Origin of the sequence: Amycolatopsis sp. NPDC048633 (assembly GCF_040650695.1) — a bacterium.
Lineage (GTDB): Bacteria > Actinomycetota > Actinomycetes > Mycobacteriales > Pseudonocardiaceae > Amycolatopsis.
Genome location: NZ_JBEZHS010000032.1, coordinates 53,905 through 107,805, shown reverse-complemented (window position 1 = coordinate 107,805; position 53,901 = coordinate 53,905). Strand labels below are relative to the sequence as shown.

At 72.1% G+C, this 53,901-nt stretch carries 44 protein-coding genes (1 of these 44 only partly in view); 17 read left to right on the top strand and 27 right to left on the bottom strand.

What is annotated here, in order from left to right; translation table 11 throughout:
* Positions 1-31: 31 nt before the first annotated feature.
* A complete protein-coding gene (locus AB0C38_RS38795) occupies positions 32-1,750 on the bottom strand; it encodes a trypsin-like serine protease (protein ID WP_360682826.1) in 1,719 nt (572 codons plus the stop codon).
* Positions 1,751-2,019: 269 nt separating this feature from the next.
* Between AB0C38_RS38795 and AB0C38_RS38790 the strand changes: the two genes are divergently transcribed.
* Genes AB0C38_RS38790 through AB0C38_RS38780 form a run of 3 tightly spaced genes read left to right on the top strand, consistent with a single transcriptional unit; the run spans position 2,020 to position 5,083 of the window.
* Positions 2,020-2,772 (top strand): SDR family oxidoreductase, encoded by a 753-nt coding sequence (locus AB0C38_RS38790; RefSeq protein WP_360682824.1) that lies wholly within the window; start codon positions 2,020-2,022, stop codon positions 2,770-2,772.
* Positions 2,769-3,539, top strand: a complete 771-nt coding sequence (locus tag AB0C38_RS38785; protein ID WP_360682822.1) for an SDR family oxidoreductase — start codon at positions 2,769-2,771, stop codon at positions 3,537-3,539. The genes AB0C38_RS38790 and AB0C38_RS38785 overlap by 4 nt, the downstream gene beginning before the upstream one ends.
* Positions 3,536-5,083: a carboxyl transferase domain-containing protein gene (locus AB0C38_RS38780; RefSeq protein ID WP_360682820.1), complete on the top strand. Its 1,548-nt coding sequence runs from the start codon at positions 3,536-3,538 to the stop codon at positions 5,081-5,083. Before AB0C38_RS38785 ends, AB0C38_RS38780 begins: the two co-directional genes overlap by 4 nt.
* Here the strand turns inward: AB0C38_RS38780 and AB0C38_RS38775 are convergent.
* Entirely contained in the window at positions 5,080-5,595 is a 516-nt protein-coding gene (locus AB0C38_RS38775) for a dihydrofolate reductase family protein (RefSeq protein WP_360682818.1), read from the bottom strand. The genes AB0C38_RS38780 and AB0C38_RS38775 overlap by 4 nt on opposite strands.
* 192 nt (positions 5,596-5,787) lie before the next feature.
* Between AB0C38_RS38775 and AB0C38_RS38770 the strand changes: the two genes are divergently transcribed.
* Both AB0C38_RS38770 and AB0C38_RS38765 read left to right on the top strand, forming a co-directional pair.
* A complete protein-coding gene (locus tag AB0C38_RS38770; protein WP_360682816.1) occupies positions 5,788-8,442 on the top strand; it encodes a lectin in 2,655 nt (884 codons plus the stop codon).
* A gap of 36 nt (positions 8,443-8,478) precedes the next feature.
* Positions 8,479-8,730, top strand: a complete 252-nt coding sequence (locus AB0C38_RS38765) for a hypothetical protein (RefSeq protein ID WP_360682814.1) — start codon at positions 8,479-8,481, stop codon at positions 8,728-8,730.
* Positions 8,731-8,740: 10 nt separating this feature from the next.
* Here the strand turns inward: AB0C38_RS38765 and AB0C38_RS38760 are convergent, their stop codons facing one another.
* From AB0C38_RS38760 to AB0C38_RS38745, 4 genes are all read right to left on the bottom strand, one after another.
* Positions 8,741-10,060 carry a DUF4474 domain-containing protein gene (locus AB0C38_RS38760; protein ID WP_360682812.1) on the bottom strand — a complete coding sequence of 440 codons (1,320 nt, stop codon included), beginning with the start codon at positions 10,058-10,060 and terminating at the stop codon, positions 8,741-8,743.
* Positions 10,057-10,365 carry a hypothetical protein gene (locus AB0C38_RS38755; RefSeq protein WP_360682810.1) on the bottom strand — a complete coding sequence of 103 codons (309 nt, stop codon included), beginning with the start codon at positions 10,363-10,365 and terminating at the stop codon, positions 10,057-10,059. Before AB0C38_RS38755 ends, AB0C38_RS38760 begins: the two co-directional genes overlap by 4 nt.
* 67 nt (positions 10,366-10,432) lie before the next feature.
* Entirely contained in the window at positions 10,433-11,230 is a 798-nt protein-coding gene (locus AB0C38_RS38750; RefSeq protein WP_360682808.1) for an enoyl-CoA hydratase-related protein, read from the bottom strand.
* Between the two features lie 30 nt (positions 11,231-11,260).
* Positions 11,261-11,767, bottom strand: a complete 507-nt coding sequence (locus AB0C38_RS38745) for a hypothetical protein (RefSeq protein ID WP_360682806.1) — start codon at positions 11,765-11,767, stop codon at positions 11,261-11,263.
* Between the two features lie 37 nt (positions 11,768-11,804).
* On the opposite strand from AB0C38_RS38745, the gene AB0C38_RS38740 reads away from it, so the two are divergent.
* Together AB0C38_RS38740 and AB0C38_RS38735 are read left to right on the top strand one after the other, a co-directional pair.
* Complete coding sequence (locus AB0C38_RS38740; RefSeq protein ID WP_360682804.1) at positions 11,805-12,239, top strand: MarR family transcriptional regulator; 435 nt, start codon at positions 11,805-11,807, stop codon at positions 12,237-12,239.
* Positions 12,240-12,341: 102 nt separating this feature from the next.
* On the top strand, positions 12,342-15,407 hold the full coding sequence (locus AB0C38_RS38735; protein WP_360682802.1) for a glycoside hydrolase family 2 TIM barrel-domain containing protein: 3,066 nt from the start codon (positions 12,342-12,344) through the stop codon (positions 15,405-15,407).
* Between the two features lie 3 nt (positions 15,408-15,410).
* Here AB0C38_RS38735 and AB0C38_RS38730 read toward each other — a convergent pair whose 3' ends face one another.
* Positions 15,411-16,214 (bottom strand): hypothetical protein, encoded by an 804-nt coding sequence (locus AB0C38_RS38730; RefSeq protein WP_360682800.1) that lies wholly within the window; start codon positions 16,212-16,214, stop codon positions 15,411-15,413.
* Between the two features lie 288 nt (positions 16,215-16,502).
* Between AB0C38_RS38730 and AB0C38_RS38725 the strand changes: the two genes are divergently transcribed.
* The 4 genes from AB0C38_RS38725 to AB0C38_RS38710 are packed head-to-tail and all read left to right on the top strand — an operon-like array spanning position 16,503 to position 22,310.
* Positions 16,503-18,155: an AMP-binding protein gene (locus AB0C38_RS38725; protein WP_360682798.1), complete on the top strand. Its 1,653-nt coding sequence runs from the start codon at positions 16,503-16,505 to the stop codon at positions 18,153-18,155.
* Complete coding sequence (locus tag AB0C38_RS38720; RefSeq protein WP_360682796.1) at positions 18,155-19,123, top strand: phosphotriesterase-related protein; 969 nt, start codon at positions 18,155-18,157, stop codon at positions 19,121-19,123. The genes AB0C38_RS38725 and AB0C38_RS38720 overlap by 1 nt, the downstream gene beginning before the upstream one ends.
* Before the next feature lie 44 nt (positions 19,124-19,167).
* Positions 19,168-19,791, top strand: coding sequence for a TetR/AcrR family transcriptional regulator (locus AB0C38_RS38715; protein ID WP_360682794.1), 624 nt, complete (start codon positions 19,168-19,170; stop codon positions 19,789-19,791).
* Between the two features lie 8 nt (positions 19,792-19,799).
* Positions 19,800-22,310, top strand: a complete 2,511-nt coding sequence (locus AB0C38_RS38710; protein ID WP_360682792.1) for a hypothetical protein — start codon at positions 19,800-19,802, stop codon at positions 22,308-22,310.
* Here AB0C38_RS38710 and AB0C38_RS38705 read toward each other — a convergent pair.
* The 14 genes from AB0C38_RS38705 to AB0C38_RS38640 form a co-directional block, all read right to left on the bottom strand.
* Positions 22,307-23,182 carry an alpha/beta hydrolase gene (locus AB0C38_RS38705; RefSeq protein ID WP_360682790.1) on the bottom strand — a complete coding sequence of 292 codons (876 nt, stop codon included), beginning with the start codon at positions 23,180-23,182 and terminating at the stop codon, positions 22,307-22,309. The genes AB0C38_RS38710 and AB0C38_RS38705 overlap by 4 nt on opposite strands.
* 191 nt (positions 23,183-23,373) lie before the next feature.
* On the bottom strand, positions 23,374-26,112 hold the full coding sequence (locus AB0C38_RS38700; protein WP_360682788.1) for a hypothetical protein: 2,739 nt from the start codon (positions 26,110-26,112) through the stop codon (positions 23,374-23,376).
* A gap of 168 nt (positions 26,113-26,280) precedes the next feature.
* Positions 26,281-27,387 carry an acyl-CoA dehydrogenase family protein gene (locus AB0C38_RS38695; RefSeq protein ID WP_360682786.1) on the bottom strand — a complete coding sequence of 369 codons (1,107 nt, stop codon included), beginning with the start codon at positions 27,385-27,387 and terminating at the stop codon, positions 26,281-26,283.
* On the bottom strand, positions 27,384-28,568 hold the full coding sequence (locus tag AB0C38_RS38690) for an acyl-CoA dehydrogenase family protein (RefSeq protein WP_360682784.1): 1,185 nt from the start codon (positions 28,566-28,568) through the stop codon (positions 27,384-27,386). The genes AB0C38_RS38695 and AB0C38_RS38690 overlap by 4 nt, the downstream gene beginning before the upstream one ends.
* Positions 28,565-29,788 carry an acyl-CoA dehydrogenase family protein gene (locus tag AB0C38_RS38685; RefSeq protein WP_360682782.1) on the bottom strand — a complete coding sequence of 408 codons (1,224 nt, stop codon included), beginning with the start codon at positions 29,786-29,788 and terminating at the stop codon, positions 28,565-28,567. Before AB0C38_RS38685 ends, AB0C38_RS38690 begins: the two co-directional genes overlap by 4 nt.
* Complete coding sequence (locus tag AB0C38_RS38680) at positions 29,788-30,813, bottom strand: phosphotransferase family protein (protein WP_360682780.1); 1,026 nt, start codon at positions 30,811-30,813, stop codon at positions 29,788-29,790. The genes AB0C38_RS38685 and AB0C38_RS38680 overlap by 1 nt, the downstream gene beginning before the upstream one ends.
* 109 nt (positions 30,814-30,922) lie before the next feature.
* Positions 30,923-31,375: a MaoC family dehydratase gene (locus AB0C38_RS38675; RefSeq protein WP_360682778.1), complete on the bottom strand. Its 453-nt coding sequence runs from the start codon at positions 31,373-31,375 to the stop codon at positions 30,923-30,925.
* A 5-nt stretch (positions 31,376-31,380) separates the two neighbouring features.
* Positions 31,381-32,142 (bottom strand): 3-oxoacyl-ACP reductase FabG, encoded by a 762-nt coding sequence (fabG, locus tag AB0C38_RS38670; RefSeq protein ID WP_360682776.1) that lies wholly within the window; start codon positions 32,140-32,142, stop codon positions 31,381-31,383.
* Positions 32,143-32,317: 175 nt separating this feature from the next.
* Entirely contained in the window at positions 32,318-33,529 is a 1,212-nt protein-coding gene (locus AB0C38_RS38665) for a DUF6596 domain-containing protein (RefSeq protein WP_360682774.1), read from the bottom strand.
* Positions 33,526-33,879, bottom strand: coding sequence for a YciI family protein (locus tag AB0C38_RS38660; RefSeq protein WP_360682832.1), 354 nt, complete (start codon positions 33,877-33,879; stop codon positions 33,526-33,528). The genes AB0C38_RS38665 and AB0C38_RS38660 overlap by 4 nt, the downstream gene beginning before the upstream one ends.
* A 5-nt stretch (positions 33,880-33,884) precedes the next feature.
* Positions 33,885-34,622: a dihydrofolate reductase family protein gene (locus AB0C38_RS38655; protein WP_360682772.1), complete on the bottom strand. Its 738-nt coding sequence runs from the start codon at positions 34,620-34,622 to the stop codon at positions 33,885-33,887.
* 210 nt (positions 34,623-34,832) lie between these two features.
* A complete protein-coding gene (locus AB0C38_RS38650) occupies positions 34,833-38,633 on the bottom strand; it encodes a PKD domain-containing protein (RefSeq protein WP_360682770.1) in 3,801 nt (1,266 codons plus the stop codon).
* A gap of 340 nt (positions 38,634-38,973) precedes the next feature.
* Complete coding sequence (locus tag AB0C38_RS38645) at positions 38,974-40,260, bottom strand: hypothetical protein (protein WP_360682768.1); 1,287 nt, start codon at positions 40,258-40,260, stop codon at positions 38,974-38,976.
* Entirely contained in the window at positions 40,253-40,666 is a 414-nt protein-coding gene (locus AB0C38_RS38640; protein ID WP_360682766.1) for a helix-turn-helix domain-containing protein, read from the bottom strand. Before AB0C38_RS38640 ends, AB0C38_RS38645 begins: the two co-directional genes overlap by 8 nt.
* 149 nt (positions 40,667-40,815) lie before the next feature.
* Between AB0C38_RS38640 and AB0C38_RS38635 the strand changes: the two genes are divergently transcribed.
* On the top strand, positions 40,816-40,986 hold the full coding sequence (locus tag AB0C38_RS38635) for a hypothetical protein (RefSeq protein ID WP_360682764.1): 171 nt from the start codon (positions 40,816-40,818) through the stop codon (positions 40,984-40,986).
* A gap of 58 nt (positions 40,987-41,044) precedes the next feature.
* Here AB0C38_RS38635 and AB0C38_RS38630 read toward each other — a convergent pair whose 3' ends face one another.
* A complete protein-coding gene (locus AB0C38_RS38630; protein WP_360682762.1) occupies positions 41,045-41,911 on the bottom strand; it encodes a transporter substrate-binding domain-containing protein in 867 nt (288 codons plus the stop codon).
* A gap of 105 nt (positions 41,912-42,016) precedes the next feature.
* Here AB0C38_RS38630 and AB0C38_RS38625 point away from each other — a divergent pair, with 105 nt between their 5' ends.
* A complete protein-coding gene (locus AB0C38_RS38625; RefSeq protein WP_360682760.1) occupies positions 42,017-42,922 on the top strand; it encodes a cyclase family protein in 906 nt (301 codons plus the stop codon).
* A 4-nt stretch (positions 42,923-42,926) separates the two neighbouring features.
* Here the strand turns inward: AB0C38_RS38625 and AB0C38_RS38620 are convergent, their stop codons facing one another.
* The gene (locus AB0C38_RS38620; protein WP_360682758.1) at positions 42,927-43,595 is read right to left on the bottom strand and encodes a GntR family transcriptional regulator; all 669 of its coding nucleotides are present in this window, start codon (positions 43,593-43,595) and stop codon (positions 42,927-42,929) included.
* A gap of 152 nt (positions 43,596-43,747) precedes the next feature.
* Between AB0C38_RS38620 and AB0C38_RS38615 the strand changes: the two genes are divergently transcribed.
* Both AB0C38_RS38615 and AB0C38_RS38610 read left to right on the top strand, forming a co-directional pair.
* On the top strand, positions 43,748-44,497 hold the full coding sequence (locus tag AB0C38_RS38615) for an amino acid ABC transporter permease (RefSeq protein WP_360682756.1): 750 nt from the start codon (positions 43,748-43,750) through the stop codon (positions 44,495-44,497).
* A complete protein-coding gene (locus AB0C38_RS38610; RefSeq protein WP_360682754.1) occupies positions 44,494-45,249 on the top strand; it encodes an amino acid ABC transporter ATP-binding protein in 756 nt (251 codons plus the stop codon). The genes AB0C38_RS38615 and AB0C38_RS38610 overlap by 4 nt, the downstream gene beginning before the upstream one ends.
* A gap of 77 nt (positions 45,250-45,326) precedes the next feature.
* On the opposite strand, the gene AB0C38_RS38605 is transcribed toward AB0C38_RS38610, so the two are convergent.
* The 3 genes from AB0C38_RS38605 to acnA are packed head-to-tail and all read right to left on the bottom strand — an operon-like array spanning position 45,327 to position 50,795.
* Positions 45,327-47,531 carry an aminotransferase class III-fold pyridoxal phosphate-dependent enzyme gene (locus AB0C38_RS38605; protein WP_360682752.1) on the bottom strand — a complete coding sequence of 735 codons (2,205 nt, stop codon included), beginning with the start codon at positions 47,529-47,531 and terminating at the stop codon, positions 45,327-45,329.
* Entirely contained in the window at positions 47,528-48,220 is a 693-nt protein-coding gene (locus AB0C38_RS38600; protein ID WP_360682750.1) for an MBL fold metallo-hydrolase, read from the bottom strand. Before AB0C38_RS38600 ends, AB0C38_RS38605 begins: the two co-directional genes overlap by 4 nt.
* Positions 48,213-50,795, bottom strand: a complete 2,583-nt coding sequence (acnA, locus tag AB0C38_RS38595; protein ID WP_360682748.1) for an aconitate hydratase AcnA — start codon at positions 50,793-50,795, stop codon at positions 48,213-48,215. Before acnA ends, AB0C38_RS38600 begins: the two co-directional genes overlap by 8 nt.
* Before the next feature lie 40 nt (positions 50,796-50,835).
* On the opposite strand from acnA, the gene AB0C38_RS38590 reads away from it, so the two are divergent.
* The gene (locus AB0C38_RS38590) at positions 50,836-51,804 is read left to right on the top strand and encodes a threonine/serine dehydratase (protein ID WP_360682746.1); all 969 of its coding nucleotides are present in this window, start codon (positions 50,836-50,838) and stop codon (positions 51,802-51,804) included.
* A 70-nt stretch (positions 51,805-51,874) separates the two neighbouring features.
* Here the strand turns inward: AB0C38_RS38590 and AB0C38_RS38585 are convergent, their stop codons facing one another.
* A complete protein-coding gene (locus tag AB0C38_RS38585) occupies positions 51,875-53,440 on the bottom strand; it encodes a gamma-glutamyltransferase (protein WP_360682744.1) in 1,566 nt (521 codons plus the stop codon).
* A 69-nt stretch (positions 53,441-53,509) separates the two neighbouring features.
* Here AB0C38_RS38585 and AB0C38_RS38580 point away from each other — a divergent pair, with 69 nt between their 5' ends.
* Positions 53,510-53,901 carry the start of a MurR/RpiR family transcriptional regulator gene (locus tag AB0C38_RS38580; protein WP_360682742.1) on the top strand. 460 nt of this gene lie beyond the right edge of the window, so the window shows 392 of its 852 coding nt (coding positions 1-392); the start codon lies at positions 53,510-53,512; its stop codon lies off the right edge, out of view.

Below are 53,901 nucleotides of genomic sequence, written 5' to 3'. Positions count from 1 at the left end.
TAAAGTCCGCCCCGGCCACCCGTGACGAAGATCATCTTCCTCGCCGGACAGCACGCAGGGTGGCCACGAAGAAGCCGTCAAAGGGTCGCCCGGGGTCCCAGGCCGACAGGCCGATCACGATGGGCGAAGAGAACGTCTGCGCCCCCGCGCCCGGTGCGCGGACGAATGTGCCGGTGTGCACGTAGGCGTTCAGCGCGCCGGCCGGGGTCGTGCCGATGATGTCCGGGTGGTGGTCGCCGTTGAGGTCGCCGAGGGTGATCAGCTGCGTGGCGGTCCAGCCGGAGCCCACCCGGTAGGTGATCGGCTGGCGGGGCGTCCCGTCGGGGTCGGTGCCGTTCGCGAACTGGTCGAGCACCCCGAGGTCGTTCGGCCCGCCGGCGTAGTCGGTGACCAGGAACAGGTCGGCCTTGCCGTCGCCGGTGAAGTCGGCGAACCCGCTGGGGACGATCTCCTTCTCGCCGGTGGCGACCTTGGTCCGCCCGGCCAGCGTGGCGAGCCCGTTGAACCCGTTGTTGACGTAACCCCACAGGTCGAGCTGGGACGGGTCACTGGCGGCCGAGACGCCGAACACCTCGGCTTTGCCGTCCCCGGTCGTGTCGGCGGCGAAGACGGTGCGGTAGGCGTTCCAGCCGGACTGCCCGATCAGGACGCGCCCGTTCAGGGTGTTGACCGGCCCGTCGATCTTGCCCGTGCCGAGGTAGCCCCAGAGCGCGCCGTCGGCGTCGCGGGCGAGCACGTCGGCGATGCCGTCGCCGTTGAGGTCCGCCTGCTGCAGCAGGTTGTAGACGTTCCAGCCGGTACCGATGGTGACACCGGGCTTGTAGGTGTCCTTGTCCACGACGGTGCTGAGCCGGTTCTCGTAGCCGAAGAGCATGCCGTCCCGGGAGCGCCGGGTGATCAGGTCGCTGGCGGCCTTCCCGGTGAGCGACCCGGAGTGCCCGGTCGCGCCCGCCGCCCGCACCGCGTTGCCCGTGCCCTGGTGGACGACGGAGCCGGCGCCCGGCAGGAAGTACCACGAGTTGAACGGGTCGACCTGGTAGCGGATCCAGCCGGCGAGGTCGTCGGTCCGGGTCGCGGTGGACCCCTGCCGCGTGGTGGTCTCGCCGAAGCAGCCGTGCTGCCAGGAGGTGCTGTTCACCCCGGTCAGCGCCCCGGTCGCGGTGAGCACCGGACCGCCGGCGTCGCCCTTGCAGGTGTCCGCGGTTCCGGTCATGGCCAGGGTCGTCGCGGTGCTGCCGGTCACGGTGAAGCCGGCGGAGTGCGGCAGCGCCGGGACCCACTGGTCGTCGGTGCGGCCGAAGCCCGCCGCGCTCGTGGTCGCGCCCACGTCCGCCGGGCTCTCGCTCAGCGACGGCGGCAGGACGCTGGTGATCTTGTACGCCAGCTTGACGAGCGCGACGTCCCGCCCACCGGGAGCGACGACGCGGGTGACGGCCACCGGGAACTTCCCGAGCACGGTCACTTCGGCCGCCGGGGTGGTCGCGGGGATCCGGTAGTCGCCCGCGGCCGTGGCGCCGAAGCAGCTCGCGGCCGTGAGGACCCACTGCGGGGCCACCAGCGCGCCGGAGCAGGCGTGGCCGCCGGCCCCGGTGCCGCCCACCTGGACCGCGGCCAGGTACGGCCGGCTCGCGGAGGTGGTTTCGGTGCCCCCGGCGACCGCGGCGGCGGGTCCGGCCGCGACGGTCATCGCGACCCCCACGGCGACCGCCGTGACGGCTTTCCGGGCATGGTTCGACGATCTGTGGATCACGGGTCCCCCAAGGATTCGGCCGCGGTGATCCCTCCCGGATCCGCGACGCCGGAGCAAGTATGGGGGCGGCGGCGGGGGAAACTCACCGGCCGCCGTTGTGGTATGGATCACGCTAACAAAGGGCTCTTCCTCGGCGATGGCGGCTCCGCCACGGGCTTTGCGGGTGTGAGGGGCGTCGGCTTGAGTGGAGGGGCGCATCGCGCATAATGAGCACCTGACCGACCGCTTAGCATGTGCCGGGTACCACACCGCGAAGGAGACACACTGCCGTGAACTCGTTCAAGGATCGCGTCGCGATCGTCACCGGGGCGAGCCGGGGCATCGGCCTCGGGATCGCGAAGACGCTCGTCGAGCGCGGGGCCAAGGTGTGCATCACCGCGCGCAAGCCCGAGGCCCTCGAAGAGGCGGTCAACGAGCTCGGCGGGCCCGACGTCGCCATGTTCGTGCCGGGCAAGGCCGACGACACCGACCACCAGGACGAGGCGGTCGCGAAGACGATCGAGACCTTCGGCCGGCTCGACTACCTGGTCAACAACACCGGCATCAACCCCGTCTACGGGCCCACCCTCGACATCGATCCCGCCGCAGCCGCGAAGATCCTCGGCGTCAACGTCCTCGCGCCGCTCGGCTGGACCAAGCGCGCCCGCGACGCGTGGATGGGGGAGCACGGCGGTGCCGTCGTCAACGTCGCCTCCGTCGCCGGCCTGGGCGCGTCGCCCGGCATCGGCATGTACGGCGTCAGCAAGGCCGCGCTGATCCGGCTGACCGTCGAGCTCGGCGCCGAGCTGGGCCCGAAGATCCGCGTCAACGCCGTCGCCCCCGCCGTCGTCAAGACCAAGTTCGCCACCGCGCTCTACGAAGGCCGCGAAGAGGAGGTGTCGGCGGCCTACCCGATGAAGCGCCTCGGCGTGCCGGCCGACATCGCCGGCGCCGTCGCGTTCCTGCTGTCCGACGACGCGAGCTGGATCACCGGCCAGACGATGGTGCTCGACGGCGGCGTGACCCTGGGCGGTGGCCTGTGACCGGCGTCGTCGTCACCGGGGGCGGCGGGGGCATCGGTGCCGCGCTGGCCCGCCGCTTCGCCGCGGGCGGTGCGCAGGTGGTCGTCGCCGACCTCGACGGCGACAAGGCCGGCGAGATCGCGAAAGAGGTCGGCGGGACGGCGTTCGTCGGGGACGTCGCGAGCGTCGACGGCGTCGCGAAGCTGGTCGAGAGCGCGCGCGAGACCCTCGGCGAGATCGACATCTTCTGCGCCAACGCGGGCATCGCGCCCTTCGGCGGCCCGGAAAGCCCCGAGGAGGTCTGGGCGCGCACGTGGGACGTCAACGTGATGGCGCACGTCCGCGCGGCCACCCTGCTGCTGCCCGCGTGGCTCGAGCGCGGCCAGGGGCACTTCATCGCGACGGTGTCGGCCGCCGGGTTGCTCACCAGCCTCGGCTCGGCGCCGTACTCGGTGACCAAGCACGGCGCGCTGGCGTTCGCCGAATACCTGTCGGCGACCTACCGGCACCGCGGCATCACCGTGCAGGCGATCTGCCCGCAGGGCGTGCGCACCGCGATGCTGGAGAGCACCGGCACCGCCGGCCGGCTGCTGATGGGCGCGTCCGCGATCGAGCCCGAGCAGGTGGCGGACGCACTGTTCGCGGCCATCGACGAGAAGCGGTTCCTGGTGCTGCCGCACCCCGAGGTCGCGGACTACTACGCGGCCCGCGCGACCCAGCCCGACCGCTGGCTCGGCGGGATGAACAAGCTGCAGCGCAAGGTCGAAGCGGCCCTCGAGGCGGAATGAACTGGCAGCCGGAGGTCGACGAGATCGCGCGGCGGCGCGAGCTGGCCGAGCGCATGGGCGGGCCGGAGAAGGTGGCCCGCCAGCACGCGGCCGGGCGCTCGACGGTCCGCGAGCGGATCGCCGCCCTCGTCGACCCCGGCAGCTTCGACGAGATCGGCGCACTCGCCGGCACCGCGTCCTATGTGGACGGCGAGCTGGCGTCGTTCACCCCGGCCAACTTCGTCATCGGCACCGCGAAGCTCGACGGCCGGCGCGTGGCGATCGGCGGCGACGACTTCACCGTCCGCGGTGGGGCCGCCGACGCCGCGATCATGGAGAAGCAGGTCTACGCCGAGCGGCTCGCGAACGAGCTCCGGCTGCCGATGGTGCGGCTGATCGAGGGCACCGGGGGCGGCGGCAGCGTCAAGATGCTGGAGCAGCACGGCTTCACCTACGTCCCGGTCAACCCGGGCTGGGACCTCGTGGTGGACAACCTCTCGACGGTGCCGGTGGTCGCGCTCTGCCTGGGCCCGGTCGCCGGGCTCGGCGCCGCGCGGGCGGTGATGGCGCACCTGAACGTCCTGGTCGAGGGCGCCGGGCAGCTGTTCGTCGCCGGGCCGCCGGTCGTCAAGCACGCGACGGGGGAGGACCTCACCAAGGAGGAGCTGGGCGGCGCCGACGTCCACCGGCGCAGCGGCGCGGTCGACCGGATCGTGGCCTCGGAGGCCGAGGCGTTCGCGGTGCTGAAACAGTTCCTGTCCTACCTGCCGTCCTCTGTGGACGCATTGCCGCCGGTCGGGTCCACCTCGGACCCGGTGGACCGGCGGGACGAGGCGCTGCTGTCGCTGGTGCCCCGCAACCGGCGGCACCCGTACCGGCTGCGGCCCCTGCTCGACGGCGTCTTCGACGAAGGCTCGGTGTTCGACTACGCCGTGTCGGGCGGCTCGGCCTACGCGGGACTCGCGCGGCTGAACGGGCACCCGGTCGGCGTGCTGGCCACCGATCCCTACCGCGGCGCGACGTTGACGCCGGAGGGCGCCGACGTCATGACCCGGCTCGTCGACCTCTGCGAGACGTTCCACCTGCCGCTGGTGTCCCTGACCGACCAGGCGGGCATGGTGATCGGCGCGGCCGCCGAGCGCGCGGGCGCGATCCGGCAGGGCGCCCGCGCGGTGACCGCGGTCTACCAGGCGCGCGTCCCGATGGCCGAGGTGATCGTCCGGCGCGTGTTCGGCGTCGGCGGCGCGGGCCAGGTCAACCGGCACCGGCTGGTCCGCCGCTGGGCGTGGCCGTCCGGCGACTGGGGTTCGCTGCCGGTCGAGGGCGGCATCGAAGCGGCCTACCGCGCGGAACTCGACGCCGCCGACGACCGGGAGGCGCGGATCGAGGAGATCCGCGCCCGCCTGGACGCCGTGCGCTCGCCGTTCCGCACGGCGGAGCGCTTCTCGGTCGACGACGTCATCGACCCGCGCGAGACCCGCGCGCGGCTGTGCGACTGGGTGCCGGACGCTTACGCCGTGCTGCCGAAGCTGGTGGGCCGCCCGTCCTTCGGCATGCGGCCTTAGCGCACGCGGTACCAGTTCGGCCGCAGCGGTTCCAGTCCGACGGGCTTGCCGCCGGGGTGGTCGAACATCCGCACGCCGTCGCCGAGCAGGACCGGGACGGGCATCGCCAGGATCTCGTCGAGCAGGCCGGCTTGGAGGCACTGCCGGGCGATGTCCGCGCCGAGGACGTTGACGTACTTGCCGCCCGCCGCTTCCTTCGCCGCGGCGACCGCGCCGACAAGGTTGTCGACGAACGTGACGCCGGGCGCGGGGGCTGCCGGGCGGTGGGTGAGCACGAACTGCGGTCCCTCCCAGCCGCCGCCGAAGGCCTTGCCCTCCCGCTCGGGGTCGCCGCGGTGCGGGTCGTCGCCGCCGAACGTCCGGCGGCCGACGAGCAGCGCGCCGATCTCGGGGATCAGCTCGTCGACCAGCGGGTCGGGCCCGAGGTACGGGGTCAGCCACGACATGTCGCCGCCGGGGCCGGCGATGAAGCCGTCGACCGAGCAGCTGAAGCCGTAGAGCAGTTTCGCCATGGGTGTCTCCTTGGGGCGGTTTGGCGGACTTCAGTACTGACGGCGGCGGCCGGAAAAGTCATCGGCTTCACCCGGTCGTGTCCGGAAAGCGACAGGATCACCACGGACCGTTGACAACGGTGTCAGCCCGCGAGGACCGTTCCGGAACGCAGCGGCTGAACTACTTGTGCTCAAAGGCGAAGGACAAGTGACATGGTCTTGCGTTCCCTCATGCGGCTGTCCGCCGTCACCATCCTGGCCGTCGCCGGCCTGATCCCGGTACCCGCTTCGGCGGCGCCCCTGGTCACCGATCCGGCGTCGCTGGTGAACCCCTTCATCGGCACCTCCAACGCCGCCGACGACTTCCCCGGCGCGGACGTCCCGTTCGGGATGGTCCAGTGGAGCCCCGACACGCCCAGCCGGCCCGACGGCGGCGGGTACGAGTACAAGGACTCGTCCATCACCGGCTTCAGCCTGACGCACCTGTCCGGCCCGGGCTGCGGCGCGGACGGCGACGTCCCGATCCTGCCGACGGTCGGCGCGGTGAACACCGGCGCGAGCGTGTCCTTCAGCCACAGCAACGAAACCGCGAGTCCGGGGGCCTATTCGGTGGGCCTCGGCAACGGCGTGACGACCGAGCTGACCACCGCGCTGCGGTCGGGGATCGGCCGGTTCACGTTCCCGTCGACGGCCCAGGCGAACCTGCAGTTCAAGCTCAACGGCAGCCAGAACGGCACGTCGAACCAGACGTGGACGGTGGTCAGCCCGACCGAAGTGTCCGGTTCGGTCACGTCCGGGCACTTCTGCGGCGCCGGGTTCACCTACACGCTCTACTTCGACGTCGTCTTCGACCGCGCGTTCAGCTCCAGCGGCACGGCCGCGGCCGCCGCGGTGACCCCGAAGGCCGCACCCGGGAAGCTGCACGGAACGGCGGCCACCGCGGCGGCTCCGGCGGCCGGGCCGGGCAGCGCGTACGTCCGGTTCGACACCACCAGCAACCCCACAGTCCAGGCCAAGGTCGGCATCTCCTACGTCTCGGTGGCCAACGCGGTCGCGAACCGCGCGGCCGACATCCCGGCGTTCGACTTCGCCGCGACCAAGCAGGCCGCGCACGACAGCTGGAACTCCCTGCTCGGCCGGATCCAGGTCGCCGGCGGCACCGCGGCGCAGCAACGCGTCTTCTACACCGCGCTGTACCACTCGCTGTTGCACCCCAACGTCTTCTCCGACCGCAACGGCCAGTACATCGGCTTCGACAACCAGGTGCACACCGTCGCGAGTGGACACTCGGCGCACTACGCCAACTTCTCCGGCTGGGACATCTACCGCACACAGGCGCAACTGACCGCGTTGCTGGCGCCGGCGCAGACGAGCGACATGGCGCAGTCGATGCTCGCCGACTACGCCCAGGGCGGCGGGCTGCCCAAGTGGTCGCAGAATAACGGCGAGACGTACGTGATGGTCGGCGATCCCGGCACCGCGATCCTCGCGAGCTACTACGCCTTCGGGGCCCGGAACTTCGACACCTCGGCGGCGCTGCAGGCGATGCTGAAGGAAGCGAGCACGCTGAACAACGTCCGGCCGGGGCTCAACGCGACCAACGCGCCGGGGTACCTCCCGGCGAACGGCACCTACCAGTGCTGCAACTTCTACGGCCCGGTCTCGACGCAGCTCGAGTACGACACGGCGGACTTCGCGCTCTCGGCGTTCGCCGGGGCGCTGGGGGACACCGCGAACCAGGCGTTCTACGCCGGCCGCGCGCAGAACTGGAAGAACACCTTCAACCCGGCCACCGGGTTCATGCAGCCCAAGGACGCGGGCGGCGGCTGGACCGCCGGCTTCAACCCGGCGAGCGGGTCGAACTTCGTCGAAGGCACGTCGTGGCAGTACACCGGCATGGTGCCGTTCAACGTGGCGGGCCTCGCCGCGGCGCGCGGCGGCAACGCATCGCTGGTCAGCTACCTCGACAGCGTGCTGGCCGGGTTCCACGGCAGCGGCGGGACGCAGGCCGACCTCGGCAACGAGCCGAGCCTGGAGCTGCCGTGGGAGTACGACTACGTCGGGCAGCCGTACAAGACGCAGAAGGTCGTCCGGCAGGTGCAGGACCAGATCTGGACCGACGCGCCGGGCGGGCTGGCGGGCAACGACGACCTCGGCGCGATGAGCGCGTGGTACGTGTTCTCGGCGCTGGGCTTCTACCCGATGACGCCGGGGACGGCGGACCTGGCGCTGGGCAGCCCGCTGTTCACGCAGGCGGTGGTGACGCTCCCGAGCGGCACCACTTTGACGGTGAACGCCCCGGTGGCGGCGGACAACGCTCCGTACGTCCAAAGCGCTTCCTGGAACGGCGCGGCGTGGAACAACGCGTATGCGCCGACGTCGGCTCTCACGTCGGGCGGGACGCTCGGTTTCGCCTTGGGGACGTCGGCGAACACGTCCTGGGCGGCGTCGAACCCGCCGCCGTCCTACGACGGGACGTTGCCGCACCTGGGCCCGCTGACGTCGGGCGTCGCGGGCAAGTGCGCGGACGTGGCCACCAGCGGTACCGCGAACGGGACGCACGTGCAGCTGTACACGTGCAACAGCTCCGGGGCGCAGAAGTGGTTCGCGGCTTCCGACGGGTCTTTGCAGGCCCAGGGCGGCTGCCTGGACGTGAGCAACAGCGGCACGGCGAACGGCACGAAGGTCCAGCTGTGGCAGTGCAACTCGAGCGGCGCCCAGAAGTGGCAGGCGGGGACGGGCGGCTCGCTGGTGAACCCGCAGTCGGGCCGGTGCCTGGACGACCCGGGCAGCACGACGACGGACGGGACGCAGCTGCAGATCTACGACTGCAACCAGAGCGCGGCCCAGAAGTGGACCCACGGCTGACCAGCCGCGGCAGACCCGGGCCTCTAGGCTGAGCGCATGACCGACTCGACCCCGGCGGAGCTGGCCCGCACCCTGCAGGGCCAGGCCAGAAGCGCCGCGACCACGGCCCTGCGCGAAGGGCTGGAAGACATCGAAGCCCGGCACGGTCAGCACACCGCCGACGAGGTCGCCGCCCTGATCGACGTCGCCGGGGTGTTCGAGGGCCTCACCGACCGCCCGGCCCCCGTTCGCGGGGACGACCGGGACGACGACGGGGCGTGGGAGTTCAAGCCGCTGACCGGCTACTGAGCCGCGGCCGTCACCGCTGCCAGTCGTAGCTCAGCGTGGGCGGGTCGTCGGTTCCCTTGTGGACGGTGAGGTGCTGCTCGGGGTGCGCCGCGGCGTACCGGGTCATCTCGTCGTACAGCCGGTCGCGCATGTCCGTGTCGCGCACCTCGAGCGTGGCGCGCTGGCCGAGTGCGTCGGGGTTCACGCTCGGGTCGGTGCGGATCGCCAGGTTCCAGAAGTGCCGTTTGTCGGTGCCGTCGGCGCCCTGGCCGTCGTTGGTGAAGTAGACCTCGCCGGTCGTCTTGTCGTAGATCTGCTGGGTCACCTTGATCTGGTCGTCGCCCTGGGCGGCGGAGTAGTAGCCGTCGGGGTGGTCGTCCCCGGGTTCGCGGGTGTAGAACCCGACTTCGCCGCCGTACGCCCCGCCGAAGCCGTAGCTGCCCTTCCACAGCTCCAGCCGGTACTGCTTGCCGGTCTTCGGGTCGGTGAACTCCATGTTGTCGCCGCCGTCGCTGGTGTGGTCGAGCTTCGCGCCGATGACGGGTTCCAGCTTGTCGTAGATGTCGTGCCAGCCGAGGTAGCTCTGCACGGAGTGCTCGCCGGTGGTGTAGAAGTCGCCGTTCTCGTCGTACTTGAAGCCGAAGTAGTCGTAGATCACCTGGGCCACGTCGGGGTCCTGCATGATCTTGTCCCAGTCGCCCGCGAGCAGGGCGAGCCGCAGTTCCGGGTTCTTCGCCACCAGCGCGGCCAGGGCGGGCAGCTCGCGGAGCAGGATCGCGGCGATCTCGGCGGGGTTGCGCTTCTCGGAGCCCGCCAGCTCCCAGATCTGCCCGGTCTTGTTGCGCAGCTTCAGGCCCTCGGCGAGCAGGACGGCGTCGTAGGTGGTGACGGCCAGCTGCAGGTCGGCCAGCAGGACCAGGGCTTCGGCCTTGATGACCTTGTCCTGCGCCCAGGCGAAGACGAGGTTGCCCTTGCCGTGCCCGAGGTCGTGCCAGATCTTGTCGAGCTTGGTCCGGAGGGCGTCGGCGCGCTCGCGCTTGTCCCGGGCTTCCGACTGGGCCTTCGCCAGCGCGTCGCGGATCACCTCGAACGACCTCGCCGACTCCTCGAGGTCGTCGGCCTGCTCGTCGCGGTTCTTCTTGAAGGCGTCGAGCGAGTTCAGCGCGGCTTCGCCGGCGCCGCCCTGCCAGCCTTCACCCAGTTCGACACGGACGCTCTCGATCAGCGCCTTGGCGTCCTTGACGGCTTCCTTCGTGGTCCGGCAGGCGCGGGCTCGGTCGTCCAAGTCGGTGGTGCTGCCGGTTTCGACCTGGCCGGCGAGATCGTGGATCCGGTCGAAGACGCCGGTCACCGGTCGATCCGCCCGAGGCTGGTGTCGAGGCCCTTCAAGAACGCGTCGCTCGCCCCGGCGTCGGTGGCGTGGTAGGCCTTGGCGGCGGCGTTGATGCTCTCGACCAGGCTTGCGACCTGCTGCTCCGCGGCCTGCAGGTCTTCTTGCCGGGTGGCGAGCCAGACGCCGTAGTCGCCCGCGAACCCGGCGGCCCGGGCGGTGGTCCCGACATTCGGCGACCCCCCGGCGGCGAGGGCGGGCGCCGTCCCCTCGCCGAGCTTGGCGGCCGCCTTGCGGATGCCCTCGACGTCGACCTCGAACCCCACCGGTTTCCTCCCCGTGTGACACGATCTGTCGGCAATGTAACAGTCGTGCCCCGGTGACGTGGGGTTTTCAGCCTGCGGGGTAGGGCGGGAACTTGGGCTCGCGCCGCTCGTTCCAGCTGGCCAGCCCCTCGGCCAGCTCGGGACGGCCGAACGACTCGATCATCAACGCCGTCGCCTCGCGCGCCGCGTCTTCCAGGGGCAGTAACGACTCCCGCGTGAACTGGCCCTTCATCACCGCCATCGACCGAGGCGCGCTGTAGGTGGCCAGCTCGGTCGCGTACGCGTGGGCCCGCAGCGGCAGCTCCTCCGCCGGGACCACCTCCTGGACCAGGCCGTACTCCAGCGCCTGCTCCGCCGTGAACGTCCGTCCCGACAGCAGCAGGTCCCGCGCCCGGCCCTGGCCCACCAGTGACGGCAGCAGCTTCGCGATCCCGTACTCCGCGATCAGCCCGCGGCGGGAGAACGCCGTGGTGAACTTCGCGCCCGCCGCGGCGAACCGGACGTCCGCCGCGCACGCGATCACGAATCCCAGGCCCGCGCAGCCGCCGTTGATCGCCGCCACCACCGGGACGCCGACCGTCGATGCCGCCAGGACGTCGCGGAAGTTCTCGTGCCCGCCTCCGGATGCCGGGGGAGTGGCCGCGATGTCGTCCAGCAACCCCAGGTCCGCGCCCGGGCAGAACGCCCGGCCCGCGCCCGTGACCACCACCGCCCGGACCGACGGATCCGCGTCCGCCTCCCGCAGCAGCCCGCCGTAGCGGGCCTGCATCGGCACGTCCATCGCGTTGCTGCGGTCCGGTTTGTCGAACGTCAGCGTGGCGACCGGGCCGTCCGCCGCGTACCGCACTCCGTCCACAGTGGACATGGCTGCCTCCTCGGGGGTCGGCTGCTCATACTAAGCGGTCGCTTGGGGATCCGTCACGCGCCGGGCGTGGAACCGCTGGCGGACGCGGGGTGCCGGCGACCCCGGCGCGGTCTCCTCGGCCCGCCATTCGAAGCTGCCGGACGTCAGTTCGGAGAAGATCCACGACCGGCCCTCGGCGTCGAGCCGGAACCCGTCCGGTGTCGGCGAGCCGATGAACGGGATCACCCAGCCGCGCCCCGGGCCGAGCCACGTCGAGCGGAACGCCTCGATCGCCGGGTCGTAGAACCGCAGGCTCATGCCCCATTCGCCGTCCAGTCCTTCGGCTGCCCGCGTCGCGCGCGACGGGCTGATCCACACGTCCGACAGGGCCCGGCCGTCGAGCGCCCAGGCGAAGTGCCACTCGCCGTCGGTGACGTCGACGCCGCCGTCGTCGCGCACGTTCTCCACGACCAGCGACCAGCTGCCGAGCAGGGGTGCGAACACGGCCAGCCGGGCGGCGAGCTCGGGCCGGGGCGCGTCAGCGAAGAAAGGTATCATGACATCATGCTGTCACTATGGCAGTATGCTGTCCACCATGAACGAGGTCACCGCCTACCGCGAGCTCATCGCCGACGTCTACGAGCTGGCCGGGCTGAGCCGCCGGATCAGCGAGCGGGAAGCCGCGGCACACGACACGACCGTCGCGCGCTGGCACGTGCTCAGCGCCGTCTCCGGCGAGCCGCTGACGGTCCCCGCGATCGGGCGGCGGCTCGGCCTGGTCCGGCAGGCCGTCCAGCGGGTCGTCGACGACCTCGTCGAGGCCGGCCAGCTCCGCGTGGAGCCGAACCCCGCGCACCGGCGCTCGCCGCTGTTCGCGTGCACGCCTGAGGGTAAGGGCGTGCTCGACCGCTTGTGGGCCGCGAGCGAACCCGGCCGGCGCGAAACCCTGGCCGCGGCGGGGGTCACCGCGAGCGACCTCCGGCAGGCGCGCGCGGTGCTCGCCAAGGTGATCGGCGCCGTGCGGGACTGATCAACAAGAAGTTCGAAATTATCGAACTTTTTGTTGATCGGGAAACCCTTGTGCGATAGTGCTTTCCGCCCGCACGTCGCCGCCGCCGGAAGGGACTTCCCGATGTCGAACGAAGAGCCGAGCGGCTTCAGCAGACGGCTGGTCCTGGGCGGGCTCGGTGCCGCCGTGGTCACCTCCGCGGTCGCGCCCGCCGCCCGCGCCGCCGGAACGCCGCCGGCCCTCGCACTCGTCGGCCGGACCACCGACCTGACCGACGGCTGGCGGTTCGCCCTCGCGAACCCCGACGGCGTCACCGACCCGGACGGCCGCTTCGCCGAGGCCGCGAACCCGGCGTACGACGACTCGGGCTGGCAGGTCGTCGACGTCCCCCACGACTGGAGCATCGAGCTCCCGCCGACCGGAACCGGCACCGTCAGCTCGTCCGGCTTCTTCCGCGGCGGCCTCGGCTGGTACCGCAAGACGTTCACCCTGCCGCCCTCGCTCGCCGGCAAACGGGTCTCGGTCGAGTTCGACGGGGTTTATTCGGACGCGCATGTTCACGTGAACGGTGAGCTGCTCGGCAACCACCCGTACGCCTACACCGGCTTCGCCTTCGACCTCACCGGCCGGCTGCACACCGACGGCCGGACCCCGAACGTCCTCGCCGTGCGGGCGGTGAACCCGCTGCCCAGCAGCCGCTGGTACTCCGGCAGCGGGATCTACCGGAAGGTCCGGCTGGTCGTCACCGAGCCGGTGCACGTCGCCCGGCACGGCACCTTCGTCACCACGCCCGGCATCGCCGCCGGCCGCGGCACCGTGCGGGTGACGACGGACGTCGTGAACGAGTCCGCCGGAGCGCTGGCGGCCGAGGTGCGGACCACGGTCACCGATCCGGCGGGCCGGGTGGTGGCGAAGGGCACGGCGACCGTGCCGGTGCCCGCGGGGCAGACCACCACGGCGGTCACCACGCAGAGCGTCGGCGGTCCCCAGCTGTGGTCCGTCGAGAAGCCCCGGCTGTACCGCGTCCGCACCGACGTCGTCGTCGCCGGGCGCGTACTCGACACGACCACGACGGACTTCGGCTTCCGGTACACGGAGTTCCACCCGGAGAACGGGTTCTCGCTCAACGGCGTGCCGATGAAGCTGCGCGGGGTCAACCTGCATTCGAGCCAGGGCGCGCTCGGCGCCGTGATCGACCCCGCCGCGCTGGAGCGGCAGCTGCGGCTGATGCTCGCGATGGGCGTCAACGCGCTGCGGACCGCGCACAACCCGCCCGCGCGAGAACTGGTGGCGGCCTGCGACCGGCTCGGGATCCTGATGATGGTCGAGGCGTTCGACTGCTGGCGGACCGGCAAGGTCGAGTTCGACTACCACCGCGACTTCGACGCGTGGAGCGCACGCGACATCGCCGAAATGGTGCACGCGGCCAAGAACTCGCCGTCGGTCGTGCTCTGGTCGATCGGCAACGAGGTGCCGGACGCGTCGATGGCCGGCGGCCCGGAGATCGCGGCGGGGCTGATCGCGGTGGTCCGCGGGATCGACAGCACCCGGCCGGTGATCATGGGCTCGGACCGTTACCGCAGCGTGCCCGCGGCCGGTTCGCCCCAGGACCTGATCCTGCGGCAGCTCGACGGCCTCGGCGTCAACTACAACACCGCGCAGTCGATCGACGGGCTGCACGCGCAGTACCCGGACAAGTTCTTCTTCGAGTCCGAGTCGTCGTCGGAGACCTCGACGCGCGGGGTGTACCAGGACCCGGACCTGCTCAACACGGGGGAGAACCACACGCCTGGCAAGCGGTCGACGTCGTCGTACGACAACAACCTGGCCTCATGGACGTTCAGCGGCGAGTACTCGCTGAAGAAGGACCGCGACCGGAAGTTCTGCCTGGGCCAGTTCCTCTGGGCCGGCCAGGACTACCTCGGTGAGCCGACGCCCTACGACGTCTTCCCGGTCAAGACGTCGTTCTTCGGCGCGGTCGACAGCGCGGGCCTGCCCAAGGACGCCTTCCACCTCTTCCGCAGCCAGTGGATCACCGCGCCGATGGTCCACCTGGCGCCGATGGACTGGACGACCCACCGCCCCGGCGACCCCGTCGCGGTGTGGGTCTACTCCACCGTGGACACCGTCGAGCTGGTCCTCAACGGACGTTCGCTCGGCGTCAAGAAGTTCGACCGGAAGACCACTGTGGACGGACGGCCGTATCTGGAGACGACCGAGCCCGCCGGCGACGACAAGAACGATCCCTCGGGCAGCTACACCAGCCCGAACGGCAGCTCCGGCAAGCTGCACCTGACGTGGACCGTGCCGTTCGAACCCGGGACGCTCACCGCGATCGCCCGCTCCGGCGGGCGTGAGGTGGCCCGCGACCGGCTCGTCACGGCCGGACCGCCGCGCGCGGTCAAGCTGACCGCCGAGCCGCGCGGCGACGGCGCGATGGCGTTCGTGACGGCGTCGGTCGTGGACTCCCGTGGCGTGGTCGTGCCCGGTGGTGAGCCGGTGCTGCGGTTCACCGTCGGCGGGCCGGGGCGGGTCGCCGGCGTGGACAACGGCCGGCAGGAGCTCGCGCAGAGCTACCAGCAGCCGACGATCCCCGCGTTCCGCGGTCAGGCTGTCGCCGTCATCGCCGCGACCGGCGGCCGGGGCCCGATCACCGTCACGGCGAGCGCGCCGGGCCTGACGCCGGGGAAGACCACGGTGCCGGGGACGAACCTCGGGCAGCGCAACGGCCCCGGCGCACGGGCCGTCGAGCGGCCCGTGCCGCCGGTCGTCCTGGCCGCCGACGCGAGCTATTCGGGTGCCCCGGACACGCTGCCCGCGGCGATGCTGGACGGCGACCCGGCCACCGGCTGGTCGAACTTCTACCGCAAGCAGGCGACCGCGACCTTGCCCGCGGTGAGCCGGCCGCGGCCGGAAGACTGGGTGTCCCTGGCCTGGCCGAGGCCGCAGCGCTTCGGCACGGTCATGGCGAACTTCGTCCTCGACGCGACGTTGGTGCGGCCGGAGACCGTGGAGGTCGCCTACCGGACGGCCCGCGGCTTCGAGCAGGTGCGCGGCCTGAAGATCACGTGGGGGACCGGCTCGAACGACCCGACGACGTTCTCGTTCGAGCCGGTCACCACCACGGAGGTCCGGATCACGATGAAGACCCGGGGCTTCCTGCGCATCAGCGCACTCGTGGCCCGCTGACCCTCAGAGGCCGCAGGGGGCGAGCGCGTCGAGGCCCTGCGGTTTGTCGGCGGTGCGGCCGATGGCGGTCGCGATGCGGTTGATCGTCGCGACGCGCTTGTCTTCGAGCGGGCCGAGGATGGCGTTCTGCACGAAGTTGGGTCCGCCCTGCCCGGCGGTGGTGACGAGCCGGTTGTTCGCTTCGGCGATCTGGGTGTTCAGCAGGTCGAGGTTGCGCTGGACCTCGGCCTGCGCTTGGGCGGGAATCGCCGGGAGCCGGCTTTCCACGTCGGGGCACGAGATCTGCCCGGCATCGGTACCGGTGTTCCCGGTGTTCCCGGTCTCGCCGGTGCCTGGTGCCGGTGCGGTCGACACCGTGCCGGCGCCGGTGTCGGCCTGCCCGCCCAGCGAGCACGTCGCGAGCCCGCCGAGGTTCTGCGGCTTCTCGCCCTGGCGGCCGATGGCGATGGCGATCCGGTCGATCGTCGACGTCCGCTTGTCCGCCAGCGGCCCCAGGATCGCGTTCTGGACGAAGTTGGGGCCGCCCTGCCCGGCGGTGGTGACGAGGCGGTTGTTGGCTTCGGCGATCTGCGTGTTCAGCAGGTCGAGGTTGCGCTGGACCTCGGCCTGGGCCTGGGCGGGGATCGCGGGGAGCTGCGAGGCGACGTCCGGGCAGCTGATCTGCCCGCCCGTGGCGGCGTTGGCGGCGCCGGGTTCGCCCACGGTCGTGGCGATGACCAGCGCGCCGGCCGCGAGGGCGAGGCCGAGGGCCGCCGTCGCGATCTTCGTGCGCCGGGACAGGCGGTGTCGTCCACCGGTAGCAGGCATGAATCACTCCAAGTTAGCGTGAACATAGAGGGTCCACACGGGCAGCGCGCGGTTGTTCCGAATGGTGCGGCCGAACCGGCCGCGAACATCATCGTGGCTGCTCCACCAGGGATTTGTCCAGAGTGAAACGGTGAACGGAGAGAAGGTGAACCATTTCGAACCGGCGTCCGTGTAAAGCGGTGAAAGGCGAGTTCTGCATTTCCGTGGCGGCGCCGGGTCTTGACGCGGACCGCCATGGCCTCCTAGCGTCGCCATACCGACCGGTCGGTGTCCAAAGGAGGTCACTGGATGAGCTGGTACGACGCGAAGCCCTGGCTCGCGAGCTACGACGAACGGGTGCGGACGGCCGAACCGGCGAAGCCGACGACGCTGCCCGAGTCGTTCCGCCGTGCGGTGGACCACGTCCCCGACCGGGCCGCGATCGCGTACTTCGACGCGCGGCTGAGCTACCGCGAGGTCGACGAGCTCTCCGATGGCGTCGCCCGCTACCTCACGAAGAACGGCTTCGGCCGCGGTGACCGGCTCGCCCTGGTGCTGCAGAACATCCCGCAGTTCGTGATCGCGCTGCTCGGTGCGTGGAAGGCCGGCGGGATCGTGGTGCCGGTCAACCCGATGTACCGCGAGCGCGAGCTCACCCACGTCTTCACCGACGCCGGGGTCAAAGCGGTTGTCTGCTCGCAACGCGGCTGGAACGCCTACATCGGCAAGACCGCGGCCGAAAACAGCGTCGGCATCGCCCTCACCACCAGCGAGCTGGAGTTCCAGACCCGCGACGACGAGCGCGTCCTGGGAAAGGTCACCCGGGAAGAGACCCCGGGTGCGGAAGAGCTCCTCGAAGCCGCCGCCACGCCCGGCCCGAAGCCGCCGGAACCCGCCTTCGCGCTCGACGACACCGCGCTGATCAGCTACACCTCCGGCACCAGCGGCACGCCGAAGGGCGCCACCAACACCCACGGCAACATCGGCATCAACGCCGCCGGGCTCGGCTCGTTCAGCGGCCTTCCCGAGGGCTCGACCCTCTTCGGGCTCGCGCCGCTGTTCCACATCACCGGCATGGTCTGCGAAGTCGGCTCCGCGATCGACATCGGAGGCACGCTCGCTCTCGCCTACCGCTTCGACGCCGGGGTCGTGCTCGACGCCTTCCTGGAGCACCGGCCGTCCTACACGGTCGGGCCGTCGACGGCCTACATGGCCCTGATGGCCCACCCGTCCTTCAGCAGTGACCACTTCGCGTCGTTCGCGCTGCTCTACTCCGGCGGCGCCGCGCTGCCGCCCGCCGTCGTCGAGACCTTCCGCGCGAGGACCGGGCACTACATCCACAACGGCTACGGCCTCACCGAGACGACGGCCGGCTGCGTCGTCGTCCCCGGCACCCTCGAGGCGCCGATCGACCCGGCGTCCGGCACGATCTCGATCGGCCTGCCGGTGCCGGACACGATCGTCCGGATCCTCGGCGAGAACGGCGAAGAACTGCCGTTCGGGCAGGCGGGCGAGATCGCGGTCGAGGGCCCGATGGTCGTCTCCGGCTACTGGAACCGCCCGGACGCCACGGCCGAGGCGCTGCCCGGCGGCCGGCTGCTCACCGGCGACATCGGGTTCATGGACGACCGCGGCTGGGTCTACGTCGTCGACCGCAAGAAGGACATGATCAACGCGTCCGGCTTCAAGGTCTGGCCGCGCGAGGTCGAGGACGTCCTGTACACGCACCCGGCCGTGCGCGAGGCCGCCGTCGTCGGGATCGCCGACGAGTACCGCGGCGAGACGGTCAAGGCGTACGTCAGTCCCGCGCCCGGCGTGACCGCCGATCCGGCGGAACTGGTGGCCTGGTGCAAGGAACGGCTCGCCGCCTACAAGTACCCGCGCACCATCGAGGTCCTCGACGAGCTGCCGAAGACCACCAGCGGGAAGATCCTGCGCCGCGAACTGCGGGCGAGGGGCTGATGGTCGAGACGGTCCGCGGCGCGATCGCGCCGGAAGCGCTGGGCAAGGTCCTGATGCACGAACACCTCTTCGTGCTCAGCCCCGAGTTCGCCGTCAACTACCCGGACCACGAAGGCTTCAAGGAGGAAGAGCACGTCCCCGAGGCGATCCGGCGGCTCAAGGAGCTGAAGGCGGCCGGGATCGACACGATCGTCGACCCGACGGTGATCGGCCTGGGCCGCTACATCCCGCGCGTGCAGCGGGTCGCCGCCGAGGTCGAGGTCAACATCGTCGTCGCGACCGGGCTCTACACCTACTACGACGTGCCGCACTACCTGCACTTCCGCGGGCCCGGCACGATGCTGGAGGGCGAGGACCCGCTCGTCGGGCTGTTCGTCGGCGACATCCGCGAGGGCATCGCCGGCACCGGCGTCAAGGCCGGGCTGCTCAAGTGCGCCACCGACGAGCCCGGCGTGACGCCCGGGGTCGAGCGCGTGCTGCGCGCGGTGGCGAAGGCGCACGCCGAGACCGGCGCGCCGATCATGACGCACACGCACGCCGGCACGCGGCGCGGGCTGGAGCAGCAGGCGATCTTCGCAGCCGAAGGCGTCGACCTGAGCCGCGTGCTGCTCGGGCACTCCGGCGACTCGGCGGACCTGGGCTACCTGACCGAGCTGGCCGACCGCGGCTCGCTGCTCGGCATGGACCGGTTCGGCCTCGACCTGCTGCTGCCGTTCGAGGACCGGGTGAACACCGTCGCCGCGATGTGCGAACGCGGCTACGCGGGCAGCATGGTGCTCTCGCACGACGCGTCCTGCTACACCGACTGGCTGCCCGCCGAGCAGCTGCCCACGCTCACGCCCAACTGGCACTACCTGCACATCACCCGGGACGTGCTGCCCGCATTGCGGGAACGCGGGGTGTCCGAAGCGGACCTCACCACGATGCTCGTCGACAACCCGCGGCGGTTCCTGACCTGGGCGGGGTGAGCCGTTATCCTGATGCGTCCTGATTCGGAGAGGGGGTACTTGCCGTGACCCGAGCAAGCACCCGCAAGCCGGGCGAGGCGGCCGGCGACGACCAGGCCGCCGTGCCCCGGCGGCTGCTGGAGCACGCCACGAAGCTGTTCGCCAAGAAGGGCTTCGACCGCACGTCCGTCCAGGAGATCGTCGAAGCCGCGGGCGTCACCAAGGGCGCGATGTACCACTACTTCGGCTCGAAGGACGACCTGCTCTACGAGATCTACGCCCGCGTCCTGCGCGAGCAGACCCGCCAGCTGGAGAGCGTCGCCTCGTCGGACGCCCCGCTGCGCGAACGGCTCGCGGCCGCCGCGTCCGACGTCGTGGTGTCCAGCATCGACAACCTCGACGACAACACGATCTTCCTGCAGTCGATGCACCAGCTGTCCCCGGACAAGCGGAAGGCGGTCCGCGCCGAGCGCCGCAAGTACCACGAGCGCTTCCGCGGCCTGGTCGAGGAAGGGCAGGCGACGGGGGAGTTCCGCACCGACAAGCCGGCCGACGTGGTCGTCGACTTCTTCTTCGGGTCGGTCCACCACCTGGGCTCGTGGTACCGCCGCGGGGGCACGCTCTCGGCGCGGCAGGTGGGGGACCACTACGCGGACCTGCTCTTGGACGCCCTCCGCCCACCTGGTTGATTGGCGGGGTGACCGACTTCCCGCCGCTGCCTGTCCTCGACGAGCTCACCGAGCCGGAGCGGGACCTGGTCGAGGCCGCCCGGCGCGGCCATTCGCTGACCGTCGACGCGTCGATCCGTGCGGAAGTGGTGCGGGAGCTGCTGCTGGGCCGCCGTGGCCCGCTCGATCCGCGCGGGGTGCGCGTCGAGGGCGCCCGGATCACCGGGGAGCTGGACCTGGACGCCGTCGAGGCGATCACCGGCCTCGGCCTGGCGGACTGCGTGATCCCCGGCCCGGTCAAGGCCCGGCACGGCACCCTGCCCTGGCTCGACCTCTCCGGCAGCAAGCTGGGCGCGGTCGACCTGTCCGGGGCGCGGATCACGGCCTTCGCCGACTTCGCCCGCGCCCAGTTCGCCGGGGGTGCCGGGATCGCGCTGGATGCCGAGGGACTCCGGACGGACGAACTGCGGCTGTCCCGGATCCGGGCCACCGGCGCCGGCCGGCTCGGCGCGATCTGCCTGCTGGACGCCCGGGTCTCCGGGTGGATCCTCCTCAACGGAGCGGAGATCACCAACGCGGACGGCCCCGCGGTCTACCTGGACGGTCTCGAATGCGGAGCGCTCGGGGGCGGCGGCCTGCGGGCGACCGGCACGGGGTCGATGGGGACGGTCCGCATGCTCGGCGCGCACGTCTCCCAGGATGCCAACTTCGACGACGCCGTGCTGACCAACGCGTCCGGGTCGGCACTGAACGCCGAGCGCCTCGTCGTCGGCGAGAACCTGTCCTTGGCGGCGGTGAAGGCGACCGGGACGGGGGAAAACGGGACGGTCTGCCTGCTCTCCGCCCGGATCGGCGGTCTGCTGAACCTCGGCGTGGCCGAGTTCGCCAACGACAGCGGGCCCGCCGTGGACGCCATCGGCGTCCAGGCGGCCGAACTCCTGCTGACGGGCACCACCGCGACCGCCGCCCATGACCGTGCCGCGATCAGCCTGAACACCGCGCGGATCGGCGGCCGGGCCGACTTCGGCGTCGCCGTGGTCACCAACAGCCTCGGCCCGGGACTGAGCGCCGACGGCATCAGGGTCGACGGCAGCTTCTCGGCCGAAGACATGAAGGCGCGGGGCTCGGGCGGGCACGGGGCGCTCAGCCTGCTCGGCGCCGACGTGGCCGGGGACTTCGTCCTCGACGGCGCCGAACTCGCCGACGACACCGGGGTGGCGCTGGGTGGCGACCGCCTCCGGGTCGGCGGCAACGCGCACCTGCGGGTGGCGAACGCGACCGGGTCCGGTGAGAAGGGCACGATCCGGCTGCTCACCGCCCGGATCGCCGGCGACCTGTACCTCGACGGCGCCCGGATCGCCAACGACGCCGGTCCCGCGCTCCACGCCGACCGCCTGCACGTCGGCGGCAGCCTGGACCTGAAAGGCGCGCACGCCGACGGCGCGGACGGCGCGGTCCGGCTGCACCACGCCGAGATCGCCGGCCAGCTGCGGCTCGGCGGTGCGGAGCTGGCCGGCGCGGCCGGTCCCGCGGTCAGTGCCGACGACCTCCGGGTCGGCACCTTGCTCGAGCTCATCGGCGCGAAGCTGACGTGCTCGTCCGAGTTCGGGGCGCTGAGCCTCGGGGCGGCCCGGATCGACGGCTCGGTCACCCTCGCCGACGCCGTCGTCACCAACGACGGGGGACCGGTGCTGTTCGCGGACCGGTGCCGGGTCCGGGACAGCGTCCGCCTGACCGGACTACGCGGGACCGGCGCCGGTGACGATGCCACGATCCGCCTGCTCGGCGCCCACATCGGCGGTCAGCTGAACTTCACCGGCGCCGAGCTGGCCCACCTCGAGGACGGGACCCGCGTGAGCCTCGAAGACGCCACCGTCGACGGGCCGATCTTCTTACCCGCCGAGCTGGTCGGCGCCAGTGGCCAGGTGGTTCTCGACGGCTTCCGGTTCGGCTCGCTCGGGGACGTCACCTGGCACGAATGGCTGCAGCTGATCCGGGACCACACCGCCGCGTACCGGCCCGGGCCGTACCAGCGGCTGGCGGCGTCGGAGCGGGCCGCCGGGCACGACGGCAACGCGCGGCAGATCCTCATCGCCCAGCAGCGCGACCTCCAGCGGCGGGCGCCCGAAGCGATCGGCGGCTGGCCGGCCCGCCGGTTCCACTGGCTGTGGGGCGCCCTCGCCGGGTACGGCTACCGGGCCCGCCGGACGGCGGCTGCCCTCCTGTTCGCCGTGGTCGCCGCCGGGGGACTGGGCCTCTGGGCCGGCCACGTCGGCGACGCGGGCCATCGCGCCGCCGAGCGCACATCGGAGCTCACGGCGAAGGTGGGCACGCCCTGCACGACCGTGGAGCTCATCGGCGTCGGCCTGGATCGCGGGCTGCCCTTGTCGCCGGGGGTGCGCGGGCGGTGTGACCTCAACACGGGAATCACCGCGGGCCAGTGGTTCACCGTGGCGATCTGGCTGGTGCAGGCCGCGATCTGGGCGCTGGCGACGCTCGCGCTGGTCGGCTACACCGGGCTGGTCCGCAAGACCGGCTAGTGGTGCCGGAGGTGGTCCAGCAGCAAGGCGCTCACCTCGTCCGGCACCTCCATCGCCATCCACTGGGTCGCGCCCTCGACGATCTGGAAGCGGTACTCCGCGTCGATGTGGTGGACCGTCAGCTCCGCCGCGCTCTGGCCGAGGTACGGGTCCTCGCTGCCCCACAGGTAGAGCGTCGGCACCGTGATGCGGCCCGCCGGGACGTGGAATACGTCGTTCGTGGCGCCGCGGTACCAATTCAGCGTCGCGGTCAGCGCGCCCGGTTCGGAAAGGCGGGCGACGGCGCTTTCGACGAATTCGACCGGAATCCGGCGGTTGTAGACAGCACGTAATTGGGCGGCTTCGTCGCGTAAGAGGAATTTCTCGGCTTTGCCGACGCCGCGGCGGAAGAAGCGGATGTAGCCGAGGTCGTGGAACTGCCCGTCGTCGGTGGCGGCCGCGCGCTGCAGGGCCGCCGGGTGCGGGGTGGAGAGCACCGTCAGGGACCGCAGCCGGTGCGGGTGCGCCGTGGCGAGGGCCCAGGCGACCATGCCGCCCCAGTCGCGGGCGACCAGGTGGAACCGGTCGGCGCCCTGGCTGTCGGCGAAGGCGAGGGCGTCGCCGACCAGGTGCTCGATCGTGTAGTGCTCGACGCCGTCGGGGCGCGCTTGGCCGGCGTAGCCGCGCTGGTCGACCGCGAGGGCGCGGTAGCCGGCCTCGCCGAGGGCGTGCAGCTGCTCGGTCCAGGCGTCGGCGAATTCGGGCCAGCCGTGCAGCAGCAGGACGAGCTCGCCCGATTCGGGCCCGGCCGCGAGCGCACTGTGCCGGTGACCGCCGACGACGACGGTCGTTTCCTCCAACGCGGCATCCGTCGGCGCGACGGCGAATTCCATGGCGCCCAGGCTAGATCGCGACGGGTGGGAAGAACCATGGGAAGCCGGGCACTTTTGCCACCCTTTTGCCTCCCGAGTGGCCTGGCTCACAGAATTTTCGCTCAGATGAGCGAAAATACGAAAGAAAATGAAGACTATTCACGAAATCGGGGCTTCCCGGCCGCGGTCCGGCCGGGGAGCCCCGACGCGGCTCAGTCGCCCGAGACCGCCGGGAACGCGACGGAGAACGAGTAGTACGTCGTCTCCGTGAGGCCACCGTCGGCCCGCTTGCCCTGGACCGTCAGGTAGTAGTCCCCGCCCGTCTGCGGGGTCCATTCGGCCGACGCCGTCCCGTCCGCCTCGGCCAGGACGGTCCGCTCGGGCTCGTCGGCGCTGTCCGGCCAGTTCCGGTGCACCTGGTAGACGTACCCGGTCATTCCGGGCGCGCTCGGGGCGAAGGTGAACGTCCCGGCCACCCCCGGCCCGCCGGAGCGCTCACCGGTGGGGTAGTCCGCGGACGACACCAGCGGCCGGTCGGTGATGGTGAACGGGTAGTACCCCCAGCCGGACGTCCGGCCGTCCGCGGCCCGGGCCCGCACGTAGACGGTGTGGTACCCGGCCGTCGCCGGCGTGTAGGCGGTGGTCGCCTTGCCGTCGGGACCCGCCGGGACGTCCGTGGTGGTGCCGTCCACCGCGAACTCGAACGCCACCGTGCCCGCCATCCGCGAGGTCAGCTGGAACGTGCCGGGCCGCATCGGCCCGGCCGGCTCCCGGACGAAGTCGGCCGACGTGACGACCGGGCTGTCGTCCACGGTGAAGGACGTCGACCCCTCGTCCGAGAGCACCCCGGCCGTGTTGCGGGCCTGCGCCGTGAACCAGACGTTCCCGGCCTCGGTGGGCGTCCAGGTGACCTCGGCCGTGCCGTCCGGCCGGGCGGGCACGGTCAGCTTGTGCGCGGGGTCGGTCGAGGACCAGTAGACGTACTCGGCGATGTTCTTCATCGACGACCGGAACCTGAAGGTGCCCGGCTGTCCGGGCGCGTCCGCGCCGCCGGTGCGCGTCACGTACGGTGCCGCGCCGTCGACCAGGAAGCTCAGGTACCGCTCCTCGGACCGCGTGCCGTCCGCGGCCGTGCTGTACACCTGCACGGCGTCCGCCCGGGTGTCGAGCGGTGTCCAGGTGAACGACCCGGTTCCGTCCGCCGCCGCGGGCACGGTGACGGGGTCACCGATCGGCTCGCTCTGGAAGTTGCTGAACCGGTAGGTGTACGACGTGGTGCCGGCCAGCCGGGGCGTCAGCCGGAACGGGGTCGCGGAACCGACCTGGATCGGGCCGTCCCAGGCGATGTTCGGCGCGGTGTCGACCTGGAACTTGTATTCGCGGTAGAGCGAAACCGTCCCGTCGGCGCCCGTGTTGCGCACGTACAGCACGTTCTCGCCGCCGTGCGTCGGCGCCAGCGTCACGTGGGCTTCACGGTCGGCGTCGGCCGCGACGGTCTGCTCCGGCGCGTTCTCCAGGTGGTAGGTGTAGCTCACGGTGTCCGGCAGCCCGGGGCTGAAGTCGAACACGCCCGGCACGCCGACGTTGCCCGCCGGGTTGGTGCTTCCGGTCGGGTAGTAGAGCGACGACCAGACGTACGGCCGGATGTCCTTGACGGTGAAGCTCCGGTACTCCTCGTAGGAGTAGTTGCTCGCGCGGTCGACGCTGCGGACCCCGACCGAGAACGAGCCGGAGTCGGCCGGCGTGAACGTCACCGTCGCCGGTCCGCCGAGGGATTCGGCGGGCACCGAGGTCCAGCCGGACTGGCCGGTGAAGCGGTACTCGTACCGGGCGACGTCCGCGGATCCGTTGGCGGTGAAGGTGAACTGCCCCGGCACGCCGATGCCGCCGCGCGGGTCCCACGGGCTGTCGGTGAGGTAGACCTCGGAGGTGACACCGGGCATTTCCGGCTGGACGCTGTCCGAAGTCAGGTAGCAGGTCGGGGTCCAGTCCGAGGTGTCGACGCCGTCGGTGACCCGCAGCCGCCACGCGTAGGTCCGGTCCCGCGGCAGCGTCGGGTTGTCGAACTGGGCGTACGCGCGCCCGTCCGTCACCGGCCAGTCGAGGTCGCGGCGGACCGACGGGTCGTCGACCGACCAGATCTCCCAGTGCGCGAGCAGGTCCTGCTCGGGATCCGGGTCCGAGACGTCGGCGTAGTGCCCGGTGACCGGGGAGTTCGACGCCCGCGCGAACACCCCGGGCGCGGTCGTCGCACACGCCGCGTCGGGCGCCTCCGTGCGGAGGTTCACCGGCACGCTCGGCGGCGTGTTGTAGGAGACCTTCAGGCTGACGTCGTTGGCGAACCAGCGGCCGTAGCGCGGGTCCAGCTCGTGCGCCGCGGGCACCCGCAGCCCGAGGGTGAGCGTCTTTTCCCCGGCCCGCACGGCTTTCGTGACGGCGGCGGTGAGGTCGAGGCCGGTGAGGTCGGCCGGGCAGCCCGCGGCGGGCGCCCCGGCCGTGGCCAGCCGGGTCAGCTCGGCCGGCGGCTTGACCCACGACGACTTCCCGGTGACCGGGGCGGTGGACCAGAGTTCGACCGCGCGGTGCGCGCAGTCGGCGGCGCGCTTCTCCGGGATGGTCAGGGCGGCGGTGACGACGTGCTTGCCGAGCAGCGACGTCAGGTCGAGCGTGTAGTACGACCGGGAGACGTGCGGTCCCTTGGCGTCCACGCTCGCACCGACCGGCGCGTCCCCGGGCGCGTTCACCTTGACGTGCAAGGGATCGGCGGCGTCGGTGACCGCCCACGACGAGCGCGAGAGCGTCTTGACGGGCAGTGGCGGTGGTTCGGCGGCCGAGGCGGTGGACGGCAGCACGGCCGCCGATCCCGTCAGCAGCAGTGCGGTGGTCAGCAGCGTGACCGCCCGTCTTCTTCGTCCGGGCAGCGTCGAGCGCCGCACGTGAGTGCGCACCATCGGTGGATCCCCCTCGAAAACGTGGGGGCAACCGGTAGCCACCCCCAGGCGTGTTCACCTCAGCACCCGGGCAACCGGGTCGTCAAGGGATCACGGGGACGCACCGGAACGCGCGTGACACAACCGGAACCAGGGGTGTTCCGGCGGTGCCACGCGCGTTCATGCGGTTCAGGCGGGCAGGTCCACCAGCTCGGCCAGCCGGGCCCGGTGCTTGCCCGGAGTCCCCAGCGCCAGCTCGTCGGCCTTGGCCCGCTTCAGGTACAGGTGCGCCGGGTGCTCCCACGTCATCCCGATGCCGCCGTGCAGCTGGATCGCCTCTTCGGTGGCCTTCACCGCGATCGGGGCGTTGCGGGCCTGGGCGACCGCCACCGCGATCGGCACGTCGGTGCCCGTGGCGAGCGCGTCGGCGGCGTTGCGGGCCGTCGCGCGGGCGAGCACCAGGTCCGTGTACAGGTTCGCCAGCCGGTGCTTGAGCGACTGGAACCCGCCCACCGGGCGGCCGAACTGGTACCGGCCCTTCAGGTACGTCACGGTCTCCGTGAGCGCCCACTCGGCGACGCCGGTCTGCTCCGACGCCAGGATGCCCGCGCCGAACAGGAGGGCGTCCTCCAGCGCCGAAGCCGCGTCCGAGCCCGACGCGACCAGGACCGCCGGCGCGTTGTCCAGCACCACGTCGGCCACCCGGCGCGTCAGGTCGAACGACACCAGCTCCGACACCGTCGCGGCCGACGCCTCGACCACGTACAGCCCCGGCCCGTCCGGACCCGCGGCCGGGACGACCAGCAGGTCCGCCACCGACGCGTCGGCGACCGTGCCCACGCGGCCGGAGACCGTGCCGTCCGCGGCCGCGGTCACCGAGGACGGGAAGCCCGCGCCCGGCGCCGTGGACAGCGGGACGGCCAGCGCGCCGATCGCCGAACCCGTCGCGAGCCGGCGGACGAAGTCGCCCGCGCCCGCACGGACCAGCGCCGTCGTCGCCAGCACGACGCTGCCCAGGAACGGCACCGGCGCGACACTGCGGCCCAGCTCCTCGGCCACCACGGCCACTTCGCGGGCCGACGCGCCGTGCCCGCCCAGTTCCTCGGGCACCGCCAGCCCGGCCACCCCGACCTCGTCGGCCAGCGTGCGCCACAGCTTCAGGTCGTAGCCCTCGGCCGTCTCGACCCGCGCCAGCAGCGCCTCAGGAGCGGCCTTGGCCTTGAGCAGGTCCCGGACCGAAGCCCGCAGGTCTTCCTCGACGTCCGAATACAGCAGATCGGGCGATGTCTGGCTCATCGGGGGAGGTCCTTCCAGGCGACGTCCTTGTCGACGCGCGGTTCCGAGGGCAGCCCCAGCACGCGCTCGGCGATGATGTTGCGCAGGACCTCCGAGGTGCCGCCCTCGATGGAGTTCCCCTTCGCGCGCAGGTAGCGGTAGCCGGCTTCGCGGCCGGTGAAGTCGACGATCGCCGGGCGCCGGAACGTCCAGTCGTCGTAGGCCAGGCCTTCTTCGCCGAGCAGCTCGACCTCCAGGCCGGTGAGCGCCTGGTTCAGCTCCGAGAACGCGACCTTCATGGCCGAACCCTCCGGCCCGGGCGCACCCTTCGTCAGCTGCTGGCGCAGCCGCGTACCGGCCAGCCGCAGCGTCTCCGCCTCGACCCAGCGCTGCACGAGCCGGTCACGCAGCTCGGGCGTGCGCAGCTCGGGCCGCTCGCGCCAGGTCTTCGCGACGATCCCGATCAGCCCGCCCTCGCGCGGTTGCACGTGCCCGCCGATCGCGACGCGCTCGTTCATCAGCGTCGTCTGCGCGACCTTCCAGCCCTCGCCGACCGCGCCGAGGCGCTGGGTGTCCGGGATCCGGACCTCGGTCAGGAACACCTCGTTGAACTCGGCCTCGCCGGTGATCTGGCGCAGCGGCCGGACGTCGACGCCCGGCGCCTTCATGTCGCACATGAAGTACGTCATGCCCTGGTGCTTGGGCACGTCCGGGTCGGTGCGGGTGACCAGGATCGCCCACTGCGACTCGTGCGCGCCCGACGTCCACACCTTCTGGCCGGTGACGATCCAGTCGTCGCCGTCGCGCACCGCCCGCGTGCCGAGGGCCGCGAGGTCGGAGCCGGCGCCCGGTTCGCTGAACAGCTGGCACCACACCTCGTCGCCGGTCCACAGTGGACGCAGGAAGCGCTCGTGCTGCTCCGGCGTGCCGAAGGCGAGGATGGTCGGCGCGGCCATGCCGAGGCCGATGCCGATCCGGCGCGGGTTGTTGTCCGGGGCGCCCGCCTCCGCGAACACACCGTCCACAACGGACTGCAGGGCGCGCGGCGCGGTCTGCCCGCCGAGGCCGGCGGGGAAGTGGATCCAGGCGAGACCGGCGTCGTACCGGGCCCGGAGGAAGTCCATCCGGTCCGTGGTCTCCGGGTCGTGCGCGGCCAGGAACTCGGTCGCCTGGCGGGTCAGGTCTTCGGCGGTGACAGTCACTTCGCGCCCTCCGAGAGGTACTTCTTCAGCTCACGCCGGGCGAGTGAGCGCTTGTGGACCTCGTCCGGCCCGTCGGCCAGGCGCAGGGTGCGGTTCCCGGCCCACATCGCCGCCAGCGGGAAGTCCTGGCTGACACCGCCGGCGCCGTGCACCTGCACGGCCTTGTCGAGGATCCACTCGACGGTGATCGGGGTGGAGATCTTGATCGCCTGGATCTCGGTGTGCGCGCCCTGGTTGCCGACGGTGTCCATCAGCCACGCGGTCTTGAGCACGAGCAGCCGCTGCTGTTCGATCTTCACGCGCGACTCGGCGATCCAGTCCTGCACGACGCCCTGCTGGGCGATCTGCTTGCCGAACGCCTCGCGCGAGATCGCGCGGCGGCACATGAGCTCCAGCGCGCGCTCGGCCATCCCGATGGCGCGCATGCAGTGGTGGATGCGGCCCGGCCCGAGGCGGGCCTGGGCGATCGCGAAGCCGTCGCCTTCACCGGCGACGAGGTTCTCCACCGGCACGCGGACGTCCTCGAAGAGCACCTCGGCGTGCCCGCCGTGGTCGCTGTCGTCGTAGCCGAAGACGTGCATGCCGCGCTTGACCGTCAGGCCCGGCGCGTCGCGGGGGACCAGGATCATGCTCTGCTGCTTGTGCGGCGCGGCTTCCGGGTCGGTCTTGCCCATCACGATGAAGATCTGGCACGCGGGGTTCATCGCGCCGGAGATGTACCACTTGCGGCCGTTGATCACGTACTCGTCGCCGTCGCGGCGGATGCTGGTCTCGATGTTGCGGGCGTCGGAGGACGCGACGTCCGGCTCGGTCATCGCGAACGCGGAGCGGATCTCGCCGTTCAGCAACGGCTCCAGCCACTGCTTCTTCTGGTCGTCGTTGCCGAACATGGAGAGCACTTCCATGTTCCCGGTGTCGGGCGCGGCGCAGTTGACCGCGGTCGGCGCCAGCCGGATGCTGCGGCCGGTGATCTCCGCCAGCGGCGCGTACTGCACGTTCGTCAGGCCCGCGCCGTGGTCGCCGGGGAGGAAGAAGTTCCACAGGCCGCGCTTGCGGGCCTCGGCCTTGAGCTCGTCCATGACCGGCGGGATGGCCCACGGGTCGTCGCGGTCGGCGAGCTGCTGCTCGAACACGGGCTCGGCGGGGTAGATGTGCGAGTCCATGAACTCGAGGAGCTTCCCGCGCAGCTCCTCGGTCTTCTCGTCGAACGCGAAGTCCATTACTTCTCCTCTTTGAGAATCTCGTTGCCGTGCGTGATGAGCAGCGGAACGCCGGCTCCGACGCCCTCGAAGCCCGCCCCGACCGTCTGGCCCTGCCGGTAGCGGTAGTAGATGCCTTCCAGGATCACGGCCAGCTTGAAGAACGCGAAGCTGACGTACCAGTTCAGCTGCGAGACGTCGCGCCCCGAGCGTTCGGCGTAGCGGGCGACGACCTGGTCGGTGGTCGGGTAGCCCGGGGCCGAGCTGGCGTTCGACACGAACTGCAGCGACACCTTGTCGCGCTCGGCGTAGGCCACCAGCAGCGCGAGGTCGGTCAGCGGGTCGCCCAGCGTCGACATCTCCCAGTCGAGCACCGCGGAGATCTTGTCGTCGCCGTCGACCAGCACATTGTCGAGCCGGTAGTCGCCGTGGATGATCGACGGCTTCCCTGACGTCGGCACCGCCGCGGCGAGCCGGTCGTGCAGCTCCTCGATACCCGGCAGGTCGCGGCTGCGGGACGCGTCGAGCTGCTTCTTCCAGCGCCGCAACTGCCGCTCCAGGAACCCTTCCGGCCGGCCGAAGTCACCGAGCCCGACCGCGGCCGGGTCGACCGCGTGCAGGTCGACGAGCGTGTCGACCAGCGCGTCGGCGATGGCCCGGGTGCGTGCCTCGCCGAGCTCCGCGAGCTCGTCCGCCGTCCGGTAGGGCGTGCCCTCGACGAAGCTCATGACGTAGAACCGCGCGCCGACGACGTCGGCGTCCTCGCAGAGCAGCAGTGCTTCGGGCACCGGCACGGCGGTGTCGCGCAGGCCCGAGATCACCCGGAACTCGCGGGTCATGTCGTGCGCGGTCGGCAGCACGTGCCCGAGTGGCGGGCGGCGCACCACCCAGCGCCCCCGCCCGTCGCCCACCACGTAGGTGAGGTTCGACCGGCCGCCCTCCACGACGTCCGCAGTCAGCTCCCCGGCGACCAGGCCGGGCCGGTGCGCGTCCAGGTGGGCGCGCAGGCGGCCCAGGTCGAGACCCGGGGGGTCGGTCCGGCTCATCGTGCCTCCTCAAGCTCTGTCCGAGAGAGCGTACCGACTAGTCGGTATGACGTACAGCGGCCACGGGGAAGCGGCACTCTCCCAGGGAAAGTGCCGCTTCCGGCGGGCGTCACGCGAGGAACCGCGTGACCCATTCGGCGACGCAGGCGGGCTTCGCTTCGCCGTCGATCTCGACCGTCCACTTCGACACCGCCTGCTTGCCGCCCGCGATGTCGGTGATCTCCACCAGCTCGGCCCCGGCGCGCAGCTTCGAGCCGACCTTCACCGGCTGCGGGAAGCGGACCTTGTTGAGGCCGTAGTTGATCCCCATCTTGATCCCGTTGACCTTGTAGATCTTCGGGCCGAACGCCGAGAGCAGCGACAGCGTCAGGAAGCCGTGGGCGATGGTGCCGCCGAACGGGCCGGCGGCCGCCATCGGCTCGTCCACGTGGATCCACTGGTGGTCGTCGGTGGCGTCGGCGAACTGGTTCACCCGCTCCTGGGTGATCGTGTGCCACTCGCTGTACCCGAGGTGCTCGCCGACCGCGGCGGCGAACTCGTCCAAAGAAGCGAACTCGCGCATCTGCCTCAGTCCTTCGGTCCGCCGGCGGCATAGATGACCTGACCGGAGATGAACCCGGCGCCCTCGCTGACCAGGAACGACGCCAGGTGGGCGATGTCGTCGGGCGTGCCGACGCGCTGCACGGGGATCTGCGACGCGGCCGCGGCCTTGAAGTCCTCGAAGCCCATGCCGATCCGCTCGGCCGTCGCGGCGGTCATGTCGGTGGCGATGAAGCCCGGCGCGATCGCGTTGGCGGTGACGTTGAACTTGCCCAGCTCGATGGCGAGGGTCTTGGTGAAGCCCTGCATGCCGGCCTTGGCGGCGGAGTAGTTGACCTGGCCGCGGTTGCCCAGCGCCGAGGTGCTCGACAGGTTGACGATCCGGCCGTACTTCTCCTGGGTCATGTACTTCTGCACCGCGCGGGTCATCAGGAACGAGCCCTTGAGGTGCACGCCGAGGACGGAGTCCCAGTCCTGCTCGGTCATCTTGAAGATCAGGTTGTCGCGGGTGATGCCGGCGTTGTTGATCAGCACGACCGGCGGCCCGAGCTCGTCGGCGACGCGGGTCACGGCCGCCTCGACCTGTTCGGCGTCGCTGACGTCCAGCGCGACGCCGACGGCCTTGCCACCGCCCGCGACGATCGCCTCGGCGCCCTGCTTGACACCGGCCTCGTCCAGGTCCAGCAGCCCGACGGCGAAGCCGTCAGCGGCCAGCCGCGCCGCGACGGCGGCACCGATGCCGCGGCCGGCACCGGTGACCACGGCGACACGGGAAGGGGAATCGGTCACGGGGGACCTCCTCGTCGTTGAGAAGCGGGTTGCTTGCCGCTCGCGAGCCTACTAAGCGGTCGGTCACTCCGGCTACGGACAACGGCCGCTATTTCGCTGCCAACGTACGCAGGTTTTCGCCCTCTCGCCTGGTCGAACCCGGTCGGTGGCCTACGTCACACCGGGTCCCGGGCGGTCAGCCCAGCCGCGCGGCGCGGGTCAGGAGGTGCCGCCGCTCGGGTTCGCTGGTGGTGCGCCGGGCCGCCTCGTGGTAGCCGGCGCTCGCCGCGTCGCGGTCGCCGGCCATCTCCAGCAGGTGGGCCCGCACGGACACGAGGTGGTGGGAGGCGGAGATGCGCTCGTCGGCCGAGACGGCGTCGAGCAGGGCCAGCCCGGCCGCGGGTCCGTGGACCTTGGCCACCGCCACCGCCCGGTTGAGGGTCACCGTCGGGTTGGGGGCCACGCGCTCCAGAACCGTGTAGAGGGCCAGGATCTGCGGCCAGTCGGTGACGTCGGCGGTGGGGGCCTCGTCGTGGACGGCCGCGATGGCGGCCTGGAGCTGGTACGGGCCGATCGGGCCCCTGGACAGGGTGTCGGTCACGAGGGCCACGCCCTCGGCGATGGCCCCGGCGTTCCAGAGCGTCCGGTCCTGCTCGCTCAGCGGCACCAGCGACCCGTCCGGAGCGGTGCGGGCCTGGCGGCGGGCGTCGGTCAGCAGCAGCAGGCCCAGGAGCCCGGCCACCTCACCGTCGCCGGGGACGAGCCGGTGCAGCTCGCGGGCCAGCCGGATGGCCTCGGCCGTCAGCTCGGCCCGCACCAGGCGCGCCCCCGACGTGGCCGTGTAGCCCTCGTTGAAGACGAGGTAGACCACCTGGAGCACCACCCCGAGCCGCGCCGCCTGCTCGGCCGGCGGCGGCAGGTCGAAGCCGGCTCCGGCCGCCTTGATGCGTTGCTTCGCCCGGCTGATGCGCTGCGCCATGGTCGCCTCCGGCACGAGGAAGGCCCGGGCGATCTCGGCGGTCGACAGCCCGCCGACGGCCCGCAGGGTCAGCGCGACCTGCGACGAGGGCGTCAGCACCGGGTGGCAGCACAGGAACAGCAGCGTGAGGGTGTCGTCGTCGGCGCTCACCTCGCCACCGGAGGGCGGGGGCGGAGTGCGGAAGGCATCGGCCTCCTCCCTCCGGCGGCGGGCGGCGTCGCTGCGCACCTGGTCGGCGAGGCGACGCGTCGCCACCGTCACCAGCCACGCCCGGGGATTGTCCGGCCACCCCTCGACCGGCCACTGGGCCGCGGCCGCCGCCAGCGCCTCCTGGATGGCGTCCTCGCAGGCGTCGAAGAGGCCGTAACGGCGCACCAGCGCACCGAGCACCTCCGGGACCAGCCGCCGGACGGCCTGCCAGTCGGTCACGGCTCGATGTTCGCCTCGTGCATCAGCGGCCGGACCTCGACACCCCAGTGGCGCGCCGACGGGTTGCGGGCCGCGATCTCCAGCGCCCGGTCCAGGCTGTCGCAGTCGAGGATCGTGAAGCTGCCCAGGTACTCCTTGGCCTCGGCGAAGGGGCCGTCGGTCACCACCGGCGCCCCGCCGGCGACCCGGACCATCTTGGAGTTCATCTGGTCGGCCATGCCGTAGGCGCCGACCAGCTCACCGGACTCGAACAGCTCCTGGTTGAGGGCATCGGTCTCGCGGATGAGCTCGGTGAGGGCATCCGCGCCTATCGAGGTGAAGGCTTCTTCGTTGCCGTAGATCAGCAGCATGTACTTCACAGCGCGCTCCTCTGCTCCGACTGGGCCGCTCCGACCAGCTCGCCGCTGGCGCCACGATCGTCCAGCACCAGCTTCGACCGCCCGCTGACGGTATAGCGCAGGTGGGTGACCCCGGGCGACTCGACGACCCGGGCCGGGACCAGCTCGATCCCGTTGTCCACGCCGAGGCCGAGACCGGGGCCGAACAGGCGCTGGCCGTCGCCCAGCAGCACCGGGGCGACGTGCAGGTCGAGCTGGTCGAGCAGCCCGGCGGCCAGCACCTGACGCAGGAGCTCCCCGCCGCCGGCCACCGCGACGTCCTTGCCGCCGGCGGCGTCCCGGGCCAGCTCGACGGCCCGCTCGAGTCCCTCGGTGACGAAGGTGAAGGAGGTGCCACCCTGGCGTTCGAGCACCTCCCGGGGACGGTGCGTGACGACGAACACCGGGGCGTGGAACGGCGGCTCCTCGCCCCAGGGGAACTCGCCGGCGTCGAACATGCGCCGGCCCATGACGTAGGCACCGGCCGCGGCGAACGTCTCCTCGACGATCTCCGAGTCGACCGACCGTTCGCCGCCGGCGAAGCCCTGCCGCTCACGCCACGCTGCGGCGTCGACGGCCCAGCGGGTGACCCGGAAGAAGCCGGGCGCTTCGGGGCCCCGCATCCAGCCGCTCATGTCCGGGGAGTCCTTTGTGTCCCGTGGTCCGGTGTAGAAGCCGTCGAGGGAAACCGACATCTGGGCGGTCACCTTGGTCATCGTGGGTGCTCCTGTCGTGGTGGCGGCCCGCTCGGCCGCCGTGCCCCTCAGTCGGAGCCGACCGTCCGTTCTCGACACGCGCCGGCGAGAGATTTCGCGGAGAAGCTCCACCGGAGCCGTGGTGCCCGGAATGCCCGCTCCCCGGCTCGGCCGCCGACCGGCACGCACCCTGCCGACCGGCGGCCGGCAGGGTGCGTGCTCGGGGTCGGGTCAGAAGCCCATGCGGCAGCCCGACAGGATGATCTCCTGGCCCAGCAGCGTCACCACCCGGACCGAGTACTGCGCGAGCTGGCCGTTCGGGCCCACGACCGTCTGGTTGGCGTAAACCGTGGCCACGCCGGGGATCCCGATGGTGATCGGCGCCGTGCCGATGACCTGGCCGTTGATCTTGCCGACCCGGGACGAGCCGGACAGGCCCTGCTCGTTCGCGACACAGCTCGTCTCGATGTCCGTGACGCTGATCAGCCCGCCGAGCAGGCTGGCCCCGGACACCGTCGCCGAAGCGTTGGTGCGTCCGGTGTTCACGTCGAGCGAGCACTGCGCGTGCAGCGCGTTCACGGTCGCGAGACCGAGCACGTTCACCGACGCCGTGGTCTTGTTCGAGCTCGGCGGGCACCCGGCCAGCGGCGTCTTCGCGACGGTGATCAGCCCGGACGCGCTGAGCGCCCACGCCTCCGCGTTGACGAACGTGACGACCTTGACCGTGTCCGTCCCGATCCCGCCGTCGTCATCGGTGACCTTCACCGTGACCGTGTGCGCGCCGATGCCGGTGTAGGCGTGCGACGCCGTGCAGGCACCCTGCGCGACCGTCCCGGTGGCGACGGGACTGCCGTCACCGAAGTCGATCGTGCAGGTGTGCGTGTCGTGCTTCCCGGCGTCGGTGAACGGCGCCGTGAAGTTCACCGGGGTCCCGCGGGTGACGTTCGCCCCGTTGGCCGGCGCCGTGATCGTCACGACCGGTGCGACGTTGGCCAGCGTGAGCGTCGTGGTCTTGACGACGTCCGGGTGCAGGCCGTCGTTCGCGCTCAGGGTGAGCGTGAAGACCCCGTCGTCGTCACAGGTGACCGTCGTGGCCTGGGCGGCCGCGTTGCCGAACGCGCACGTCGTCCCACTGTCCACACCGGACGCGGGGGCGATGCTCCAGTGCGTGGTCAGCGCCGGGCCGTCGGGGTCGGTGACCCCGCCGGTGAGCGGCACCGCGCCGCCCTCGTTCCCGGTGTACGGACCGCCGGTGGTGACCACCGGCGGGGCGTTGACGATGATCCGCACCGTCGCGGTGCCCACCCCGCCGTCGTCGTCGGTCACCTTGACCGTGATCGTGTACGTCCCCGAAACGGTGTACGCGTGCGACGCCGTGCAGGCGCCCTGCGCGACCGTCCCGGTGACGAGCGGGCCGCCGTCGGCGTAGTCCACGGTGCAGGTGTGCGTGTCGTGCTTGCCCGCGTCGGTGAACGGCGCGGTGACGGCCACCGGCGCGCCGGGGTCGAACACCTTGTCGGTCGTGGGCGCGGTGATGCCCACGACGGGCGCGACGTTGCCCAAGGTGAGCGTGGTCGTCCCGAGGACCACCGGGTGCAGGCCGTCGTTCGCGCTCAGGGTGAGCGTGAAGACGCCGTCGTCGTCACACGTCACCGTGGTGGCGAGGGCGTCCGCGTTGCCGAACACGCAGGCCGTCCCACTGTCCACACCGGACGCGGGGACGATGCTCCAGTGCGTCGCCGACGGCGGGCCGTCGGGATCGACGACCGTCCCGCCGAGGGACACCGCGGCACCCTCGTTACCCGCGTACGGGCCGCCGGGCACGGCCACGGGCGGGTCGTTGACGATGACCTTGGCCACGGCGGTCGCGGAACCGCCATCATCGTCGGTGACCTTCACCAGCACGTTGTACGTGCCGGAGACCGTGTAGCCGTGCGAAGCGGTGCAGGTGCCCGAACCCGGGCCCTGCGCGACCGTGCCGGTGACGAGCGGGCTGCCGTCGGCGTAGTCCACGGTGCAGGTGTGCGTGTCGTGCGCCGAGACGTCCGTGAACGGCGCGGTGACCCCCACCGGTGCGGTGTGGGTGAACACCGTGTCGTCCGCCGGCGCGGAGATCGTCACGTGCGGGGCGACGTTGCTCAGCGTGAGCGTCGTCGTCTTGACGACCGGTCCGGCGATGCCGTCGGACGCCGTCAGCGTGAGTGTCCAGACGCCGTCGTCGTCGCAGGTGACGGAGGTGGACAGCGCGTCGGGGTTGCCGAGCGCGCAGGCCGCGCCCGGGTCGACGCCCGAGGCCGGGGCGATCGTCCAGTGCGTCGTCAGGTTCGGCCCGTCGGGGTCGGTGACGGTGCCCGCGATCTCGACCGCGGTGCCCTCCTGACCGGAGTACGGCCCGCCCGCGGTGACCACCGGCGCGGCGTTGACCACGACGTGGGTCACGGCCGTGCCCGCCGCGCCGTCGTCGTCGACGACCCGCGCGGTGATGGTGCGGCCGCCCGAGGCCGGGTAGCTGTGGCTCGCCTGGCAGGTCGGGCCGGCGATCGTGCCGGGCACGGGCGGGCCGTCACCGAAGTCGACGGTGCAGGTGTGCGTGTCGTGGCTGCCCGCGTCCGTGAACGGCGCGGTGACCGCGACCGGGGTGCCGGGGCTCACCAGCGCCCCGTCGGCCGGGGAGGTGACGGTGACGACCGGGGCGACGTTGGCGAAGGTCACCGTCGTGGTCTTCACGACCGGCGGGTTGACGCCGTCGGCCGCGGTCAGCGTCAGGGTGAAGCCGCCGTCGTCGTTGCAGGTCACCGTGGTCGAGAGCGCGTTCGCGGTGCCGAACGTGCATGCGGTGCCGGCGTCGACGCCGGAGGCCGGCGCGATGGTCCACGTCGTGCCCACGCCGGGGTTGTCCGGGTCGGTCGCGGTGCCCGCGATCGGCACGGCCGAGCCCTCGTCGCCGGTGTACGGGCCGCCCGCCGAGACCACGGGAGGCCCGTTGATGACCACGTGCGTGCAGTCGGTGACCGCACCCGCGCCGCCGCCGTCGGTGCCGGCCGCGGTGACGCACAGCTCGTGCGTGCCCGCGCCGAGCGCCGGGGTGGCGACGGTGAAGTTCACCGACGCCGGGCCGGTCTGCGGCAGGCCGGGGGTGACGTTGGTGACCGGGATCGCGCCGCCGCCGCCGACCTTCAGGGTCAGGCCGGTCAGCTTCGCGCTGATCAGGCCGGGCACCACGTTCGGCAGGTTCGCCGGGTCCGGGACCGCGGTGCAGGTGCCGTGGGTCAGGTCGGCGATCGCCTGCAGGCTGGCGTTGTAGTCGTTGCCGGCACAGCTCGCACCCGCCCCGACCGCGAACGTGTAGTAGGTGACGTCCGCCGGGACCGCCTCCGCGGCCGGTCGCACGTCGCCCGCGGCGAGCCCGTCGGACATGAACACCACGATCTTGCGGGCTTCGGTCTGCGCGTTGGTCACCGTGGTCGCCGAGCCGATGCCCGCGACGTAGTTGGTGCCGCTGCCGACGTTCTTCGCGGTGAACTGGCCGACACCGCCGATGGCGGCCGAGTTCAGCACCTCGTCGACGTCACGGGTGCCGTTGGTGTTGGCGTCGGTGGCGGGGCCGGTGAGCAACTGCTCCCCGGCGGCCGGACCGACGTCCGCGGGGGCGGCGGCCGAGCCGAACACGACTGCTCCGACGTGCCCGACGACGGTGTTCGGGCCCGCCGCGTTGGTGTTGAGGTTCTTGCCCGCGATGATCTCGCAGCCGAGCACGTTGGTGCTCGAACAGCTCGACGCCGTGCTGCCGGAGACGTCCAGCACGTAGGTCAGCGCGGTGTCCTTGACCGCGACCCCGGTGCCGATCGACGCCGTTCCGGTGACCGTCGCCGGGCCGGGCGGGAGGACGGCGTTGTCGGCGGGCCCGGTGATGTCCACCGAGATGCTCGTCCCGCCGGGGAGGTTCCCGTTCACGGCGTCCGCGGGGACGGAACTCGCGAGCAGAGCCACGATTCCCGTCAAACCGGCGAGCGCCAGTTGTCTGCGTCTCATTCGTTCTCACGCTTCTTTCACAGGGTGATGGTGCTGTGTGAAAATCGCGTTAAACGAACGGAAGGTTACTACGCTGATTCAGTGAGTTACCGTGCGATACCGCTACCCAAAGTCGCTGGTGAGCGGGTGTGACGGTGGTCCGGCCGAGTTCGCGGAGTCCGTTCGAGTACATTTTGTTTTCCGTCGAACGGAGCAACTTCCGGCAATGACCATTCGCCTGTGTCGCATTTCGGTTCCGCCGGGTGGGCCGTCCGGTTCGGTTCCGGGCCATTGTTCTTCACCGAGGAGTGAGAGGGCCGTGCGCCCAGTGCGACATTCGCGTCGGTGGACCGCGCCTCGGTCACCCGCTCATCGCGTGGAGTCGGGCGAGCAGTTCCACCACGCTGAAGGGCTTGACCAGGTAGTCGTCGGCGCCGGACTCCAGTGCCCCGATGCGGTCGGCGAGGTCGGGCGGGCCCATGACGATCACCGCGACGCCGGGGTGGTCCGCCCGGCCCCGCCGCAGGGCGGCCTCCTCGTCGGGGGAGAGGTACCGGTGGGCGAGCACGATCGTCCGCACGGCGCCGAGCGAGGCGCACACGTCGGCGCCCGATTCCGCGCGGCGGACGGTGAACCCGCGCCGGGCGATGACCTCGGCCAGTGCCACGGCGAGGTCGTCGTCGTCCTCGGCGAGCAGGACGTCGACGGGCCGGGCCCGCCTGGCCACGCGGTCACGCACCTCGCGGCTCTCGGCCAGGGACGCCGGGTCCCCGGAGGCCTCGTACCGGGCGCGCAGCACCGTTTCGAGCCCGCCCGCGACGAGCGCGTACTCCGGCGCGTCGGCCGGGGTCCCGGCCAGGGCGGCCCGGGCGACGGACACGGCTTCGTCGAGGTCCCGCCGATCGTGGCCGCGCTGGTACCCCAGGCGGTACGCCGCGGCCAGGTTCGCCAGCACCCGCGCGTGCTGCGGCCGGTCCGCGGGCATCCGCTCGGCGGCCTGCCGCAGGACGCGGGCGGCCTCGGCGGCGCTGGCGGCGTCGTCCCGGTAGCCGGCCCAGGCCAGCAGGAGGGCGCCGAGGTTGGCCAGCGCCTCGTCGTTCGGGGACTCGGCGGGCGTGGCGTCGATCGCCTGCCGCAGCACCGCCACGGCCTCTTCGAGGTCGGCTTCGGTGCCCGAACGTTCGTGCTGGGCGGTCAGCGCGGCCGCGAGGTTCGAGAGCACCTGTCCGCGCTGCGGGGAATCCGTGGGCAGCCCGGCGAGGGCGCGGTGGAGCACGTCGACGGCCTCGTCGAGCTTCGCCGGGTCGGCGTGGAGCCGGAACCACATGAGCAGGGCCCCGCCGAGCTCGGACAGCAACGCGGCCCGGTGGCCGGGGTCGGTGACGGCCGAGGCGCCCGCCCGCAGCGCTTCGACGGCGTCTTCGAGGCTCGCCAGCTCCCCGCCGTAGGCGTACTCGAGCCGCAGGGCGATGCCGAGGCTCGCCAGCAGGCGCGGCTCGACCTCGCCGGCGTCGGCGAGCCGCTCGGCGACCTCGAGGCAGCGCCGCACGCCTTCGCCGGCCAGCCGGAGTGCCTCGTCGATCGCGCCCGCTTCGGCCCGGCGCAGGGCCGCGTCGACCAGCGCGGCGGCGTCGGCCGGCTCAATCATCGATGCCCTCCGGCGGGGGGAAGAAGGATTCCAGCACCTGCCGGGCGAGTTTCGGATCGTAGATCCACAGCACCTCCGAGCGCGGGCCGACCGAGCGGTCCAGTTTCATCAGCGGCCGCGGCTCCGGGTCGTCGCCGTTCCCGGCGGCCTCGGGCAGCGGGTCGGCCAGGTCACGGACCGCGACCCACAGCTTCTTGAACCGGACCGGGTCGCCGCCGAGGTGGCCGACCACCCGGGACACGACCTCCCACGACGGGCAGCTCGCCCCGTTGAGCAGGTTCCCGACCGTGGTGTGGGACGCGCCGGTGGCCTTCGCGATGGTCCGCAGGCTCGGGTCCCCGGAGGTGCGGCGCAGCACCCGAAGTTCGGTGCACAGCCGCTCGAGCGGCCCGGCCGACTCCGGCACCCGGGTCCCCCTCGTCCAGCGTCCCGGCAGTTCTTGTCACGCACTGTACCCGGTTCGTCCGGAACCGGGCCTCTTCCGGCAACTGCTCTTCCGGCCCGGCGGCGGCGCCGGGCATGGTCGGACCGAGAACCGGACGAGCGGAGACGACGATGCAGCAGAACGTTCTCTACGTCGGGCTGGCCGCTGCCGCGGTGCCGGCGGTGTCGGCCGTGACGTGGCTGATCGGGTTGGCGCTGACGCTGCGCGGCAGCACCCCGCGCGAACGCCCGGCGCTCTTGCGGGCCTACGCCGTCATCCCGCGACGCCGGCCGCGGGGGTGACGCGCTGGGATCCGGTGGCCCGCTCCGCCTCGGGGGTGCGGAACGGGCCACCGGGGGTTCACGGGGTCGGCTTGCCCTGCTTCGCGATCTGGTCCTTGATCGACGGCCAGTACTGGTACATCTGCGTCGGGTAGGGCAGGTCGGGGAAGTACTTCTGGTACAGCTTCAGGAAAGTGCCGTCGTTCGCCAGGGCCGCCAGCTGCTTGTCGTAGGCGTCCAGGAACTTCGTCAGCTTCTTGTTGACCGCCATCGCGCCCGGCTGGTCCTGCGGCGACGTGAACGCCACCTTGAGCTTGCCGGGGTGCTGCTGGAAGATCTGGCCGACGTGCGTGGAGCCGAGCACCATCGCGTCGAGGTTGCCGGCGAGGAGCTGGTTCACGCCCGCGCTGTCGGTGGCCTCCGAGACCAGCGCCGACGTCGCCATCTTCTTCTTCGCGAAGTCCTCCTGCGTGCTGTTCGCACCGCTGCCGACGCGCTTGCCGGCGAGGTCCGGGACGGACTTCGCCGTCGAGCCCTCGGGCACGACGACGACGTTCTGGCCCCAGAAGATCGGCTGCGTGAACGCGACGCTCTTCTTCCGCTCCTCGCTGGCCACCAGGCCCACCGACATCATGTCGTACTGGCCGCTGGTCAGGCCCGGTAGTCCGGATTGGACGGTCGTCGTCTTGTAGACGATCTTGAGGCCCATCTTCGAGGAGATCAGGTCGTTGAGGTCGATCAGCAGGCCGACCGGTTTGCCGCTCGCGTCGGGGGAGACGAACGGGTAGTCGCCGGCGGTCACCGCCGCGGTGATCGTCCCGGGCTGGGCGAGGCCGTAGTCGTCCCCGGCCGCCGGCGCATCGCTGCCGCACGCGGTGAGGGTGGCGACGGAGACGGCGGCGGTGGCGAGGACGCCGGCCAGCCGCCGCGGGGTGAGTCGCTTCATGGGTCTCCTTCGAACGGGCGGGGGACGGGAGCCGGCCGCCGGCGATGGAGGCGAACTATAGGCTATAGGCTGTGATGAGGTCAACGAATCGAGAGGGAGCCCGCCGTGACGCGTGACTGGGACCGGGCCCGGGTGCAGGCCCTGCTGCACGGCCGCGACAACTGGGGCCGGTGGGGCGAAGACGACCAGGTCGGAGCCGTCAACCTCATCACCGACGCGAAGCGCGCCGAGGCGGCGAAGCTGGTCCGCACGGGCCGGTCGGTCTCGCTGAGCCGGCCCTTCCCGACCCGGCCGTGGCCCGGCAACCCGCGTCCGGCGGCGCACTACACGACCCGGGCGCCGCGGGGCACTGGCGGCATTTCCGGGGACTACTACGGGATCGAGTACCACGGCGTCGCGTCGACCCACGTCGACGCGCTCTGCCACGTCTGGGACGAGCAGGGGATGTGGCAGGGCCGCGACCCCGACGTGGAGCTCACCTCACGCGGCAGCCGCTGGGGCGGGGTCGAGCACTGGGGCCAGGGCATCGTCACCCGGGGCGTGCTGCTGGACGTGCCGGCGTTCCGCGGCGAGCCGTACGTGACGCTCGAGCGCCCGGTGCACGGCGACGAGCTGGCGGAGGTCGCGCGGGCCCAGGGCGTCACCGTCGGGCCGGGCGACGCGCTGGTCGTCCACTCCGGACGCGACGGCTGGGACCGGGAGAACCCCGCGTGGGGCACCGGGCCCAGCCGACCCGGGCTGCACGCGTCGTGCCTGGAGTTCCTGCGCGACCACGACTGCGCCGTGCTGGCCTGGGACATGCTCGACCAGGCCCCGAACGACTGGGGGATCCCGTGGACCGTGCACGGCGCGATCTTCGCCTACGGGCTCGCCGTCGTGGACAACTGCGCGCTCGAACCACTCGCCGCGGCCTGCGCCGGGGAAGGACGCTACGAGTTCCTCTTCGTGCTGGCGCCGCTCGTCGTCGAGGGCGGCACGGGCTCCCCGGCCAACCCGCTCGCCCTGCTGTGAGCGCTCAGGCCTCCAGCGCGGCGATCGCCCGGCGGCCGAGGCTGCCGAGGACGTGCTTCTTCATGGTCCGTTCCGCTTCCCTGGCGTCCCCCGAGATCACGGCCTCGGCGATCGCGATGTGCTCGCGGCGCACCCGCTCGCGGTCCTCGGCGGAGTCCGGCTTGGACTGCAGCCCGACCTGGCGGTAGCGGTCGGCCTTGTCCCACAGGCCTTCCAGCAGCGACGACAGCAGCGGGTTGTGCGACGCGGTGTAGACGCTGCGGTGGAAGGCGCGGTGCACGAGCAGGGACTCGAAGCCGGTCGACGCGCTGAGCGGCTCGAGCTCCTTGAGCGCCGCCTCGATGGCCGAGACGTCGGCGTCCGTCCGGCGGGTCGCGGCGAGCTTGGCGGCGAGCGGGTCGAGCTTCTCGCGGATCTCGAACAGGCTGCGCGCCTCCTCGGCGTTGAGCCGGGTGACCCGTGCGTCGCGGTGCGCGTCGAGGTTCACCAGGCCCTCGGCGTCCAGCCGCCGGAGCGCCTCGCGCAACGGGGTCGTGCTGACGCCGAGCTCCGCCGCGAGCTGCTCCTGGGAGATGGACTGTCCCTGGGTCAGCTCGCCGGCGAGGATGCGGCGGCGCAGCTCCTCGTAGACGTACGCGTTCTTGGTGAGGGCCGGGCGGGGAAGAGCGCTCATCGGGTCAGCTTATAGCCCATAGCCTCGGGTTTCCCCGTCAACTCCGTTGCCTGGCCCTGAAACTTCTACGACGGGCTTGCCACTTCTGTCGAGTCTGCTACAGTTTCGGGAACTCAGCTTATAGTCTATAAGCACGAAGGACAGTAGGTCCCATGGGCGATTTCCTCCATTCCTTCTTCGACATCCACCAGATCCTCGCGGTGCTGCCGGACCTGCTCGGGGAAGGGCTGCGCAACACGCTGGTCATCGCGGCGCTCGCGCTGCTGCTCGGCCTGGTCGCCGGGCTGGGCCTGGCCATGCTGCTGATCTCCGCGCGTTGGTGGCTCCGCGCGCCGGCGCGGATCTACGTCGACGTCTTCCGCGGGCTGCCCGCCATCGTCACCGTGAGCCTGATCGGGATCGGCCTGCCGTCCGCGGGCGTCCGGCTGTTCGGGCAGTCGCCGATGGGCTACGCGATCCTCGCGGTCGGCCTGATCAACGCGGCCTACATCGCCGAGATCTTCCGGTCCGGGATCCAGAGCGTCCCGCCCGGGCAGGCCGAGGCCGGACGCAGCCTCGGTATGAGCCACCTGGCGACGCTGATGCTGATCGTCGTGCCGCAGGGCATCCGCAACGTGCTCCCGGCGCTGGCCAACCAGTTCATCGTGGCGGTCAAGGAAAGCTCCCTGGTGTACCTGCTGGGGCTGGCGGTGGGGGAGCGCGAGCTGTACTTCATCGCCCAGCAGGCGCAGTCCATCACGTACAACTCGTCGTCGTTCGTGGCGGCGGGCCTGGTCTACATCGTCTTCACGGTGCCGCTGACGCACCTGGTCAACTGGTTCGACCGGCGGCTGCGCGAAGGCCGGCGCCCGAGCGCCGAGCCGCTGGCCGTCGTCGGCGTGGAAACGGGAGTGGGAGCGTGACCACCATCGAGCGGACCGCGGTGCCGGCCGTCCAGCTGGAGGACGTGTGCAAGGCGTTCGGCCGGGTCGAGGTGCTCAAGGGCGTCTCGGCGACGATCGGGCGCGGGGAGACGGTGTGCCTCATCGGCGCGTCGGGCTCCGGCAAGTCGACGCTCCTGCGCTGCGTCAACCTCCTGTCGCCGCCGACGTCGGGCACGATCCGGCTGCACGGCAAGGCGATCACCGACCCGAAGGCCGACCTGAACGCGATCCGGTCGCGCACGGGCATGGTGTTCCAGCACTTCAACCTGTTCCAGCACATGACGGCGCTCGACAACATCACGGTCGCGCTGCGGCGGGTGCGGAAGATGTCGCGGGCGGAGGCCGAAGAGCGCGGCCTTCAGCAGCTCGACAAGGTGGGCCTGCGGGCGCTGGCGTCGTCACGGCCCTCGCACCTTTCGGGCGGGCAGCAGCAGCGCGTGGCCATCGCGCGGTCGCTGGCGATGGAGCCGGACATCATGCTGTTCGACGAAGCCACGTCGGCGCTGGACCCCGAGCTGGTGAAGGGCGTGCTGGACGTGATGCGCGACCTGGCGTCCGCGTCCGGCATGACGATGCTGGTGGTGACCCACGAGATGAACTTCGCGCGCGAGGTCGCCGACCGGGTGCTGTTCGTGGACCGCGGGGTGATCGCGGAGGAAGGGCCGGCGCGGGAGCTGCTGTCGGACCCGAAGACCACGCGGTTGCAGTCGTTCCTGTCGCAGGTGTTGTGACCTCGACCGAGCGCAGTCGTTCACTGCATCCCGAACCGGGAGTCGGGCCGCGGTTCAGCACCGCGGCCCGGCCCTTTTCACGTCCGCGGAAGGGCTTCGGCCAGCCGTGCGACGAACTCGTCGGCGTGGGCCGTCTCCCAGACCAGCGGTGGGCGCACCTTCAGCACGTCACCGCCGGGGCCGGTGAGACCGGCCAGCACACCGCGGCCGACCAGGTCGTCCAGCAGCTTCCGCGCCACCTCCCGAGAAGAAGCCTCGCCGACGGGCCGCACGTCGACCCCCGCCAGCAACCCCGTGCCCCGCACCGCACCCAGCACCGGCGAACCGTCCGCCAGTGAGCGCAGGCCGCGGCGGAGGTGCTCGCCGACCTCGACCGCCTGGGCCGGGAGGCCCGTCAGTTCGAGCACGTCGAGCACCGCGTGGCCCGCGGCCGCGGCGGCCGGGGTCGCCGCGAACGTCGAGAAGTACTCGTACTTGCTCGCCAGGACGTCGGCGATCTCGCGGCGGGTGACCAGCGCGCCGATCGGGTAGCCCGCGCCCATCGGCTTGCCCAGCGTCACCAGGTCGGGGGTGATCCCGGCGAGGGCGAAGCGCCACAGCTGCGGACCGCTGCGCCCGTAGCCCGACTGCACCTCGTCCGCCAGGTACAGCGCGCCGGCCGCGTGGGCGCCGTCGACCAGCCCGGCCATGAACCCGTCCGGCACGTCGAGGATGCCTTCCGAGGTGAACTGGGAGTCGGCGAGCACCAGCGCCGGACGGAGGCCGGCGGCCTCGATCCGCGGTGTCGCACCGGGATCACGCGGGGCGGCGAAGGTCCCCACCCCGGCGGGCCGGTATCCCGGCGGCCACTCGTTCGAGCTCAGGTCGGCCATCCACTTCGACGACCCGTGGTACGCGTGCTCGGCGACGATCGCCGAGGTGCCGCCGGTGTACTCGGTGGCCAGCCGCCAGGCGAGTTCGTTCGCTTCGGTGCCCGACGTCGTGAAGAGGCACGTGTCCAGCTCCGGCGGCATCGTGGCGAGGATCCGCTCCGCGAGCCCGACGATGCCGCCGTGGAGGTACCGCGAGTGCGTGTTCAGCTCCGCCAGCTGCCGCCCGACGGCCCGGGTGACCGCCGGGTGCGCGTGCCCGATGACCGCCACGTTGTTGTACGCGTCCAGGTAGCGCGCACCGTCGCGGGCGTGGAGCCAAGCGCCTTCGCCGCGGACCAGTTCGAGCGGACGGCGGTAGAACAGCAGGGACAGCGCGCCGCCCATCGCCGCGGCCCGCCGGGACGGCAGCTCGCTCACGGGGATGCTCTCGGCGAGGTCGCGGGTCCCGGCCAGGCGCGCCAGCCGCTCGCCCAGCTCGGCCGGGGTGAGCGCGCCGAGGAGGGCCAGCACGCGCTCGCTGGTGTCGTCGTACTGCGTGATGTACCGCTCGTTGTCGCTGTGCGCCTCGCGCCGCGTCGCGGACACCGCCAGCGTCGTGAGCAGCCGGGCGATCACCAGCTCGCCGAGCACGGCGACCTCGGCCGCGCCCAGCTCGCGGTGCCGCTGGTAGCCGCGCAGCACGGCTTCGGTCGCGCGCCAGACGTCCCCGGCCCGGCGCAGCACCGAGGTCAGCGTGACGGCCAGGTCGGTGACGGCGGCCGTGTGGTGCATGTCGCCGAAGTCGATCACGCCGGTGACCGCGCCCGCCTCGGCCAGCACGTTGGTGAGCGTGACGTCGGCGTGCTGCATCCCCGCCGGGAGCGTCGCGGTCGCGGCCAGCGCCGGGGTGACCCGCTCGACCAGTTCGCCGAAGCGTCCCAGACCGGACTCGGCCACCACTTCGGGCATCCGGCGGACGTCCCACAGCAGCTCCCGGCCCGCCGCGGGGTGGAAGAACCCTTGTAGCGCCAAGGAAACCCGGGCCGCCACGGCACCGACCTGGGTGGCCAGCTCGCCGTCGATCGGCCGTCCTTCCAGCGGGGCGCCCGGCAGCAGCGTGATCAGCCGGGCCAGGCACGCGCGACCGGTGTCGTCCGTCAGCCGTGCGACGTCCCCGACCGCTTCGGGCACCGGCAGGCCGGGGTCCGCTACGTGGACGTGCTCCAGCGCGCGGACCTCCATGTCGACCACGTCGGCGCGCTCGGCGGGGTTGGAGATCTTGAGCACGAACCGGGAGTCGACGAGGACGTTGAGGTCGCGCTCGCTGTCGAGCGGCTTCAGCGGCGGGTCCGCCAGCTGCCAGTGCTCGCGGAGCGCGGCGTGCAGGCTCTCGGTCGAGAAGGCCGGGGCGGGCTCCGTGAACGTGCTCATGCGGGGAAGTCCTCTCCTGGTTCGCCGGTGCGGGGGTCCGGCTCGATCACACTGAGGTCGACGCGGGGAAGCAAGTACCGGCCGGGCTGCCCGCCCTCGACGGTGAAGGGCCGGTCGTGCCCGGGGTAGACGAGGTCGGCCCGCGAGCGCACGAGGGCCATCGACCGCGCCGCGGCGTCTTCGTCGACCGCGCTGGAACACCGCCCCGTCCGCAGCGCCCGGGCGGACGGCACGGCGTCGCCGGTCAGCAGCGCCGTGCCCGCGGCCGTGGTGACGGTGAGCCCGATCGACCCCGTCGTGTGCCCGGGCAGCGCGGTGACCGTGACGCCGGGGGCCAGTTCGAGCCCGTCTGTCGCGGGCCGCGCGCCGTCCACGACGGCCGACGTCCACGGCGGCGCCACCGGGTTCCCGCGCGGCGCGAGGTCCTCGTCCGGATGGATGAGGACCTCGGTGAAGAGATCGGCGTTCTGCACGTGGTCCCAGTGCGCGTGCGACAGCACCAGCGTGTCGACGTGGCGGGGGCCCAGCGCGCGCAGCAGCGCCCGCCGCCGTCCGGCGTGCCCGCAGTCGAAGAGGATCCGCCGTCCCGGGGCGTGGACCAGGTACACCCCGCAGAACCCGATGCTGCCCTGGGGCGAGCTGAGCCCGTACCCGAGCAGCAGGGGCTCGACGACGACGGCGTCAGGCACCGAACCGGCCGAGCGTGTAGGGGAGGACGCCGCCGTGGGCGTAGTAGACGGCCTCCTGCGGGGTGTCCAGGCGGGCTCGGACGTCGAACTCGAACGCGGGCGCTTCGCGCGGCCGGACCCGCACGGTCACCGGCCGCGCGGGGTCGTCGACGGCCTCGGGGATACCGAGCAGGTCGAACTCCTCGGTGCCGTCCAGCCCGAGCGACCCGGCACTCTGTCCGTCGGCGAACTGCAGCGGCAGCACGCCCAGCTGCACGAGGTTCGAGCGGTGGATCCGCTCGAACGACTCGGCGAGCACGACCCGCACCTTCAGCAGCGCGGTGGCCTTCGCCGCCCAGTCGCGCGACGACCCGGTGCCGTACTCCCGGCCCGCGATCACCAGCAGGGGAGTGCCGGCGAACGACTTCGCGGCTTCGTACACCGGCACGACGGCGCCGCCCGCGTCGAGGGTCGATCCGCCGGGGGCCAGCCGGTTCTTCAGACGCGGGTTGGCGAACCCACCGCGCACCATCACCTCGAAGTTGCCGCGGCGGGAGGCGTAGGTGTTGAGGTCCGCCTCGCCCAGTTCGGTCAGGTAGCGGCCGGCGCAGCTCGTCTTCGGGATCCGCCCGGCCGGGCTGATGTGGTCCGTGGTCACCGAGTCGCCGAGGAGCAGGAGCGCCCGGGCATCGCGGAGGTCTGCCGGCGGAGGGGCGACCTCGTCGAGGAACGGCGGCCGGCGCAGGTACGTCGAATCGGCCTGCCAGTCGAAGCGCGCTCCGCCCGCGGCGGGCACCTCGGCCCAGTGCTCGTCGCCGTCGAACACGTCCGAGTAGGCGTCGCGGAACAGCTCCGGGGTGAGGTGGGCGGTCACGACGGCGTCGATCTCCGCGTCGTCCGGCCAGAGGTCGGCGAGGAAGACCGGCTCGCCGTCGGCGCCGGTGCCGAGCGGTTCGGTGGTCAGGTCGTGCGTGATCGACCCGGCCAGCGCGTAGGCGACGACCAGCGGCGGCGAGGCGAGGTAGTTGAGCGAGACGTCGTTGTTGATCCGGCCGTCGAAGTTCCGGTTGCCCGACAGCACGGACGCCACGACGACGTCCCGCTCGGCGACGGCGGCCGCGACGTCGGGCAGCAGCGGGCCGGAGTTGCCGATGCACGTCATGCAGCCGTAGCCGACGAGCTGGAAGCCGAGCTCGTCGAGCGGCTCGGACAGCCCGGCCAGCCGCAGGTACTCCGTGACGGTCTTCGAGCCCGGTGCGAGGCTCGTCTTCACCCACGGCTTGGCCGCGAGGCCGCGCGCCCGGGCGTTGCGGGCGAGCAGGCCGGCGGCGACCATCACGTGCGGGTTGGAGGTGTTGGTGCACGACGTGATCGCCGCGATGGCGACGGCGCCGTCCCGAACCTGACCAGCCTTGTCCTTTGTGGACACGAGGGGTTCGATCGCGGCCGCGGCGTTGGCCGGGACGTCGGCGAGCGCGACGCGGTCCTGCGGCCGGCGCGGCCCGGCAAGAGAAGCGGTGACGGTGGTGAGGTCGACCTGGACTCGTTCGTCGTAGCGGAGGCGGGCGCCGGGGTCGTGCCAGAGGCCCTGTTCCTTCGCGTACGTCTCGACCGCGGTGACGTGGCCGGGCCGCCGGCCGGTGAGCCGCAGGTAGCCGAGCGTCGCGTCGTCGATCGGGAACATCGCCGCGGTGGCCCCGAACTCGGGGCACATGTTCGAGATCGTGGCCCGGTGGGCGAGCGGGATCCGGGCGACCGCGGGGCCGGTGAACTCCACGAACTTCCCGACGACGCCGTGCGCGCGCAGCGTCTCGGCGATGGTGAGCACCAGGTCGGTCGCGGTGACCCCGGGGCCGAGCTCGCCGGTCAGCTCGACACCGACGACGGGCGGGACGAGCATGCTCAGCGGCTGCCCGAGCAGCGCGACCTCGGCCTCGACCCCGCCGACGCCCCAGGCCAGCACGCCCAGCGCGTTGACCATCGTGGTGTGGGAGTCGGTGCCGGCGCAGGTGTCCGGGAACGCCCAGCCGTCGCGGCGTTCGACCACACTCGCGAGGTACTCGAGGTTGATCTGGTGCATGATCCCGGTGCCGGGCGGGACGACGTGCACGCCGTCGAGCCGCTCGCCCCACTTGAGGAAGCGGAACCGTTCCGCGTTGCGCCCGTACTCGATCTCCACGTTGCGGCGCAACGCGTCCGGCCGGCCGGACACCTCGGTCGCGATCGAGTGATCGACCGTCAGGTGGCTGGGGATCCGGGGCCGCACCGCCGCCGGGTCGCCGCCGGCCTCGGCCACGGCGTCGCGCAGCGCGGCCAGGTCCGTGAGCACCGGGACGCCGTTGGTGTCGTGCAGGAAGACCCGGGACGGCGAGAACGCGACGACGTCTCCCTTCCCGGCCACGAGCGAGGCGATCTGTCCGGCGGTCACCGTGTGGCCGTCTTCGTGGCGCAGCAGGTTTTCCAGCAGGATCTTGTGGCTCAGGGGCAGCCGCTCGGCGCCGGGCACGGCGTCCAGGCGGTGCACCCGGTACCGCTCCCCGGCCAGTTCGAGCCGGGCGAGGCTGGCGTAGCTGTCCGCCCTGCTTGTCGTCTTCACGCTGATCCCTTCCGCATAGCTTATAGGCTATAATATCAGCATGGCTTCTCTTCTGGAACGGATCATGGACGCGCACCGGGGGATCCGCCCCGACGTGCCGGTGAGCACCCTCGAGCGCAGCCGGCTGCTGTCGGACGAACTGGGCGCCGACGTGTGGCTGAAGACCGAGCACCTGATGCCGACCGGCTCGTTCAAGGTGCGCGGTTCGGCGAACAAGATCCGCGTGCTCGGGGAAGCGGCCAAGCGCACCGGGGTGATCACGGCGTCGACGGGCAACCACGGCCAGGGTGTCGCGCGCGCCGGGAAGCTGGCCGACGTCGGGGTGACCGTCTACGTCGGCCAGACGACCACCCGGGCGAAGATGGCCGCGATCGAGGCGCTGGGCGCGGTGCTCGTGGTGGTCCCGGGCGGGGCCTTGGACGCGGAGGTGGAAGCGCGCCGGCAGGCCGAGAAGCGGGGAAAGCCTTACGTGGCACCGTACAACGACCTCGACACGGTGGCGGGCCAGGGCACGCTGGGCGTCGAGCTGGCCGAGCAGGCGCCGGACCTGGACGCGGTGTTCGTCTGCGTCGGCGGCGGCGGGCTGATCGGCGGCGTGGGGACGGCGCTGAAGGCGCTGAGCCCCCGCACCCGGGTGGTCGGCGTCTGGCCCGCGGCGTCGACCTGCCTGCTGGACTCGCTGAAGGCGGGCCGGATCGTGGAAACCCCCGAGCAGCCCACGCTGTCGGACGGTTCGACCGGCGCGGTGGAGCCGGGGTCGGTCACGTTCCCGATCTGCCAGGACGTGATCGACGAGACCCTGACGGTGTCCGAGGACGAGATCGCGCGGGCGATGCGCCGGATCGCCGAAGGCGAGCGCTGGATGGTCGAAGGCGCGGCGGGCGTGGCGGTCGCGGGTCTCGTGCAGACGGCGGAGCGCTACCGGGGGAAGAAGGTGGCGGTGGTGCTGTGCGGCCGCAATGTCACTTTGGCGACATTCCTCGGCGCGATGGCCCGCGCGGAGGGCTGAGCCGAACGCCATGAACGACTCTTTCATCGCGTCCGACGCGATGAAAGAGTCGTTCATGACGTCGCTGGCTTCAGTGCGTACCCGGGACGACCACCGCCGCGGAGCCGTCGGAGCGGGGGTCGCTGCCCGCCGTCAGCGAGCCGTCCGGCGCCACCGCCACCACGTTCGTGTGGCCCAGGAACTCCGTGCGGGGCGGCACTTCCCGCGTCGGGAAGCCGTCGCCTTCCAGGTCCGTCACCGTCGCCCGTGCGACGTCGGCCTCGAAGTGCACCGTGTCGGACCGGTCGCCCGGCGCGCGCGGCCCGACGACCCACCGCGGCGCGCTCACGGCTTCCCGCGGGGTCCGCCCGCCGAGCAGGCCCAGCAGCACCTGCGCGTGGATCTGCGGCTGCCCGTGCCCGCCCATCGTCGAGGTGACCCACCGGACGTCGTCGCCGCGGGTGACCAGGACCGGCATCAGCGTGTGCTTCGGCCGCTTTCCCGGGGCGATCACGTTGGGGGAGCGGGGATCCAGGGAGAAGCTCAGCCCGCGGTTCTGCAGGATGATCCCGGTCTCCGGCTCCAGCACAGCGGCGCCGAAGCTGTCGTAGACGCTCTGGATGATCGACACGGCGAAGCCCCGCGAGTCCGCCGCGGCGACCCCGACCGTGTCGCCGCGCGGCACCGACGGCGTCGCCGCTGCCCCGGCCGGGCGGGGTGCTCCGGACCTCAGTTCCGCGACGATCTCGGCGAAACCGTCGTTCTCGACGTCGGTGCGCGCGAACTCCGGATCGGCCAGCAGTGTGTCGCGGACCCGGGTGCCGTCGTGGAACAGCCGGGCCAGCACGTGCGCCGGCACGTCCGGCGATCCCAGCTCCGCCAGTGCTCGCACCGTGCGCAGCAGCGCGAACCCCTGGGTGTTGGGCGGGCTCGTGTGGACCCGGAAACCCTGCAGCGAAGCGGAAATCGCCGGGGTGACGCGGGCGGCGTAGCCCGCCAAGTCCGCCACGGTCAGCGGACAGCCCGCGGCCTGCAGCCCCGCCGCGAGCGCGGTGCCGACGGACCCGCCGTACAGCTCGTCGGGCCCCTTCGCCGCGATCCGGCGCAGCGACTCCGCGAGCCGGGCCTGGACGAGCGGCTCGCCTTCCTCGAGGAACCGGCCGCCGGGGGCGAACACCGCGGCCGAGCCGGGGTCGGCGGCGAGCTCGGCCTGGTCGGCCACCAGCGCCGCGGCGAGCGAACGGGCGACCGGGACGCCGTCCGCGGCGTGCGCGATGGCCGCGTCGAACTGCGCGGCCCAGCCGAGAGCCGCCCCGAACCGCCGCAGTTCCGCCCAGCCCCGCACCGCGCCGGGCACGGTGATCGTGTCGGGCCCGCGCGTCGGCAGCCGGTCGCCGTGGCGGCGCCGCAGCTCTTCCGCGTCCCGCGCGGCGGGCGCGGTGCCCGTCGCGTTCACGCAGGTGATCGTGCCGTCCGGAGTTCGCACGAGTGCGACGAGATCGCCGCCGAGCGCGGTGTTGTGCGGGTAGACGACGGTCAGCGCGGCCGCCGCGGCGAGGGCGGCGTCGATCGCGGTCCCGCCCCGGCGGTAGGCCTCTTCGCCCGCGCGGGTGGCGAGGAAGTGGGGCGCGGCGACGGCGCCGGTGGTCCCGGTCATGGTGCTCCGTACTATGTAGGCTATAGGCTGCAAGCTACGGTAGCCGGTCGACAGAAATGACGGCAAGACATGGGAACTCCGGAACCGCCGGGTGCGCTCTCGCTGGCCGGCCGCGTCAACCACCAGTGGAGCAGGCTCAACGAGACGGAACAAGTCGTCGCGCGCTACCTCGTCACGGCGCCGCCGCAGCGGATCGTGTTCGCGACGGCGGACGAGCTCGGCCGGCGGACCGGCACGAGCGACGCGGCCGTGGTCGGCACCGCGCGCCGGCTCGGGTACCCGGGGCTGACGGCGTTGAAGGCGTCGCTCGGCCGCGCGGCGGCCGCGCCGCAGCTCGGCTTCCGGCTGCAGCTGGCCCAGGACCTGCCGCGCGCGTCCGCGCACGTGGTGCGGGACGCGCTCGGCCGGATCAGCGCGTTCGGCCGCGGCCTCGACCCCGCCGAGCTGGCCGAGGCGCTGCG

What these genes read in the sequence shown, in the direction of transcription:
- AB0C38_RS38780 (WP_360682820.1), top strand. Translation starts at nt 3,536, where the DNA reads ATGAACTGGCAGCCGGAGGTCGACGAGATCGCGCGGCGGCGCGAGCTG.
- AB0C38_RS38775 (WP_360682818.1), bottom strand. Translation starts at nt 5,595, where the DNA reads ATGGCGAAACTGCTCTACGGCTTCAGCTGCTCGGTCGACGGCTTCATC.
- AB0C38_RS38770 (WP_360682816.1), top strand. Translation starts at nt 5,788, where the DNA reads ATGGTCTTGCGTTCCCTCATGCGGCTGTCCGCCGTCACCATCCTGGCC.
- AB0C38_RS38765 (WP_360682814.1), top strand. Translation starts at nt 8,479, where the DNA reads ATGACCGACTCGACCCCGGCGGAGCTGGCCCGCACCCTGCAGGGCCAG.
- AB0C38_RS38750 (WP_360682808.1), bottom strand. Translation starts at nt 11,230, where the DNA reads ATGTCCACTGTGGACGGAGTGCGGTACGCGGCGGACGGCCCGGTCGCC.
- AB0C38_RS38745 (WP_360682806.1), bottom strand. Translation starts at nt 11,767, where the DNA reads ATGATACCTTTCTTCGCTGACGCGCCCCGGCCCGAGCTCGCCGCCCGG.
- AB0C38_RS38740 (WP_360682804.1), top strand. Translation starts at nt 11,805, where the DNA reads ATGAACGAGGTCACCGCCTACCGCGAGCTCATCGCCGACGTCTACGAG.
- AB0C38_RS38735 (WP_360682802.1), top strand. Translation starts at nt 12,342, where the DNA reads ATGTCGAACGAAGAGCCGAGCGGCTTCAGCAGACGGCTGGTCCTGGGC.
- AB0C38_RS38730 (WP_360682800.1), bottom strand. Translation starts at nt 16,214, where the DNA reads ATGCCTGCTACCGGTGGACGACACCGCCTGTCCCGGCGCACGAAGATC.
- AB0C38_RS38725 (WP_360682798.1), top strand. Translation starts at nt 16,503, where the DNA reads ATGAGCTGGTACGACGCGAAGCCCTGGCTCGCGAGCTACGACGAACGG.
- AB0C38_RS38720 (WP_360682796.1), top strand. Translation starts at nt 18,155, where the DNA reads ATGGTCGAGACGGTCCGCGGCGCGATCGCGCCGGAAGCGCTGGGCAAG.
- AB0C38_RS38705 (WP_360682790.1), bottom strand. Translation starts at nt 23,182, where the DNA reads ATGGAATTCGCCGTCGCGCCGACGGATGCCGCGTTGGAGGAAACGACC.
- AB0C38_RS38700 (WP_360682788.1), bottom strand. Translation starts at nt 26,112, where the DNA reads ATGGTGCGCACTCACGTGCGGCGCTCGACGCTGCCCGGACGAAGAAGA.
- AB0C38_RS38695 (WP_360682786.1), bottom strand. Translation starts at nt 27,387, where the DNA reads ATGAGCCAGACATCGCCCGATCTGCTGTATTCGGACGTCGAGGAAGAC.
- AB0C38_RS38685 (WP_360682782.1), bottom strand. Translation starts at nt 29,788, where the DNA reads ATGGACTTCGCGTTCGACGAGAAGACCGAGGAGCTGCGCGGGAAGCTC.
- AB0C38_RS38680 (WP_360682780.1), bottom strand. Translation starts at nt 30,813, where the DNA reads ATGAGCCGGACCGACCCCCCGGGTCTCGACCTGGGCCGCCTGCGCGCC.
- AB0C38_RS38675 (WP_360682778.1), bottom strand. Translation starts at nt 31,375, where the DNA reads ATGCGCGAGTTCGCTTCTTTGGACGAGTTCGCCGCCGCGGTCGGCGAG.
- AB0C38_RS38660 (WP_360682832.1), bottom strand. Translation starts at nt 33,879, where the DNA reads ATGCTGCTGATCTACGGCAACGAAGAAGCCTTCACCTCGATAGGCGCG.
- AB0C38_RS38655 (WP_360682772.1), bottom strand. Translation starts at nt 34,622, where the DNA reads ATGACCAAGGTGACCGCCCAGATGTCGGTTTCCCTCGACGGCTTCTAC.
- AB0C38_RS38650 (WP_360682770.1), bottom strand. Translation starts at nt 38,633, where the DNA reads ATGAGACGCAGACAACTGGCGCTCGCCGGTTTGACGGGAATCGTGGCT.
- AB0C38_RS38645 (WP_360682768.1), bottom strand. Translation starts at nt 40,260, where the DNA reads ATGATTGAGCCGGCCGACGCCGCCGCGCTGGTCGACGCGGCCCTGCGC.
- AB0C38_RS38635 (WP_360682764.1), top strand. Translation starts at nt 40,816, where the DNA reads ATGCAGCAGAACGTTCTCTACGTCGGGCTGGCCGCTGCCGCGGTGCCG.
- AB0C38_RS38630 (WP_360682762.1), bottom strand. Translation starts at nt 41,911, where the DNA reads ATGAAGCGACTCACCCCGCGGCGGCTGGCCGGCGTCCTCGCCACCGCC.
- AB0C38_RS38620 (WP_360682758.1), bottom strand. Translation starts at nt 43,595, where the DNA reads ATGAGCGCTCTTCCCCGCCCGGCCCTCACCAAGAACGCGTACGTCTAC.
- AB0C38_RS38615 (WP_360682756.1), top strand. Translation starts at nt 43,748, where the DNA reads ATGGGCGATTTCCTCCATTCCTTCTTCGACATCCACCAGATCCTCGCG.
- AB0C38_RS38605 (WP_360682752.1), bottom strand. Translation starts at nt 47,531, where the DNA reads ATGAGCACGTTCACGGAGCCCGCCCCGGCCTTCTCGACCGAGAGCCTG.
- AB0C38_RS38590 (WP_360682746.1), top strand. Translation starts at nt 50,836, where the DNA reads ATGGCTTCTCTTCTGGAACGGATCATGGACGCGCACCGGGGGATCCGC.
- AB0C38_RS38585 (WP_360682744.1), bottom strand. Translation starts at nt 53,440, where the DNA reads ATGACCGGGACCACCGGCGCCGTCGCCGCGCCCCACTTCCTCGCCACC.